Source organism: Pseudomonas sp. LABIM340 (assembly GCF_040017195.2).
Lineage (GTDB): Bacteria > Pseudomonadota > Gammaproteobacteria > Pseudomonadales > Pseudomonadaceae > Pseudomonas.
Window position 1 is genome coordinate 4,851,332 of record NZ_CM200227.1, and the last position, 56,648, is coordinate 4,907,979.

At 66.9% G+C, this 56,648-nt stretch carries 48 protein-coding genes and 3 tRNA genes (2 of these 51 running past the window's edge); 25 read left to right on the forward strand and 26 right to left on the reverse strand.

The genetic code is table 11. From position 1 onward, the window contains the following. From rlmD to ABKS89_RS22205, 4 genes are all read right to left on the reverse strand, one after another. On the reverse strand, positions 1-671 hold the start of the coding sequence (gene rlmD, locus ABKS89_RS22190) for a 23S rRNA (uracil(1939)-C(5))-methyltransferase RlmD (RefSeq protein ID WP_348587086.1). It extends 700 nt beyond the left edge of the window; 671 of the gene's 1,371 nt are visible here — the first part of the coding sequence; it begins with the start codon at positions 669-671; the stop codon falls past the left edge of the window. 1 nt (position 672) lies between these two features. After that, the gene (gene cysM, locus ABKS89_RS22195) at positions 673-1,572 is read right to left on the reverse strand and encodes a cysteine synthase CysM (protein WP_081520291.1); all 900 of its coding nucleotides are present in this window, start codon (positions 1,570-1,572) and stop codon (positions 673-675) included. A 102-nt stretch (positions 1,573-1,674) separates the two neighbouring features. Further along, entirely contained in the window at positions 1,675-3,021 is a 1,347-nt protein-coding gene (locus ABKS89_RS22200; protein ID WP_348587088.1) for a HAMP domain-containing sensor histidine kinase, read from the reverse strand. 1 nt (position 3,022) lies between these two features. Then, complete coding sequence (locus ABKS89_RS22205) at positions 3,023-3,739, reverse strand: response regulator transcription factor (protein WP_138215185.1); 717 nt, start codon at positions 3,737-3,739, stop codon at positions 3,023-3,025. 127 nt (positions 3,740-3,866) lie between these two features. On the opposite strand from ABKS89_RS22205, the gene ABKS89_RS22210 reads away from it, so the two are divergent. The 4 genes from ABKS89_RS22210 (at position 3,867) to ABKS89_RS22225 (ending at position 8,542) form a co-directional block, all read left to right on the forward strand. After that, positions 3,867-6,638, forward strand: coding sequence for an ATP-binding protein (locus ABKS89_RS22210; RefSeq protein ID WP_138215186.1), 2,772 nt, complete (start codon positions 3,867-3,869; stop codon positions 6,636-6,638). A 16-nt stretch (positions 6,639-6,654) separates the two neighbouring features. Next, complete coding sequence (locus tag ABKS89_RS22215; protein ID WP_348587090.1) at positions 6,655-7,644, forward strand: 2-hydroxyacid dehydrogenase; 990 nt, start codon at positions 6,655-6,657, stop codon at positions 7,642-7,644. A 62-nt stretch (positions 7,645-7,706) separates the two neighbouring features. Further along, complete coding sequence (locus tag ABKS89_RS22220; protein ID WP_348587092.1) at positions 7,707-8,147, forward strand: hypothetical protein; 441 nt, start codon at positions 7,707-7,709, stop codon at positions 8,145-8,147. Further along, positions 8,144-8,542 carry an META domain-containing protein gene (locus tag ABKS89_RS22225; RefSeq protein WP_081520285.1) on the forward strand — a complete coding sequence of 133 codons (399 nt, stop codon included), beginning with the start codon at positions 8,144-8,146 and terminating at the stop codon, positions 8,540-8,542. The genes ABKS89_RS22220 and ABKS89_RS22225 overlap by 4 nt, the downstream gene beginning before the upstream one ends. Before the next feature lie 17 nt (positions 8,543-8,559). Here ABKS89_RS22225 and dinB read toward each other — a convergent pair whose 3' ends face one another. After that, positions 8,560-9,558, reverse strand: coding sequence for a DNA polymerase IV (gene dinB / locus ABKS89_RS22230; protein WP_242015391.1), 999 nt, complete (start codon positions 9,556-9,558; stop codon positions 8,560-8,562). A gap of 279 nt (positions 9,559-9,837) precedes the next feature. On the opposite strand from dinB, the gene ABKS89_RS22235 reads away from it, so the two are divergent. From ABKS89_RS22235 to ABKS89_RS22260, 6 genes are all read left to right on the forward strand, one after another. Continuing rightward, positions 9,838-9,914: transfer RNA gene (locus tag ABKS89_RS22235), tRNA-Met, on the forward strand. 116 nt (positions 9,915-10,030) lie between these two features. After that, a tRNA-Met gene (locus ABKS89_RS22240) sits at positions 10,031-10,107 on the forward strand. 116 nt (positions 10,108-10,223) lie between these two features. Beyond that, positions 10,224-10,300: transfer RNA gene (locus ABKS89_RS22245), tRNA-Met, on the forward strand. 163 nt (positions 10,301-10,463) lie between these two features. Beyond that, positions 10,464-13,097, forward strand: coding sequence for a bifunctional lysylphosphatidylglycerol flippase/synthetase MprF (gene mprF, locus ABKS89_RS22250; protein WP_348587094.1), 2,634 nt, complete (start codon positions 10,464-10,466; stop codon positions 13,095-13,097). Between the two features lies 1 nt (position 13,098). Then, on the forward strand, positions 13,099-14,373 hold the full coding sequence (locus ABKS89_RS22255; RefSeq protein ID WP_348587096.1) for a virulence factor family protein: 1,275 nt from the start codon (positions 13,099-13,101) through the stop codon (positions 14,371-14,373). A gap of 140 nt (positions 14,374-14,513) precedes the next feature. Then, positions 14,514-15,077, forward strand: a complete 564-nt coding sequence (locus tag ABKS89_RS22260; protein ID WP_138215192.1) for a cytochrome b — start codon at positions 14,514-14,516, stop codon at positions 15,075-15,077. Positions 15,078-15,167: 90 nt separating this feature from the next. Here the strand turns inward: ABKS89_RS22260 and ABKS89_RS22265 are convergent, their stop codons facing one another. Then, positions 15,168-16,292: a GNAT family N-acetyltransferase gene (locus tag ABKS89_RS22265; protein ID WP_348587098.1), complete on the reverse strand. Its 1,125-nt coding sequence runs from the start codon at positions 16,290-16,292 to the stop codon at positions 15,168-15,170. 214 nt (positions 16,293-16,506) lie between these two features. Between ABKS89_RS22265 and ABKS89_RS22270 the strand changes: the two genes are divergently transcribed. Continuing rightward, the gene (locus ABKS89_RS22270) at positions 16,507-16,755 is read left to right on the forward strand and encodes a hypothetical protein (protein ID WP_081520280.1); all 249 of its coding nucleotides are present in this window, start codon (positions 16,507-16,509) and stop codon (positions 16,753-16,755) included. Here the strand turns inward: ABKS89_RS22270 and ABKS89_RS22275 are convergent, their stop codons facing one another. Further along, on the reverse strand, positions 16,756-17,787 hold the full coding sequence (locus ABKS89_RS22275; protein ID WP_348587100.1) for a glycosyltransferase family 4 protein: 1,032 nt from the start codon (positions 17,785-17,787) through the stop codon (positions 16,756-16,758). Further along, on the reverse strand, positions 17,784-18,593 hold the full coding sequence (locus tag ABKS89_RS22280) for a UDP-2,3-diacylglucosamine diphosphatase (protein ID WP_348587102.1): 810 nt from the start codon (positions 18,591-18,593) through the stop codon (positions 17,784-17,786). Before ABKS89_RS22280 ends, ABKS89_RS22275 begins: the two co-directional genes overlap by 4 nt. Before the next feature lie 138 nt (positions 18,594-18,731). On the opposite strand from ABKS89_RS22280, the gene ABKS89_RS22285 reads away from it, so the two are divergent. From ABKS89_RS22285 to ABKS89_RS22295, 3 genes are all read left to right on the forward strand, one after another. After that, the gene (locus ABKS89_RS22285; protein ID WP_138215196.1) at positions 18,732-19,496 is read left to right on the forward strand and encodes a helix-turn-helix transcriptional regulator; all 765 of its coding nucleotides are present in this window, start codon (positions 18,732-18,734) and stop codon (positions 19,494-19,496) included. 83 nt (positions 19,497-19,579) lie between these two features. Continuing rightward, on the forward strand, positions 19,580-19,921 hold the full coding sequence (locus ABKS89_RS22290) for a tRNA-binding protein (RefSeq protein WP_138215197.1): 342 nt from the start codon (positions 19,580-19,582) through the stop codon (positions 19,919-19,921). 87 nt (positions 19,922-20,008) lie between these two features. After that, a complete protein-coding gene (locus ABKS89_RS22295; RefSeq protein WP_138215198.1) occupies positions 20,009-20,875 on the forward strand; it encodes a DMT family transporter in 867 nt (288 codons plus the stop codon). Between the two features lie 219 nt (positions 20,876-21,094). On the opposite strand, the gene ABKS89_RS22300 is transcribed toward ABKS89_RS22295, so the two are convergent. From ABKS89_RS22300 to ABKS89_RS22310, 3 genes are all read right to left on the reverse strand, one after another. Continuing rightward, a complete protein-coding gene (locus ABKS89_RS22300; RefSeq protein ID WP_081520274.1) occupies positions 21,095-21,598 on the reverse strand; it encodes a hypothetical protein in 504 nt (167 codons plus the stop codon). Between the two features lie 121 nt (positions 21,599-21,719). Beyond that, complete coding sequence (gene rfaD, locus ABKS89_RS22305; protein ID WP_348587104.1) at positions 21,720-22,712, reverse strand: ADP-glyceromanno-heptose 6-epimerase; 993 nt, start codon at positions 22,710-22,712, stop codon at positions 21,720-21,722. Between the two features lie 124 nt (positions 22,713-22,836). Continuing rightward, positions 22,837-23,127 (reverse strand): Rdx family protein, encoded by a 291-nt coding sequence (locus ABKS89_RS22310; RefSeq protein ID WP_348587106.1) that lies wholly within the window; start codon positions 23,125-23,127, stop codon positions 22,837-22,839. Positions 23,128-23,197: 70 nt separating this feature from the next. On the opposite strand from ABKS89_RS22310, the gene ABKS89_RS22315 reads away from it, so the two are divergent. Beyond that, on the forward strand, positions 23,198-25,402 hold the full coding sequence (locus tag ABKS89_RS22315; protein ID WP_348587108.1) for a patatin-like phospholipase family protein: 2,205 nt from the start codon (positions 23,198-23,200) through the stop codon (positions 25,400-25,402). A 198-nt stretch (positions 25,403-25,600) separates the two neighbouring features. Here ABKS89_RS22315 and ABKS89_RS22320 read toward each other — a convergent pair whose 3' ends face one another. The 6 genes from ABKS89_RS22320 to recQ form a co-directional block, all read right to left on the reverse strand. After that, entirely contained in the window at positions 25,601-27,871 is a 2,271-nt protein-coding gene (locus ABKS89_RS22320; protein WP_348587110.1) for a FimV/HubP family polar landmark protein, read from the reverse strand. Positions 27,872-28,165: 294 nt separating this feature from the next. After that, a complete protein-coding gene (gene slyA / locus ABKS89_RS22325; protein ID WP_081520269.1) occupies positions 28,166-28,600 on the reverse strand; it encodes a transcriptional regulator SlyA in 435 nt (144 codons plus the stop codon). 107 nt (positions 28,601-28,707) lie between these two features. Next, complete coding sequence (locus tag ABKS89_RS22330) at positions 28,708-29,724, reverse strand: DUF2804 domain-containing protein (RefSeq protein WP_138215203.1); 1,017 nt, start codon at positions 29,722-29,724, stop codon at positions 28,708-28,710. A 97-nt stretch (positions 29,725-29,821) separates the two neighbouring features. Beyond that, a complete protein-coding gene (locus ABKS89_RS22335) occupies positions 29,822-31,018 on the reverse strand; it encodes a GGDEF domain-containing protein (RefSeq protein WP_348587112.1) in 1,197 nt (398 codons plus the stop codon). Between the two features lie 67 nt (positions 31,019-31,085). Continuing rightward, positions 31,086-31,358 (reverse strand): hypothetical protein, encoded by a 273-nt coding sequence (locus ABKS89_RS22340; protein ID WP_348587114.1) that lies wholly within the window; start codon positions 31,356-31,358, stop codon positions 31,086-31,088. A gap of 103 nt (positions 31,359-31,461) precedes the next feature. Then, positions 31,462-33,606, reverse strand: a complete 2,145-nt coding sequence (gene recQ / locus ABKS89_RS22345) for a DNA helicase RecQ (RefSeq protein WP_348587116.1) — start codon at positions 33,604-33,606, stop codon at positions 31,462-31,464. 209 nt (positions 33,607-33,815) lie between these two features. On the opposite strand from recQ, the gene ABKS89_RS22350 reads away from it, so the two are divergent. Together ABKS89_RS22350 and ABKS89_RS22355 are read left to right on the forward strand one after the other, a co-directional pair. Beyond that, on the forward strand, positions 33,816-34,403 hold the full coding sequence (locus ABKS89_RS22350; protein WP_045212487.1) for a UPF0149 family protein: 588 nt from the start codon (positions 33,816-33,818) through the stop codon (positions 34,401-34,403). Positions 34,404-34,410: 7 nt separating this feature from the next. Next, positions 34,411-34,812: a YbaN family protein gene (locus tag ABKS89_RS22355; protein WP_138215207.1), complete on the forward strand. Its 402-nt coding sequence runs from the start codon at positions 34,411-34,413 to the stop codon at positions 34,810-34,812. Here the strand turns inward: ABKS89_RS22355 and ABKS89_RS22360 are convergent. Genes ABKS89_RS22360 through ABKS89_RS22375 form a run of 4 tightly spaced genes read right to left on the reverse strand, consistent with a single transcriptional unit; the run spans position 34,804 to position 41,216 of the window. After that, the gene (locus ABKS89_RS22360; protein WP_518301056.1) at positions 34,804-36,201 is read right to left on the reverse strand and encodes a heavy metal sensor histidine kinase; all 1,398 of its coding nucleotides are present in this window, start codon (positions 36,199-36,201) and stop codon (positions 34,804-34,806) included. The genes ABKS89_RS22355 and ABKS89_RS22360 overlap by 9 nt on opposite strands. A 32-nt stretch (positions 36,202-36,233) precedes the next feature. After that, a complete protein-coding gene (locus ABKS89_RS22365) occupies positions 36,234-36,926 on the reverse strand; it encodes a heavy metal response regulator transcription factor (RefSeq protein ID WP_138215209.1) in 693 nt (230 codons plus the stop codon). A gap of 52 nt (positions 36,927-36,978) precedes the next feature. Next, on the reverse strand, positions 36,979-40,074 hold the full coding sequence (locus tag ABKS89_RS22370; protein ID WP_348587120.1) for a multidrug efflux RND transporter permease subunit: 3,096 nt from the start codon (positions 40,072-40,074) through the stop codon (positions 36,979-36,981). Continuing rightward, complete coding sequence (locus tag ABKS89_RS22375; protein ID WP_348587122.1) at positions 40,071-41,216, reverse strand: efflux RND transporter periplasmic adaptor subunit; 1,146 nt, start codon at positions 41,214-41,216, stop codon at positions 40,071-40,073. The genes ABKS89_RS22370 and ABKS89_RS22375 overlap by 4 nt, the downstream gene beginning before the upstream one ends. Positions 41,217-41,424: 208 nt before the next feature. Here ABKS89_RS22375 and lapG point away from each other — a divergent pair, with 208 nt between their 5' ends. Both lapG and lapD read left to right on the forward strand, forming a co-directional pair. Next, positions 41,425-42,126, forward strand: a complete 702-nt coding sequence (gene lapG, locus ABKS89_RS22380) for a cysteine protease LapG (protein ID WP_348587123.1) — start codon at positions 41,425-41,427, stop codon at positions 42,124-42,126. 12 nt (positions 42,127-42,138) lie between these two features. Continuing rightward, positions 42,139-44,094, forward strand: coding sequence for a cyclic di-GMP receptor LapD (lapD, locus tag ABKS89_RS22385; protein ID WP_348587125.1), 1,956 nt, complete (start codon positions 42,139-42,141; stop codon positions 44,092-44,094). Positions 44,095-44,572: 478 nt separating this feature from the next. On the opposite strand, the gene pap is transcribed toward lapD, so the two are convergent. Beyond that, positions 44,573-46,078: a polyphosphate:AMP phosphotransferase gene (gene pap, locus ABKS89_RS22390; RefSeq protein WP_138215213.1), complete on the reverse strand. Its 1,506-nt coding sequence runs from the start codon at positions 46,076-46,078 to the stop codon at positions 44,573-44,575. Between the two features lie 107 nt (positions 46,079-46,185). Between pap and mnmC the strand changes: the two genes are divergently transcribed. Both mnmC and ABKS89_RS22400 read left to right on the forward strand, forming a co-directional pair. After that, positions 46,186-48,153 carry a bifunctional tRNA (5-methylaminomethyl-2-thiouridine)(34)-methyltransferase MnmC2/FAD-dependent 5-carboxymethylaminomethyl-2-thiouridine(34) oxidoreductase MnmC1 gene (gene mnmC / locus ABKS89_RS22395; RefSeq protein ID WP_348587127.1) on the forward strand — a complete coding sequence of 656 codons (1,968 nt, stop codon included), beginning with the start codon at positions 46,186-46,188 and terminating at the stop codon, positions 48,151-48,153. A gap of 55 nt (positions 48,154-48,208) precedes the next feature. Continuing rightward, positions 48,209-48,958, forward strand: coding sequence for a sulfite exporter TauE/SafE family protein (locus ABKS89_RS22400; protein WP_138215215.1), 750 nt, complete (start codon positions 48,209-48,211; stop codon positions 48,956-48,958). Positions 48,959-48,974: 16 nt separating this feature from the next. Here the strand turns inward: ABKS89_RS22400 and ABKS89_RS22405 are convergent, their stop codons facing one another. Further along, positions 48,975-49,454: a MarR family winged helix-turn-helix transcriptional regulator gene (locus ABKS89_RS22405; RefSeq protein ID WP_081520255.1), complete on the reverse strand. Its 480-nt coding sequence runs from the start codon at positions 49,452-49,454 to the stop codon at positions 48,975-48,977. 132 nt (positions 49,455-49,586) lie between these two features. On the opposite strand from ABKS89_RS22405, the gene ABKS89_RS22410 reads away from it, so the two are divergent. The 4 genes from ABKS89_RS22410 (at position 49,587) to ABKS89_RS22425 (ending at position 54,742) form a co-directional block, all read left to right on the forward strand. Then, positions 49,587-51,356 carry an N-acetylglutaminylglutamine amidotransferase gene (locus tag ABKS89_RS22410; protein WP_138215217.1) on the forward strand — a complete coding sequence of 590 codons (1,770 nt, stop codon included), beginning with the start codon at positions 49,587-49,589 and terminating at the stop codon, positions 51,354-51,356. Between the two features lie 76 nt (positions 51,357-51,432). Beyond that, positions 51,433-53,232: an N-acetylglutaminylglutamine synthetase gene (gene ngg / locus ABKS89_RS22415; RefSeq protein ID WP_348587129.1), complete on the forward strand. Its 1,800-nt coding sequence runs from the start codon at positions 51,433-51,435 to the stop codon at positions 53,230-53,232. Next, positions 53,229-54,452, forward strand: coding sequence for an osmoprotectant NAGGN system M42 family peptidase (locus ABKS89_RS22420; protein WP_348587130.1), 1,224 nt, complete (start codon positions 53,229-53,231; stop codon positions 54,450-54,452). Before ngg ends, ABKS89_RS22420 begins: the two co-directional genes overlap by 4 nt. Positions 54,453-54,511: 59 nt before the next feature. Beyond that, the gene (locus tag ABKS89_RS22425; RefSeq protein ID WP_081520251.1) at positions 54,512-54,742 is read left to right on the forward strand and encodes a YheU family protein; all 231 of its coding nucleotides are present in this window, start codon (positions 54,512-54,514) and stop codon (positions 54,740-54,742) included. A 175-nt stretch (positions 54,743-54,917) separates the two neighbouring features. Here ABKS89_RS22425 and ABKS89_RS22430 read toward each other — a convergent pair whose 3' ends face one another. The 3 genes from ABKS89_RS22430 to ABKS89_RS22440 form a co-directional block, all read right to left on the reverse strand. Then, a complete protein-coding gene (locus tag ABKS89_RS22430) occupies positions 54,918-55,247 on the reverse strand; it encodes a YnfA family protein (protein ID WP_138215220.1) in 330 nt (109 codons plus the stop codon). A gap of 31 nt (positions 55,248-55,278) precedes the next feature. Beyond that, positions 55,279-55,704: a hypothetical protein gene (locus ABKS89_RS22435; protein ID WP_024766159.1), complete on the reverse strand. Its 426-nt coding sequence runs from the start codon at positions 55,702-55,704 to the stop codon at positions 55,279-55,281. 241 nt (positions 55,705-55,945) lie between these two features. Continuing rightward, positions 55,946-56,648, reverse strand: the 3' portion of a protein-coding gene (locus ABKS89_RS22440) for an SDR family oxidoreductase (RefSeq protein WP_348587132.1). 110 nt of this gene lie beyond the right edge of the window; only the last 703 of its 813 coding nucleotides appear in the window; its start codon lies beyond the right edge, outside the window; the stop codon is at positions 55,946-55,948.

A 56,648-nucleotide genomic window follows, 5' to 3' on the forward strand; every position in this document is an offset into this window, starting at 1 on the left:
ATATGCCGCAGCAGCAGCGCACTGGAAGTGCCGTGGAACAGCTCGACATGGCCGAGGCTCTGTGGCTTGGCGAAGCCACGCAGCAGCTCCGGCAGCTCGCGCGCGAGGACCTGCAGCTCAGGCACCAGCACCAGGCAGTCGTCGAAGGCGACGATGGCCTGGCTGGCAGCGGCGCGGAAGCCGACGTCCAGGCGCTTGGCCTTCACGTCCCAGCGCACGGCGAGGCGGGCGCGGCGGCGGTAGCCGAATTCCGGCCCGACCAGCGGTGCGGCCCACTCTTGCGGGACCAGGCCAGAGAAGCGCTCCAGCTGCTCCGCCAGGGTGCGCTGCTTGAGCGCCAGCTGATCGGCGTGGGACAGGTGCTGCAGGCTGCAGCCGCCACAGGTGCCGGCCACCGGGCAAGGCTCGGTGCGGCGGTTGGCGGCGGCGGTGAAGATACGTTCGCTACGGGCGTCGACGATCTGCGCGCGGGCGGACAGCACGCGGGCTTCCACCGACTCGCCCGGCAGGGCGTTGTCGACGAACCAGGTGCGCCCGTCGATGTGGGCGATGCCGCGGCCGTCGTGGGCCAGGCGCTCGATGCTCAGGCGCTGTTTCTTGCCCACCGGTACCGCAGGGCTGCGCGCTCCGCCGCTGGGCTGGAAGCGCAGGCCGGTTCTCTGCTTGGCCATGTCAGTTGGAGTCGAACACGCCCGAGGACAGGTAACGGTCGCCACGGTCGCAGATGATCGCCACCAGGGTCGCGTTTTCCAGTTCGCGCGACAGGCGCAGCATGGCCGCCACCGCACCACCGGAGGACACGCCGCAGAAGATGCCCTCTTCGCGGGCCAGGCGGCGCATCACGTCCTCGGCTTCGTTCTGCTGCATGTCGACGACGCGGTCGACGCGGGTGGCATCGAAGATCTTCGGCAGGTATTCCTGCGGCCAGCGGCGGATGCCGGGAATGGCCGAGCCTTCCATCGGCTGCAGGCCGACGATCTGCACGTTGGGATTCTGCTCCTTGAGGTAGCGCGACACGCCCATGATGGTGCCGGTGGTGCCCATGGAGCTGACGAAATGGGTGATCTCACCGCCGGTCTGCTGCCAGATTTCCGGGCCGGTGGAGTGGTAGTGGGCGATCGGGTTGTCGCCGTTGGCGAACTGGTCGAGCACCTTGCCCTGGCCTTCGCGCGCCATCTGGTCGGCGAGGTCGCGGGCGCCTTCCATGCCCTGCTCCTTGGTCACCAGGATCAGCTCGGCGCCATAGGCGGTCATGGCAGCCTTGCGCTCGGCGGTGGAGTTGTCGGGCATGATCAGGATCATGCGGTAGCCCTTGATCGCCGCCGCCATCGCCAGGGCGATGCCGGTGTTGCCGGAAGTGGCTTCGATCAGCGTGTCGCCGGGCTTGATGTCGCCGCGCAGTTCGGCACGGGTGATCATCGACAGCGCCGGGCGATCCTTCACCGAACCCGCGGGGTTGTTACCCTCGAGTTTCACCAGCAGGGTGTTGGAGGTTTCCCCGGCCAGGCGCTGCAGGCGCACCAGCGGGGTATGGCCGACGCAATCGGCGATAGTCGGGTACTGCACGGTCATGGAAGCACTCGGATCTGGAACAGGGCGCCCTATGATACCGGCAAAAGCCGCCCCGCCATACGAAACTTCCTAACAAGCCGTGTACAGGGGCCGGCGTCCGCCTCAAGCCGCCGCCGCGTCGGGCAGGCGCAGGTGCACGCGCAGCCCCGCCTCGGCGCAGTCCGCCCAGAGTTCGCCGCCCTGCATGCGCAGCGAGCTGCGGGCGATGCTCAGGCCCAGGCCGAAGCCTTCACCGGTACGCGCATCGGAGAGCCGGGTGAAAGGCAGGAAGATGCGTTCCAGGTCACTTTCCGCCACGCCGGGGCCATCGTCTTCCAGCCACAGGTGCCAGCCACCGGACTCGCGCCGGCCGCTCAGGCGGATGCGGCCGTGTTCCGGCGAATGACGGATGGCGTTGCGCAGCAGGTTTTCCAGCGCCTGGGCCAGGCCGTTGAGATGGCCGCGCACGCGGCAGTCCGCCGGGACCTGATAAAGAAAGCGCTCGGTACTCCAGCCCGCCTCGAAGCGTGCGTCGTCCACCAGCAGATCCCACAGCGAGCGCAGGTCGATCTCTTCCAACTCCAGGCGCGGGCGCTCGGTATCCAGCCAAGCCAGTTCCAGGGTGTCGGCGACCAGGCGTTGCATCACCTCCACTTCCCGCTCGACCCGCTGGCGCAATGCGGCTTCGCTGATCGGGCTGTCGCCGGCCACCCGCAGGCGGCTGAGCGGCGTGCGCAGTTCGTGGGACAGGTCGCGCAGCAACTGGCGCTGCAGGCCGACGTGGCCGCGCAGGCGCTCGGCCATGTGGTCCAGCGCGCGGCCCAGTTCGCCGAGTTCGTCGCGACGGGCGATCAGTTCCGGGCCGGCGACCGAACCGAGGTTATCCGCCTGCAAGGCGTTGGCGTGTTCGCGCAGACGCCCGAGCGGGCGCACCAGTCGGCGATAGATCAGCCCGCAGAGCATCAGGGCAAGGATCGCCGGCACCAGCGCATGGCTGATGGACTGGCGCAGGAAGCTCAGGCCGCCGGGCAGGTAGCGTTGCGGCAACTGGACGACCAGCCGACCAGCGTCCGGGTCGTCCGGGAAGGGAATGCCGATGTACGGCAGGTTCACCGAGCGCGAGCTTACCGGCCAGTCCAGCCCGCGCTGGAACGTCAGGTGCGCCACGTCCTCCATGGGCAGCGGCTGCGTGCCCAACGACTGCAAGCGGGCATCGACCACGACCATCCACACCGGCTCGCGCTGCTGCATCTGCGCCAGCCAGGCATCGACGCCCGCCGTCCCGCCCGTGCGCCAGGCTTGCTGGGCCTCGTCGGCATAGCCGGCGAGCACCTGCCGCGCCGCCTCGGACAGGAAGTAGCTGTCGCGCTCCATCTGCTTGCCCCAGTTCCAGGACAGCCAGATCACCGAAAGGCACAGCACCACGAGGGCAACGGCGAGCTTCCAGAACAGCGAGTGGCGGCCGGGCATGTCAGTCTTCGGCCTCGGCGAACACGTAGCCCTTGCCCCAGACGGTGTGCAACTGGTGGCGGACGTAGCCGATGGCCTGCAGCTTGCGGCGCAGGTGGCTGACGTGCATGTCCAGGCTGCGGTCATGGGCGGTGAAGGCGCGGTGCAGCACGTGCTGATAAAGGAAGGGTTTGCTCAGGGTCTCGCCCTGGCTGCCGAGGAAGGTTTCCAGCAGGCGGTACTCGGTCCCCGTCAGGCCGGCCCACTGGCCGTCGAGGCCGACGTCGTCCTTCTGCGGGTCCATCTGCAGCCCGGTGGGCATGGGAGTGCTGGCCAGGGACTGGCTGCCGCGCTCCAGCGCCACCCGGCGCAGCACCGCGTCAACGCGCACACTCAGTTCGGCGAGGCTGAAGGGCTTGGGCAGGTAGTCGTCTGCGCCCTGGGAGAAGCCAGCAATGCGGTCCTGCTCGGCGCCCAGGGCGGACATCAGGATCACCGGCACCGCGCGCTCGCGGCGCAGGGTGCGGAGGATGTCCAGGCCACCGGTGCCGGGCAACATGATGTCCATCAGCACCAGGTCGTAGTCGCCGCCGCGCGCCTGGGCCAGGCCCTCGTCGCCGTCCTGGCACCAGGTCACCGCGAAGCCGCGTTCGCTCAGATGGGAAGACAGGTGGGCGCCCAGGGTCGGGTCGTCCTCGATGGTCAGCAGGCGCAGGCCTGACGATGCGATGGCATTCATATCAAATAAGAGTGATTAGCAATTGCGTGAAGTATTCACGATTCCGCACGTTCCCGGCAAGGCAAAGGGCTTCCGACCAAGGTCTGAACCGCTACACTGCCAGGGATAAACGCATCGGAGGAAGCGCGTGTTCAAGGATCTCGGCATCAAGGGACGGGTACTGCTGCTCACCCTGCTGCCCACCAGCCTGCTGGCGCTGGTGCTGGGCGGCTATTTCACCTGGGTGCAGCTGTCGGACATGCACGCCCAGTTGATCGAGCGCGGGCAACTGATCGCCGAGCAACTGGCGCCCCTGTCCGCTCCGGCCATGGCCAATCACAACAACGAGCTGCTCGCGCGAATCGCCAACGAAGCGCTGGACCAGCCCGACGTGCGCGCCGTGACCTTCCTTGACCCGGACCGGGAAAAGCTCGTCCACGCAGGCCCCAGCATCCTCACTCCCATGCCCTCGGGGGACGGCTCGCACCTGAGCATGGCGAGCAACCTGGACACCACCCACTTTCTCCTGCCGGTGCTGGGCAAGCACCGCAGCCTGTCCGGCGACCCGGACGAAGACGCCGAGAAGCTGCTGGGCTGGGTCGAACTGGAACTCTCGCACCACGGCACCTTGCTGCGCGGCTACCGCAGCCTGTTCACCAGCCTGCTGCTGATCGGCGCGGGCCTCGCCGTCACCGCCCTCCTCGCCCTGCGCATGAGCCGCGCGATCAACGCGCCGCTGGGGCAGATCGCCCAGGGCGTCGCCCAGCTCAAGGAAGGCCGCCTGGAAACCCGCCTGCCCGCGCTGGGCAGCCACGAACTGGACGAACTGGCCGGCGGCATCAACCGCATGGCGGAGGCGCTGCAGAGCGCCCAGGAAGAGATGCAGCACAACATCGACCAGGCCACCGAGGACGTGCGGCAGAACCTGGAGACCATCGAGATCCAGAACATCGAGCTGGACCTCGCCCGTAAAGAGGCCCTGGAGGCGAGCCGGATCAAGTCCGAGTTCCTCGCCAACATGAGCCACGAGATCCGCACCCCGCTCAACGGCATCCTCGGTTTCACCAACCTGCTGCAGAAGAGCGAGATGACCAGCCGCCAGCAGGATTACCTGGGCACCATCCACAAGTCCGCCGAAAGCCTGCTGGGGATCATCAACGAGATCCTCGACTTCTCGAAGATCGAGGCCGGCAAGCTGGTGCTGGAGAACATTCCGTTCAACCTGCGCGAGCTGATCCAGGACACCCTGACCATCCTCGCCCCCGCCGCCCACGAGAAGCACCTGGAGCTGGTCAGCCTGATCTACCGCGACACCCCGCTGCAGCTGGTGGGCGACCCGCAGCGCCTGAAGCAGGTACTGACCAACCTGGTGAGCAACGCCATCAAGTTCACCCACGACGGCAGCATCGCCGTGCGCGCCATGCTCGAAGACGAGAGCGACGACCGCGCACAGCTGCGCATCAGCGTGCAGGACACCGGCGTGGGCCTGACCGACGCCGACCTGCGCGCACTGTTCCAGGCCTTCAGCCAGGCAGACAACTCCCTCTCGCGTCAGGCCGGCGGCACCGGCCTGGGGCTGGTCATTTCCAAGCGCCTGATCGAGCAGATGGGCGGCGAGATCGGCGTGGAAAGCAGCGCCGGTGACGGCTCGGAGTTCTGGATCAGCCTCAACCTGCCCAAGGCCCGCGACGACGGCGACGACCTGCCGCACGCCCTCGCCGGTGGCCTGCGCGTGGCACTGTACGAGCCCCACGAACTGACGCGCACCGCGCTGCACCACCAACTGGAAGACTGCGGTCTGGAAGTCACCGAGTTCCCTGACCTCGTCACGCTGGAGAAGACTCTGCTCGCCGGGCCGTCGGACAAGGCGCCGATCACCCTGGCGCTGCTCGGCGTGACCGCCGCCGATCATCCGCCCGAGGCGCTGCGCCAATCCATCCGCGAACTGGAACAGCACGGCTGCAAGAGCCTGGTGCTCTGCCCGACCATCGAACAGGCGCACTACAACGATGTGCTGCCCGATGCCCAGGTGCAGAGCAAGCCCGCCTGCACACGCAAGCTGCAGCAGGCACTGAATGAATTGCTGCACCTGCGGCCGGCGCGCAAGGACAAGAACGTCAACGGCAAGCTCGAGCGCACACCGCGCCTGCTCTGCGTCGACGACAACCCGGCCAACCTGCTGCTGGTGAAGACCCTGCTGACCGACATGGGCGCCGAGGTGGTCGCCGTGGACAGCGGGCTTGCCGCCGTCGAGGCGGTGCAGCGCGAGCGTTTCGACCTGGTGTTCATGGACGTGCAGATGCCGATCATGGACGGCCGCCAGGCCACCGAGGCGATCCGCCTTTGGGAAGGCGACCGCGAAGTCAGCCCGGTACCGATCATTGCCCTTACCGCCCATGCCCTGGCCAACGAGAAGCGCGCCCTGCTGCAGGGCGGCATGGACGACTACCTGACCAAGCCGATCGACGAGCGTCAGCTGGTTCAGGTGATCCTCAAGTGGACCGGCCTGGCGCTGGGCGAGCCGCGCGACGAGCGTCCGCGCCAGGCCCAATCCTCTCTGGAAGGCCTCAGCGTGCTGGACCCGGAGGAAGGCCTGCGCCTGGCCGCCGGCAAGCAGGAGCTGGCCGCCGACATGCTCGGCATGCTGCTCGCCTCGCTGTCCGCCGACCGCCAGGTGATCCGCCAGGCCCGCGAGCGCAATGACCGCAACACCCTGCTCGAACGCATCCACCGCCTGCACGGTGCCACCCGCTACTGCGGCGTACCGATGCTGCGCGCGGCCTGCCAGCGCGCCGAGACGCTGCTCAAGCAGAACGATCCGGACGGCCCCGCTGCGCTGGATGAGCTGGACAAGGCCATGGCCGAGCTGGCACAGGCGACCGAGGGCCTCCTGGAAATCGAAGCCGGCCAGACGCACTGAAGACGGAATTCAATCGATGCGCATCATCCTGTTCAGCAACCAGACCTACGATCGCGACAGCTTCCTCGCCGCCAACCATGGCCTCGGCTTCGAGCTGCATTTCCAGCAGGCGCAGCTGCGCGAGGACACCGTCGCCCTGGCCATGGGCTTCGAAGTGGTCTGCCCCTTCGTCAACGATGACCTGTCGCGCCCGGTGCTGGAGCACCTGGCGGCCGGTGGCACGAAACTGATCGCCCTGCGCTCGGCCGGCTACAACCATGTCGACCTGGCCGCCGCCCATGCGCTGGGTCTGGCCGTGGTGCGCGTACCGGCCTATTCGCCCCACGCGGTGGCCGAACATGGCGTAGGACTGGTCCTGGCACTGTGCCGGCACCTGCACCGCGCCTACAACCGCACCCGCGAAGGTGATTTCTCCCTGCACGGCCTGACTGGCTTCGACCTGCACGGGCGCACTGTCGGGATCATCGGCAGCGGGCAGATCGGCGAAGTCTTCGCCCGCATCATGAGTGGCTTCGGCTGCCACATCCTGGCCTACGACCCCTACCCCAACCGCGCCATCGAGACCCTGGGCGGGCGCTTCGTCGAGCTGGACGAGCTGCTCGCGCAGTCCGACATCATCAGCCTGCACTGCCCGCTCAACGAGGCCACCAAGCACTTGATCAACGCCGGCAGCCTGGAGCGCATGAAGCGCGGCGCCATGCTGATCAATACCGGCCGCGGCGCACTGGTCGACACCCCGGCGCTGATCGAGGCACTGAAAAGCGGCCAGCTCGGCTACCTCGGCCTGGACGTCTATGAAGAGGAAGCCGACATCTTCTTCGCCGACCGCTCCGACCAGCCGCTGCAGGACGACGTACTGGCGCGCCTGCTGACCTTCCCCAACGTGATCATCACCGCGCACCAGGCCTTCCTGACCCGCGAGGCGCTGGCTGGGATCGCCCAGACCACGCTGGCCAACATCGCCGCCTGGCAGGCCGGCAATCCGGTCAACCTGGTGAAAAACTGAGCAGAAGGCGCTCGCATCCGCACGCCACGCGCCCTAGAATGCCGCGCTTTCCCGGAGGACCCATGGCCCAGCACGATTTCCGCTACACCCTGCTCAACCCGCAATTCACCCTCAACGAGTGCCGCGCGCTGACTCCGGGCCGCTACCAGGTCACCGGCATCGGTGGCTCGATCAAGGCCGGCGACACCATGCTGGTCAGCCTCAAGGGCAGCAAAAGCCTGAGCATGACGCTGGAAGTGGAAAAGGTCCGCCACCTGATCAACCCGCCAGGGCAGTGGATGGCTGTGGCCAAGGGGCCGGCGTTCCGTGAACTGGGTATCCACGAGTGGAAGGTCAACTGCGACGGCTGCGAGGCTACACTGGACTTCGAATTCGCCGTCGATGCCACCCTCGGCAAGGCTGCCCAGCAGCCCGCCGCCGAGCAGCGCATCGCCGAACTCGGATGGGTCAAGGCCGGCAACCGCCACCTCTGCCCGGATTGCCAGAGCAAGGAGACTGCATGAAAGCCCTGATCGCCAGCGCCTGCACCGCGCTGGCCCTGGCCGGTTGCGCCAGCAAGCCGGTTCCCGAAGCGGAGCAGACTTACCGCGTGGAATGGGTCGGTGAGCACCCGTTGATCGACTACACGCACATCAGCCTGACCCTGGACGGCAACGGCCGCGCCTACGGCAGCGCCGGCTGCAACCACTGGTTTGCCAGCTACAAGCTCGAAGGCGACCAGCTGACCTTCGGCCAGCCCGGCGCCACCCGCAAGCTGTGCGCCGACCTGGTGATGGAGCAGGAACAGCAGTTCCTCAAGATGCTTGGCGAAGTGCAGCGCTGGGATATCACCGAAGAAGGCGAGCTGCGCCTGTGGCCGGTCTCCGGCCGCGCCATGCGCATGTGGCCCGAAGGCTGAGGCGTTTTTCGTCCGGGCTAGAAGAGCGTGAGCTGCTCGTGGGCGCCGCGCAGATCGACCAGGCGCACGCCCACGCCGATCAGCCGCACCGCCTTGTTGCCGCGCTGAAAGGCCTGCCCCAGCAATAGCCGATAGCTTTCCAGGTCCCGCGCGGCGCCTGCCTGCTCCAGGGTAGTCTGGGTGAAGTCGTGGAACTTCAGCTTGATGAACGGCTTGCCCGGCCGGTAGCTGGTGTCCAGGCGCGTCATGCGCCGCTCCAGCTCCCCCAGCAACGACGGCAATTCCTCCTGGCAGGCCGCCAGGTCCGGCAGGTCCTGGTCGAAGGTGTTTTCCACGCTGATCGACTGGCGGCGGCTATCTACCTGCACCGGGCGCTCGTCGATGCCCCGTGACAGCCCCCAGAGCCGCTCGCCGAAACTGCCGAACTCCTTGGCCAGCTGGATGCGCGACCAGTCGCGCAGGTCCGCGCAGGTACGGATACCCAGACGCGCCAGCTTCTCGGCGGTGACCTTGCCCACGCCATGCAGCTTCTTCACCGGCAGTTCGGCAACGAAGCCGTCCACCTCGTCGGGCGTGACCACAAACAAGCCGTTGGGCTTGCGCCAATCGCTGGCGATCTTGGCGATGAACTTGTTCGGCGCCACCCCCGCGGACACCGTGATGTGCAGCGTTTCCCAGACGCGCTGGCGAATCTCCCGGGCGATCCGCGTGGCGCTGCCACCGCAGCGCTCGCTGTCGCTGACGTCAAGGTAGGCCTCGTCCAGGGACAGCGGTTCGATCTGGTCGGTGTAGTCGCGGAAGATCGCGTGGATGTCCCGCGAGGCTTCTCTATAGACATCCATGCGCGGGCGCACGATGGTGAGGTCGGGGCACAGCTTCACCGCGGTGCGCATGGCCATGGCCGAATGCAGCCCGTAGGCGCGCGCCTCGTAGTTGCAGGTCGCGACCACGCCACGCTTGTCCGGCGACCCACCCACCGCCAGCGGCTTGCCCGCCAGGCTGGGGTCGTCGCGCATCTCGATGGCGGCATAGAAGCAGTCGCAATCGATGTGGATGATCTTTCTCTGCCGAGTCACGAAGAAGGCGCCTGCATCACCATCGGAAGCCGCCCGGAAAGACGGCGGAAAACCCATCCATGGTAATGCAAAACGCCGCCCCTTCGGTTATCCACAGCCAGGAAGATTCCGCCCCCGGACCACTGCCCTGCCACTATCCGCCGCGGCTAAATATTTGAAAGAAAATCACTTTTTCCCGATTTACGTTGACACACCAGTCCATCGGCGTAGAATGGCCGTCGCGGGATGGAGCAGTCTGGTAGCTCGTCGGGCTCATAACCCGAAGGTCGTAGGTTCAAATCCTGCTCCCGCAACCAGACACAGAAAAAGGGTCACTCTTCGGAGTGGCCCTTTTTCGTTTGCGCGCGTTTAAATTATTGATCGAAAACGAAATATCGTTTGACACGAAGCTTCATATCCGTAGAATTGCCGCCGCGGGATGGAGCAGTCTGGTAGCTCGTCGGGCTCATAACCCGAAGGTCGTAGGTTCAAATCCTGCTCCCGCAACCAGACACAGAAAAAGGGTCACTCTTCGGAGTGGCCCTTTTTCGTTTGCGCGCGTTTAAATTATTGATCGAAAACGAAATATCGTTTGACACGAAGCTTCATATCCGTAGAATTGCCGCCGCGGGATGGAGCAGTCTGGTAGCTCGTCGGGCTCATAACCCGAAGGTCGTAGGTTCAAATCCTGCTCCCGCAACCAGACATCAAGAAGAAAGCCACTCTTAGGAGTGGCTTTTTTCGTTGTGCGCAAAAAATGATCGCCCACGGGTGGCGTCTCACGGATCAGGAAAATACTCTTCCGGGGACTTGGGAATTCGCGTCAGTGCCCCTACTCTGTCGCGCTAAATCGTTTGAGGTGCCCGATGAGCGCCAACCCCGCCACACCCGATACCCCTGCCGCCGAGGACGCTCCCAGCCGAGCGACCTGGCTCAACTGGGTGAACGCCAACCGCCAGGCACTCGGCCTGGGCGTGACCCTGGTGCTGTTCAGCCTCGCATTGATCGCCTGCTATCACCTGCTGCGCGACATCGACGCCTACTCCCTGCACGACGCCCTGCTCGACGTGCCCACCACCTCGCTGCTCGGCGCCTTCGCCGCCACCGTGGTCGGTTTCATCTTTCTGCTCGGCTATGAATGGTCGGCCAGCCGCTTCGCCGGCGTGAAGCTGCCCGTCCCGGCGCTGCTGACCGGCGGCTTCTCCGCGTTCGCCATCGGCAACGCCGTGGGCCTGTCGATGCTCTCCGGCGGCTCGGTGCGCTATCGCCTCTATGCCCGCCAGGGGCTGGGCGCCGGCGACGTAGCGTTGATGACGCTGTTCGCCAGCCTGTCGCTGGGCTGCGCGCTGCCGGTGCTGGCCGCGCTCGCCGCGCTGAGCGACCTCTCCGACGCATCCCTGGCCCTGCACCTGCCGGAATGGCTGGTGGCAGTGCTGGCGCTGGGCATCATCGCCCTCTGCCTGTTGCTGGTGGTTGCCGTCGAACGCCGTCGCCTGCCGGAACAGCCTTCGCCCGACAGCCATCTGGTTCGCTTCGGCCGCCGCACCCTGCGCCTGCCGGGCCTGCGCCTGTCCCTGCTGCAACTGCTGATCACCGCGCTGGACGTGGCCGCTGCCGCCACCGTGCTCTATCTGCTGCTGCCGGAAGCTCCGCCCTTCGGCGCTTTCCTGCTGGTCTACCTGATTGCCCTGGCCGCTGGCGTGCTCAGCCATGTGCCGGGCGGCGTCGGCGTGTTCGAAGCGGTGCTGCTGGCGGCCTTCGCCAACCAGCTGGGCGCCGCGCCGCTGGCCGCCGCACTGCTGCTATACCGCCTGATCTATGTGGTCCTGCCGCTGATCGTCGCCTGTCTGTTGCTGCTGTTCCTCGAAGCCCGCCGCGTGCTGGTGGCCAAGCAGGCGGTGCGTATCACCTCCGGCTTCGCCGCGCAGATCCTCTCGTTGCTGGTGTTCATCTCCGGCGTCGTACTGCTGTTCTCCGGCGCCACACCGTCCATCGACACCCGTCTGGACGAGGTCGGCTTCCTCGTGCCGCACCGCCTGATCGATGCCTCGCACCTGGCCGCCAGCCTGATCGGCGTGCTCTGCCTGCTGCTCGCCCACGGACTGCGGCGCCGCCTTTCCGCCGCCTGGGCGCTGACCATCGGCCTGCTGATCGCCGGCGCCGTGCTATCGCTGCTCAAGGGCTTCGACTGGGAAGAAGCGCTGATCCTCAGCTTCACCGCCGCCCTGCTGGTGATCTTCCGCAGCGCCTTCTACCGCCGCAGCCGCCTGATGGACCTGCCCTTCTCGCCGCTGTACCTGGGCGCCGCTGCCTGCGTTATCGCCGCGTCGATCTGGCTGCTGCTGTTCGCCTACCAGGATGTGCCCTACAGCCACGAACTCTGGTGGCAGTTCGCCCTGGACGCCGACGCCCCGCGTGGCCTGCGTGCCGCGCTGGGCAGCTGCCTGCTGCTGGCCGCGCTGGCGCTGTACTGGCTGCTGCGCACTGCGCCGCCGGCCATCCATGCACCGACCCGCGAGGACCTGGACACCGCCGCCGGCATCCTGGCCAATTCCGCGCAGCCCGACGGCGGCCTGGCCCTGTCCGGCGACAAGGCACTGCTGTTCCACGAGGGCAACGACGCCTTCCTGATGTACGCCCGCCGTGGCCGCAGTCTGGTGGCACTGTTCGATCCGGTCGGCCCGGCCCAGGCCCGCGCCGAACTGATCTGGCAGTTCCGCGACCTCTGCGACCTGCACCATGCGCGCCCGGTGTTCTACCAGGTGCGCGCGGAGAACCTGCCGCTGTACATGGACATCGGCCTGACCGCGCTCAAGCTCGGCGAGGAAGCGCGGGTCGACCTGCGCCGCTTCGACCTGGAGAGCAAGGGCAAGGAGATGAAGGACCTGCGCTACACCTGGAACCGCGGCCAGCGCGACGGCCTGAGCCTCGAATTCCATGACGCCGGCAACGCGCCGATGGACGAGCTGCGCGCCATCTCCGATGCCTGGCTGGGCGGCAAGAACGTCCGCGAGAAGGGCTTCTCCCTCGGCCGCTTCACCCCTGAATATCTGCGTTATTTCCGCGTCGTCGTGGTCCGCTTCCAGGGCCGCGCCGTGGCCTTCGCCAACCTGCTGGAAACCTCCGGCAAGGAACTGGCGAGCATCGACCTGATGCGTGTCGCCCCCGACGCACCCAAGCTGACCATGGAATTCCTCATGCTCGGCCTGATCCTGCATTACAAGGAGAGCGGGCACACCCGCTTCAGCCTCGGCATGGTGCCACTGGCCGGCTTGCAGCCGCGCCGTGGCGCCCCGCTGACCCAACGTCTCGGCGCGCTGGTTTTCCGCCGGGGTGAGCAGTTCTACAATTTCCAGGGGCTGCGGCGCTTCAAGGACAAGTTCCAGCCCGACTGGGAACCCCGTTACCTGGCCGTGCCCGCCGGACTGGATCCGCTGGTGGCGCTGGCCGATACGGCTGCCCTCATCGCAGGCGGCCTGAGTGGATTGGTAAAACGCTGATATGTTGAAACGACGCTGGCGACACCTGCTCGCCCTCCTCCTGCTGGTCATCATCGCCGTGGGTCTGCTGCTGTGGAGCCGCCCGGCTTCCCAGGCTTCCCTCGAACACCGCCAACTCGCCGACGGCAGTGCCGTCGCCCTGGCTATCCCCAGCAAGCAACCGAACGCCCGTGTACTGCTGGCCGTGCAGGCCGACCAGAAACTCGACGATGGCCAGCTTCTGGCCCTGGCCCACGACAGCGGCGCCCGCGTGGTGCAGTTCGTCTTCCCGGAAAAGGACTGCGCCACCCAGCAAGCCCGCATCAAGGCTGCTGGCGAGCTGCTCGACGGCCAGCCGACCCTGGTCGCCGGCATCGGTCCGGGCAGCGCCTGGGCCTTCCGCTGGCTCGCCGGGCAGACCGACGACAAGGCCAAGGCGCTCTCGGTCGGCTTCTCCCTGGAGAAGCCCGACTGCGCCGCCACCCCGCTGCCGACGACTGCCGCCCACGGCCACTGGCTGGCCGCCTGGAACGACAACCCGGACGACGCCAGCGCGCGCTTCGCCCGCAACCTGCAGAACGCCGAGACGGTGATCACCGACTACGACACGCCGCTGCCCAAGGTCCTCGCCGACCAGCTGCGCCAGCTGCTGCAAGGCGGCGGCGACAACGTGCCGGTGGTTGAAGTCCCGGCCGCCAAGCCGTCGGAAACCGTCACCCTGTTCTATTCGGGCGATGGCGGCTGGCGCGACCTGGACCGTGACGTCGCCGCGCAGATGGCCGAACTGGGCTATCCGGTGGTGGGCGTCGATGCCCTGCGCTACTTCTGGGAGCACAAGACCCCGGAACAGAGCGCCGCCGACCTGGCCCTGCTGATGCAGCACTACCGCGAGAAATGGGGTGCCAAGCACTTCGTGCTGGCCGGCTATTCCTTCGGCGCCGACGTGCTGCCGGCGATCTACAACCGCCTGCCGGCGGACGCCAAGAAGGACGTCAGCTCGGTGATCCTGCTGGCCTTCGCCCGCAGCGGCAGCTTCGAGATCGAGGTGCAGGGCTGGCTCGGCAAGGCTGGCCAGGAAGCCTCCACCGGCCCGGAAATGGCCCGTCTGCCGGGGCCGAAAGTGCTCTGCGTGTACGGCGTCGAAGAGAAGGACGAAAGCGGCTGCACCCAACCGCAGTCGGTGGGCGAGAACCTGCAGCTGCCCGGCGGCCACCACTTCGACGAGGACTACCCGGCGCTGGCCAAGCGACTGGTGAATGCCATCCGCTCCCGCCAGTCAGCCGACGACGAAGGCTGACCGACATCAAAAGGGCCGCACATCGCGGCCCTTTCACTTTGGTTTCACGGTTTTTCAGGCACGCTTAAGGCTCTATGATCAGACTGACAGCCCCGTCGTCAGAACGCGGCGTACGAAAAAGAGCCACACAAGGAACCGTCATGAGCCTCTCCAAGTCCCCGTCCCGTTACGGCAGCCTGTCCATTGCCCTGCACTGGATCATGCTGGTGCTGATCGCCGCCACGTACTTCTGCATGGAGTACCGCACCAACTTCCCCAAAGGCAGCGACACCCGTGCGCTGTTTTCCCAGTTCCATTTCATGTTCGGCCTGAGCGTATTCGTGCTGGTCTGGCTGCGCATCATCGGTCGCTTCATCTACCCCACCCCGCCGATCGTCCCGGCGCCGCCGGCCTGGCAAATGGCGCTGGCGAAGCTCGCGCACCTGGCTCTGTACGGCCTGATGATCGGCCTGCCGCTGGCCGGCTGGATCATCCTCAGCGCCGCCGACAAGCCGGTGCCGTTCTGGGGCATGGAGCTACCGCACCTGGTGGACAAGAACCCGGACCTGGCCAAGCAGGTGAAGTACTGGCACGAGACTATCGCCGTGCTCGGCTACTGGCTGATCGGTATTCACGCCCTGGCCGCGCTGTTCCACCACTACATCAGTCGCGACAACACGCTGGTGCGCATGCTGCCGGGCAAGGGCGAGGCGAAGCCGGAGTAAGCCGTCAGCACTCGTGGGACGCCGGCCCTGCCGGCGGTTCGCGGGCGTGGCCCGCTCCTACAGGGAAATCCCAGAGTCCACCACCAGGCGTCATTCCTGCCGATACGGCAGCGCCGCGCGGGCCTCTTCGGCGTAAGCCAGGATGCCCGCCCTCTCCCCCACCAGGAAATCCTCCACCGCGTCACGCAGCCCTGGATGCCCCAGGCGGTGCCAGGAGCGCGTGATCACCGGCTCGAAGCCACGGATGAGCTTGTGCTCACCCTGCGCCCCGGCGTCGAAGCGCTTCAGGCCATGGCCGATGGCGAAGTCCAGCCCCTGGTAGAAACAGGTTTCGAAGTGCAGCCGGTCGAACTCCGCCAGGCAGCCCCAGTAGCGACCGTACAGCGTGTCACCACCCAGCAGACTGAAGGCCATGGCCACGGGCCGGCCATTCTGGTGGGCGAAGACCACGCGGATCGCCTCGGGCATGCGTTCGCCGATCAGGCTGAAGAACGCTCGGCTCAAGTAGGGCGCCTGCCCGCGCACCTCATAGGTGCTGCTGTAGCAGGCGTAGACGAAGTCCCAGTGCGCCTCGGACAGTTCGCGCCCTTCCATCCAGATGAAGTCCAGCCCAAGCCCGGCGACCTGCTCGCGCTCCTTGCGCAACTGCTTGCGCTTGCGCGAGCTGAGCGCGTCGAGGAAGTCCTGGAAGTCGCGGTAGCCGCGGTTACTCCAGTGGTACTGGCAGCCCAGGCGCTCCAGCCAGCCATCGGCGTCGCGCAGCAGCGCATCGGCGGCGGGGTCGGTGAAGTTCACGTGCACGCCGGAGCAATGCCCTTCGTCCACTTCACCGGCCAGCGCGCCCACCAGGCTCAGCGCCGCCTCGGGCGCGCCCAGCAGGCGGGCGCCGCCGACCGGCGTGAAGGGGATGCCCACCAGCAGCTTGGGGTAGTACGGGATGCCGGCGCGCAGGCAGGCATCCGCCCAGCTCCAGTCGAACACGTACTCGCCGTAGGAATGGCTTTTCAGATAGGCCGGCGCAGCGGCCAGCAAGCGGCCATCGTCGTCCAGCAGCACGCGATGGGACGGCTTCCAGCCGGTACGGCCGCCGACGCTGCCGCTTTCCTCCAGCGCACAGAGAAAGGCGTGACGCAGGAACGGCTGGTCGTCCGGCAACAGGGCGTCCCACTGCTGGGCGTCGACTTCGGCGAGGCGGGAAAGGGTCTGGATTGGCATGGCCGACAGTCTGGCGCGGTGCGCCGGCATTGGGAAGATTCGGCCGGGAAATCTCCGGCAAAGGTGACATTCGCGTTCGTCGGTATCCGGCCAATGGCCTGCCCCAGTGGTCTATGTTGGGGGTTAACGAGGCTTGCCCGCGCATGACGCCGGCACCGTTCCGCTCGCCATCCGCCCTGCATGGGCCATTGGTGAACAGCCAGGAGGACGCCCCATGAGCCTGATGCAATGCGAGTACCGCAAGTACACCATCACCGCCGATGTCGTCGAACACCCCGGCCTGCCAACCCCCTGGGCCGCCGGCTGCCACATCACTGCCCCGGACGGGCAGACCACCAGGCGCAAGACGTTGCCGGTTGAATACGCCTTCATGTCGGACCTGGAAAAGGCCCAGCACGCATCCATCGCCCACGGTAAATGGCTGGTGGACCAGAGCCTGGACCACGACCGCCAGCTGTTCTGATCAGCCGCTTACGTAGCCCGGCTCGTCACTGACCGGCATCTCCGACAGGCGTACCTGAAGCGCCAGGAATTCCTGCGCCGATACCCGCCAGGTCTGCCCCCGTGCCCATTGCGCGCAAACCTGGCGATCCAGTTCCAGTGCCCGCAGGCAGGCGCTGCGCAGGTCGGCGTCCATCACTCCGGTGACGCCCTGTTCCAGCACATCCAGCGGCCCCGCCACCGGGAACGCCGCCACTGGCGTGCCGCACGCCAGCGCCTCATACATCACCAGGCCGAGGGTGTCGGTCAGCGACGGGAAGGCCAGCACGCTGGCACTGCGGTAGGCCTCGGCGAGCTCGTCGCCGTGGCGATAGCCAAGGAATTCCACCTGTGGATAAGTCGCTTCCAGCGCGGCCCGCTGCGGGCCATCGCCCACCACGCGCTTGCGTCCCGGCAAATCGAGAGCGAGGAAGGCTTCGAGGTTCTTTTCCTGCGCCAGCCGGCCGACATAGAGGAATACCGGCTCGTCCGGCGGTGCGCCCGCCCCCGGCTGGAAACGCTGGACATCCACACCCTTTCGCCAGAGCGCGAGGTTGTCGAAGGCGTGATCGGCGAAAGTGCTACGCATGCGCTCGCTGCTGACCAGCACGGCTGCGCTGGGTGCATGGAAGCGGCGCAGGAAGGCATAGCCCCAGCCCAGCGGCAGCCAGGGCCAACGGGTGTTCACGTATTCGGGAAAGCGCGTGTGGATGGCGCTGCTGAACTTCAGCCCCCGGCGCACCAGCCAGCGCCGCGCCGCCCAGCCCAGCGGGCCCTCGGTGGCGAGGTGGACGCAATCGGGAGCGAAGCCGCTGATCTTCTCGCCCACCGTCCACAGGTCCCACGCCAGCGGAATCTCCGGGTAGCTCGGGCACGGGCGGTGACGAAAGTCCTGCGGGGTCAGCAGGCCGACCACGTGGCCCTGCCCTTCCAGTTCGGCCACCAGCGCCTTCAGGCTGGTGACCACGCCGTTGACCTGCGGCAGCCAGGCATCGGTGACGATCAGCAGCCTCATGCCGCCGACTCGACCACCATGGGCTCCTCGGCGCGCGCCTGCTCCTCGGCCAGTCGATAGAGCTGGATGCTGCCGTCCCAGTGCTCGATCAGCGCCGAACAGGACTCCACCCAGTCGCCGCAGTTGAGGTACTCCACCTCGCCGATCTGGCGGATTTCCGCATGGTGGATGTGCCCGCAGACCACGCCATTGAGGCCGCGCTTTTGCACCTCATGGGCAATGGCCTCCTCGAAGTCACTGATGAAGTTCACCGCCGTCTTCACCTTGTGCTTGAGGTACGCCGACAGCGACCAGTAGCCGCAGCCATAGCGGCTGCGCCAGTGGTTGAGCCAGCGGTTGAGGGTCAGGGTGAACTCGTAGGCGGAGTCGCCGAGGAAGGCCAGCCACTTGTGGTAGCGGGTGATCACGTCGAACTGGTCGCCGTGGATCACCAGCAGCTGGCGGCCGTCGGCGGTGGTGTGGACGATTTCGTCGACCAGGCGGATGTTGCCCAGCAGCAGTGAGGAATAGCGGCGCAGGAACTCGTCGTGGTTGCCGGTGACGTAGATCACCTCGGTGCCGCGCTTGCTCATGGTCAGCAGGCGGCGGATCACGTTGGTGTGCGCCTGCGGCCAGTAGATGCCGCCACGCAGCTTCCAGCCGTCGATGATGTCGCCCACCAGGTAGATACGGTCGGCGTGGTAGCGCTTGAGGAAGCCGGCCAGGTGCTCCGCCTGGCAATCGCGGGTGCCCAGGTGGACATCGGATATCCACAGGGTGCGTACCCGTTGTTTCTTCGTCGGCGTCATGCGTTGCGCGCTGCTCATCGTCGGCGACCTCCAGTGGGGTTTCTCCGAGTGTCGACCGGCGCGGTGAAGCGAAGGTGACCGACTCGCGACAGTCCCGTTACAGCCCGCGGCGCGCTAGACTGTCAGCCTGCCCGCCAGCACGAAAAGCAGCCTTGCATGAGCCAGATTCTCTCCCTGCGCCACTACAGCCATGACCACCTCGCCCACAGCCACAGCCATGCGCAGCTGGTGCTCGGGCTGTCCGGCAGCCTGGATTTCGAAGTGGGCGGTCGCGGCAGCCTGGTGACCCGGCAGACCTTCGCCGTGGTCCCGCGTGACGAGCACCACGCCTGCGCCAGCCCCGATGGCAGCCGCTGCCTGGTGGTGGACCTGGAAGACGAGGAAGACCTGCTAGGCGGCCTCGGCCTGCACAGCGATGCCGGCCGCCGCCTGCTGGAAACCCCCGGCCAGCGCCTGCTCAGCAATGACCAGGCACAGCTGGTGCACTGGCTCGCTGGCAGCTCGCTGCATGACCCGGTGCTGGCGCGCCAGGGCGCGATCCTGCTGCTCGCCAGTCTCGCCGCCGGCCAGCAGCGCATCGACGAACCGGCGCAACTGCCGCTGGCCAGCCTCGACAGCTATATTGACCGCCACGCCGCGCACCCGCTGCAGGTGGCCGACCTGGCGCGGCTCGCCGGGTTGTCCGCGGCACGCTTCCACGCGCGCTTCCTCGCCGAAACCGGGCAGACGCCCATGGACTACGTGCGCCAGCGCCGCCTGCAACTGGGCCGCGACCTGCTGCGCGGCTCGCACCAGTCGGTCGGCGAGATTGCCGCGCAGGTCGGCTACGCCTCGCAGAGCGCCTTCACCGCCGCCCTGGTCCGCCAGTTCGGCACCACCCCGCGGCAACTGCGCCAGGAGGCACGCGACAATTCCCGCTAGCCGCGCGACAGACAGCTGCGCGCCCACGGCCTAGACTGCCGGCCATCGAACCAGACAAACCGGGCAAACCAGCGGGAGCAGCGATGTCGGCAGACACCATCGAGTGGCAGGATTTCGAGCGCGTCGAACTGCGCGTGGGCACCATCGTCCAGGCCGAACCCAACGTCAAGGCGCGCAAGCCTGCCTACATCCTCCAGGTCGACCTCGGCCCGCTGGGGATCAAGACCTCCAGCGCGCAGATCACCGCACACTACGACGCCAACGAGCTGATCGGCCGCCAGGTGCTGTGCGTGTGCAACTTCGAGCCCAAGTCCATCGCGGGAGTTCGCTCCGAAGTGCTGGTCACCGGCGCCTACGACAGCGACGAGAAAGTGGTGCTGGCCGGTTTCGACAAAACGCTGCCCAATGGCGCGCGGCTGGCCTGACCTTCGTTTCACCGCGCGCTGGCTGGCCTGGCGCGCTTTTCTCTTACCAGACAAGGCCCCGCCACCGCAGTCGGCGAGCGCACAGGCATGAAGCACGTTACCCAACTCACTCCCCGCGGCGCCCTGATCGGCCTGCACATCGGCGCCCTGATGTTCGGGCTGTCCGGCATCTTCGGCAAACTCATCCTCGCCGGCCCGCTGGTCATCGTCTTCGGCCGCGCACTGTTCGGCTCGCTGTCGCTGGCGGCAGTGTTCGCCGGACACTTGCGGCAGCAGAAACGACCCACGCTGAAACAGGCCGCCATGCTGCTGGGCGGCGGTGTGCTGCTGTGTACGCACTGGCTGACCTTCTTCCTCGCGGTGAAGGTCGGCAACGTCGCCGTGGCCACCCTCGGCTTCGCCAGCTTCCCGGCCTTCACCGTGATACTGGAGGGGTTGCTGTTCCGCGAACGCATCCGCAAGGGCGAGTACCTGGTGGTGGCGCTGGTGTGCATCGGCCTGGTGATGGTCACGCCAACCCTGGACCTGCGCGACGGCGCCACCGCCGGCCTGCTCTGGGGCACCCTCTCCGGCCTGCTGTTCGCCCTGCTGTCGCTGGCCAACCGGGTCAGCGTGCGCGGCATCGACCCGATCCAGGCGGCGCTGTGCCAGAACCTGACGATCATCGCCTGCCTGCTGCCGCTGGTGCTGCTCGACCTGCCCTCGGTGCGGGGCATGGACTGGCTCTGGCTGGTCGCCCTGGGCGTGCTCTGCACCGGCGTCGCCCACAGCCTGTTCGTGGCCAGCCTGCGGCTGATCAAGGCGCGTACGGCGGCGGTGATCTTCGCCCTGGAGCCGGTCTACGGCATCGCCTTCGCCACCGTGCTGTTCGGCGAAGAGCCGAGCCTGCGCATGCTGGCGGGCGGCGTGCTGATCATCTTCGCGACCTTCCTCAGCGCACGTGGGTCGCACTAGGTTTCACTTGCAGGAGCGGGCCATGCCCGCGACTCACGGGCACGGCCCGCTCCTACAGGTTGATGCATGCTTCCCAGGAAGCCCTGGGCAAAAAGAAGGCCGCCGCGCAGCGCGCGAAACTCGAACCTTGCCCCGGGGAGGGAATGCCAAGGATTCATCGCACGACAGCCTGCGTGGCGGCCTGTTCGGTGTGGCGCCTGTGGATAAAGCGCCGGGGAATCAGTTGATGCTGTAGCCGCGCCCACTCAGGCAGGCGCCCAGCGCACGACGGTAAGTGTCGGATTGACCTGCCGGCGGCGCCTGGGTGGCGGCGGCCGGGTCGAAGCCGCTCTGGCCGACGGCCCAGGTATGGCACTCGTAGCGGTCACGGCTCTGCTGCTCAGGCGACTGGCCGCTGGCGGGATAGGCGATCACCTCGTAGCTGGTGGTCGGCGCAGCCTGCACAGCCGGCGGCGTCTCCACCGCGACGTACTGGCGGCGGTCGGCGTTCCACAGGTAGTAGGTCCCGGCGGCGACGAAGTAGAGCATGCTGCCGATCCAGACTTCCCGCGCGTAATCCGGCAGGCCATAGCCATGTCCTGGGCCCCAGCCATGGTACGGACCAGGTCCCGGCCCACCCGGACCACCGGGGCCGCCATGGGGCCCGGCCACCGCCGCAGCCGACAGGCTCAGGGCCAGCAAGGTGGCGACGGATTTGAGCGCGATGCGCGAGGACAACTTCATTTCACCTCCAGTCACGGGCGATCCACCGCCCGCCGTTCGTGGTGAGAATTGTCTCCCGCCCGCCCCCCGCGCAGTGTCAGCAGTCGGTAAAGACTGGGTAAAAAGCCCGATACAAGCGGTATCAGTCCTGTTGCAGCAACCACCGGCAATAGCGCTGCACGCCCTCTTCCACGCCCATCATCGGCGCGCGGTAGCCCGCCTCGCGGAGGAAGGCGATATCGGCGCAGGTGTAGCACTGGTACTTGCCACGCAGCTCATCCGGGAACTCGGTGTATTCCAGCAATCCGGCGCGGATCGCCGCGTCCAGGGTCAGCGGCTGCAGGTCCTGCTGTTCGCGCAGGGTGTTGATCACCGCCAGGGCCACGTCGTTGAACGGCTGGGCGCGGCCGCTGCCGAGGTTGAAGATGCCGCTGCGCTCGGGGTTATCGAGGAAGTGCAGGTTGACCTTCGCCACGTCCTCCACCGAGACGAAATCGCGCAGGTGGCCGCCGGCCGGGTAGTCGCCATATTCGCCGAACAGCTTGACCTTGCCGGTCTCGCGGAACTGGTTGAAGCAATGGAAGGCCACCGAGGCCATGCGGCCCTTGTGCTGCTCGCGCGGGCCATAGACGTTGAAGTAGCGGAAGCCGGCAACCTGGGTGCGAGCGGTGGGCAGCACCTTGCGCACGCGCTGGTCGAAGAGGAACTTCGAATAGCCGTAGACGTTCAGCGGCTTCTCGCAGGAGCGCATCTCGCGGAACTCGTGGCCGCCGCCGTATACCGCTGCCGACGAGGCGTAGAGGAACGGCACGCCCAGCGACAGGCTGGCGTCCAGCAACTCGCAGCTGTAGCGGTAGTTGTTGTCCATCATGTAGCGCCCGTCGCGCTCCATGGTGCTGGAGCAGGCACCCTGGTGCAGCAGCGCGCGCACCACGCCGAAGTCACCGCGGGCGTAGCGCTCGATGAAATCGCGCTTGTCGAGGTAATCGCTGATGTCGCAATCGGCGAGGTTGGCGAACTTGTCGCCTTCGGTCAGGTCGTCGACCGCGATGATGTCGGTCTCGCCGCGCTGGTTCAGCGCCTTGACGAGGTTGCTGCCGATGAACCCGGCAGCGCCTGTGACGATGATGCTCATGGCGGGCATCCTTTGCGGAGAATGGATGCCACCAGCCTAAAAGCGAGACGCAAGTCTCCTTTTGATGTGAAGCAAAGAAGTTAGCCAGCTATCGAATTAATCTGCCGTGCGGTACAGCTGGGATTCAGGAGCGGTCGTTGTGGCCCAGGTCGCGCTGCGGATCGATGCGGTCGCGCACCCGCTGCTTGAGCACCTTGGCCTCGGGGAAACCGCCGTCGGCCTTGCGCTCCCAGATCTGCTCGCCGTCGCAGGTAATCTGGAAAACCCCACCGGTGCCCGGTACCAGGCTGACCTTGCCGAGGTCGTCGCCGAAGGTGCTCAGCAGCTCCTGGGCCAACCAGGCGGCGCGCAACAGCCACTGGCATTGGGTGCAATAGGTGATGACGATTTCGGCTTTGGCTTCGGCTTCGGACATGAATCAGACTCTGCTGTAGGACGCGAACCTATAATACCGGTCTGAAACGCCCTACCGGACTCTTCTCTTCATGCGCCGACTGCTGTTCGCCCTCCTCCTGCTCCTTCCCCTCGGCGCCCTGGCGGCGAATACCCCACCGAAGATCGGCCTGGTCCTCTCCGGCGGCGCGGCGCGCGGCCTGGCGCACATCGGCGTGCTCAAGGCGCTGGACGAACAGGGCATCCACGTCGACGCCATCGCCGGCACCAGCATGGGCGCGGTAATCGGCGGCCTGTACGCGGCGGGCTATACGCCCAAAGAGCTGGAACAGCTGGCTTTGGGGCTGGACTGGAAGCAGGCGCTGTCCGACTCGCCGCCCCGGGTCGACGTGCCCTTCCGCCGCAAGCAGGACGACCGCGACTTCCTGGTGAAGCAGAAGCTCAGCTTCCGCGACGACGGCACCCTCGGCCTGCCGCTGGGCGCGATCCAGGGGCAGAACCTGTCGATGCTGCTGGAGAGCCTGCTGGTGCATACCAGCGATACGCGCAACTTCGACCAGCTGGCGATCCCCTTCCGCGCGGTCGCCACCGATATCTCCACCGGCGAGAAGGTGGTCTTCAGCAAGGGCCACCTGCCCCAGGCGATCCGCGCCAGCATGTCGATCCCGGCGGTGTTCGCCCCGGTGGACGTCAACGGCAAGCTGCTGGTGGACGGCGGCATGGTCGACAACATCCCGGTGGACGTGGCGCGGCAGATGGGCGTCGACGTGGTCATCGTGGTCGACATCGGCAACCCGCTGGCGGACCGCAAACAGCTGACCACGGTGCTGGACATGCTCAACCAGTCCGTCACCCTGATGACCCGCAAGAACTCCGAGGCGCAGCTGGCCACCCTGAAGTCCAGCGACATCCTGGTGCAACCACCCCTGAGCGGCTACAGCTCCACCGACTTCGGCCGCGTGCCGCAACTGATCGATGCCGGATACCGTGCCACCAGCATCCTCGCCCCGCGCCTGGCGACACTGCGCAAGCCCGCCGACGCCGAGGCGGTAGCGCTCACCGAAGCGCGCGCACCAGGCGAGCGCCAGCCGGTGATCGACCGAATCCAGGTGGAGAACAACTCCAAGGTCAGCGACGACGTCATCCTCCATTACATTCGTCAGCCGCTGGGCGAGCACCTTGATCTGGAGCGCCTGCAGAGCGACATGAGCACCCTCTACGGCCTGGATTACTTCGACCAGGTGCAGTACCGCGTGGTGCACAACAAGCCGGGCGCGGACGGCAAGTCCGACAACGTGCTGGTGATCCACGCGTACGGAAAGCGCGGCGGCACCGACTACCTGCGCCTGGGCCTGAACCTCTCCGACGACCTGCGCGGCGACAGCACCTTCAACGTCGGCGGTAGCTACCGCATGAACGGCATCAACCGCCTCGGCGCGGAATGGCTGACGCGCCTGCAGATCGGCGACCGCCAGGAACTCTACAGCGAGTTCTACCAGCCGCTGGACGTCGGCTCGCGCTACTTCGTCGCGCCCTACCTGTTCAACCAGGCGCAGAACGTCGAGGCCACCGACAACGACGATCCCATCGCCGAATACCGTCTGGAGCGCTACGGCTACGGTCTCAACCTCGGCCGGCAGATCGCCAACAACGGCGAGATTCGCCTCGGCGTGGCCCAGGCCTTCGGCAAGGCCGACGTGCGAGTCGGCGAGCAGGACCTGCCCGACTACCACTTCAACGAAGGCTACGCCCAGTTGCAGTACTCCTTCGACACCATGGACAACGTCGACTTCCCCCGCGAGGGCGAGAACATCCAGACGTCCTTCCGCGAGCACACACCGTCCCTGGGCGACGACGACCGCTATCGGCAGTGGGAATTCCAGCTCGACAAGGCACTGAGCAGCGGCCCGAACACCTGGGTGCTGGGTGGCGGCTACGGGCGCACCCTCGACGACGCGGATGTGGTGGTGTCGAGCTTCCTGCTCGGCGGCGCGCGACAGCTCTCCGGCTACCGCCAGGACGCGCTGGCCGGGCAGAACTACAGCCTCGGGCGGGTCATCTACTACCGGCGCATGACGGAGCGCTCCTTCCTGCCGCTGGACTTCCCCTTCTATCTGGGCGGCAGCCTGGAGCGCGGGCGGGTATGGAACAACGACAACAGCTACGACACCGGCTACGTCAACGCCGGCAGCATCCTGATGGGCTTCGAGACGCCGCTGGGGCCGCTGTCCTTCAGCTACGGCCTGAACGATGCGAGCGAGCATGCGGTGTACATCAACCTGGGGCGTAATTTCTGAGGCATGCGCTCAGTGGCCCCGTGTAGGAGCGGGCCATGCCCGCGAACGCGGACACCTGATGCTCAGCGCGTGCTGACGGAAGCGCCTTACAGACGCTGTTCGCGGGCACGGCCCGCTCCTCCAGGGTGTGCCGGGAGCGATTCCCTGCAGGTATGAAAAAGCCCGGCATCGGCCGGGCTTTTTCATTAGTGCCGTGGATCAGGCAATCAGCGCCAGCAGCTCGCGCGCTTCGGCCTTGGCCTTGGAATCGCCACTGGCGATCACCTGCTTGAGGATACCGTAGGCCTCTTCCAGGTTGCCCTGGTCGATGCACTGGCGGGCGCGGTCGAGGCTGGCCAGCAGCTCGTCGTGCTCGTGGCCGATATCGTCCGGCAGGTCGAAGGTCAGCTCCTCCTCCACGCCCATGGTCTTGCTGCCATGGCCGAACATCTCGCCGTGCTCACCCAGGTCCAGCTCGGTGATTTCGGGCAGCTCGTGCAGATTGCTGCGGAAGTCCGACGGCACTTCCTGTGCGGCCTTGGGTGCAGCAGCCTTGCCTTGTTTGGTGGAGTCGAAGGGGTTGTCGAGCTTGTCCCAGTCCAGGTCCAGCGACAGGTCGCTGAGGTTCATCGCGAAGTCCGGTTGGTCCTGCGCAGCCCTGGGTTGCTCAATGGGAGTAGCCACGGGCTCGCCCAGTTCCAGGTCGTCCCAGTCGGTGAGCGTCTCGCCGGTGGGCGGTTGCAGGGTGTCTTCCGGGCGAATCAGCATCGCCGGGTAGCGCGACTTGAGCTGGTCGATCTGCTTCTGGTCGCCGCCGGCGGCCACCAGGGCGTGCTCTTCCTCATGGAAGCCGGCCACGTCGCCCAGCTCGGCCAGAACCAGCAGCAGCTTCATGCGCAGTTCGCGGCGATTCGGCTCGGCGTTGACAGCCTTGCGCAGCATGTCGCGGGCCTGGGTGAAGCGGCCATAGGCGATGTAGATATCCGCGCCTTCCAGGCTGTCCGCGCTGGCGGCGGGCAGACGGGCAACGCCCGGTTCCGGTGTGGCGACCACCACCGGATGCGGCGTCGGCACAGGAGCCACCGCCACCGCGGCAGCCGCCAACGGCTTGGCCTGCGGAAGCGGTTTCACCGGCTCGGGCGCAGCCGAGCGCAGGGGCGGCATCTCGACCGGCTTTTCCTCGCGCTTGCGGCGGGCGAACAGCAGGCCGACGAGCAGAGCGCCAAGGGCGCCCGCACCCAGCCAGGGCCAGTAGTTGAAACCGGAGCCCTGGGCATCCTGCGCCGGGGTTGCCGACTGTACGACGCTCGGGGCGGGGGTGTCCTGCTGCGTCGGTGCCACGGAACTGGGAGCGGCGGGCACGGCATTGGTCGGGGCGTTGCTGGTCGGTGCTTCAGTTGCCGGGGCATTGGCTGCCGGGGCATTGCCCGAGGCTTCCGCGCCCTGGCGGCGATCCAGTTCGGCCTGCAGCGACTGCACCTGCTGGTCGCGGCTCTGCAGGGCCTGCTGGAGAGATACCAGCTGCTTCTGCAGATCGTCCATACGCTGGTTCATCTGGTCACGTTGGGCGTTGGCCAGGAGCAGGTCGGCTTCCACTTTGTTGGCGACGCTGGCATCCGCAGCCGGCGCCGTCGGCGCGGCAGCGTTGCCCTGGGCCTGCGCCGCAGCGGTGGCAGGCGCCTGCGTCGCACCGGCGGGCTGCTCGGCCGCCGCCGATGGCGCGGCGGAAGCTGGCTGCGGTGCCGAGGCAGTGTTAGCGCTGCCGGCGTGCTGCTGGCCCTGCGGTAGGATCAGCGTCTGGCCCACCTTCAGGCGGTGCGGGTCGCCATTGACGAAGGCCTGCGGGTTCAGCGCGACGATGCTGTCCATCAGCTGCGCACGGGAGGCGCCGCTGCCCGTCAGACGCGAACTGATCTTCCACAGGGTGTCATTGCGCACCGTGGTGTAGCGGCCATCACCCGCCGGCAGCGGCGGTTGTGCCGGCGCACGGTGCACGGGCTCCGGGCGGTAGGCGTCAGGACGGTAACCGGAAGAGCGCGAAGGCGCGACGTCGCGCGCCGCGACATTGGCGGCCACGCTGCGGTTGGCGCTGTACTCCGGCGGATCGATAAGCACGGTGTACTCGCGCAGCATGCGACCGTTGGGGCGCTCCACGGCGATCAGGAAATTCAGGTAAGGCTCATGCACCGGCTGCGTGGACACCACCTTGATGTAGCCACGACCATTGCGGATCACCGGGGTGAAGCGCAGGTTCTGCAGGAACACGAAGCGGTCGACGCCAGCGTTCTCGTAGTCGGCGGGACTGGCGAGCTTCGCTATGAGTTCGTCGGAGGTCATGTCGCCGGTTTCGAGCAGGGCGATCTCGGCATCCAGCGGCTGGTTCAGCCCGGAGTGCAGCGTGATATCGCCGAGCCCGAGGGCATTCGCGTGAGCGGAGACAAAAACCGAAAGTGCGGCAAGCGTCAGCGGAATTCTATTTATTCGAGCCATAACCCCATCCCATTGTCCGGGTCTGCACGCCATTCCCTGACCGCTCTAAAGCGGCAGGTTGAACCTGTCCACACACTGGAACCATGCCGGACTGCAGACCGCAACGCACCACTCCTCTGTACCTTGCAGGGTACAGGCCGTCTGATATCACGGATTAGGTGGTGCTCAGGGTTTGGTCAAGATAAATCGTCGAAAAACCGGCGAATGGTTAAGGGGTGGATAGCGAATGGCCAGCGGCCCCGCAAAGGACCGCCAGAAAAATGGCTACTTTACCCGAATAACGTGATGAATTGCTCAGTTTCGCTCGAGGTTGCCGAGAATCCGACTGAGCGTTTTCTGACACAGCGCGATTTCTTCTTCCGAAATCCCCGCCAGCACTTCGTTGCGAACGGCGGCGGCGATGTTCTCGATATCGGTGATCAGGACGTCTGCCTTGGGGGTGAGAGCGATGCGCTTGGCGCGGCGATCTTCGGCCACTGCCTGGCGACGGACCAGCCCCTGGGCTTCGAGACCATCGAGGAGGCGGGCCAGGGTCGGGCCTTCGACACCAACCGACTGGGCCAGCTCGCGCTGGGTCGGGGCGGCGGCGTGGCGGGCCAGGTGCAGCAGCACCAGCCAGCGAGCCTGGGACAGGCCGAGGTGGCTGAGACGGCGGTCGAGTTCGGCCCGCCATGCACGCGAAGCCTGGGCCAGTTGGGTACCGAAATAGTGCTTATCGTTGTCTGACATTGTGCTGCATACGGTAGGAGGTTGGACGGCTAATTGATTTGACTAATTATTAGCCAGCTAATCAAGCCCGTACAATGACAGATTGTCGCAGGGTGTAAATCGCTATCTCACCATTTCGCGTACTGGTCTTCGACAAACCCCCACAGGTTGTCGATGCGCACCTCGGCCTGCCCCGCCGGTCGCAGCACGCCGCTGAAGCGCCCGAATATCTGCTTGAAGTTGCTGGCCAGCACGCCGAGATTGAGGCGTTCCTGGTGCAGCCCGTGGGCTTCGAAGCGCAGCTCGACCTGGCCATCGTAGGAACGGATGGTCCAGGGTTGCAGCGGATGGGCGCGGTCGAACTCGAAGCGCACCGTGTCGACCTTCACCAGTTGGCCGTCGAGCCAGTAGCAGTTCTCGGTGAAGCTGGTTTCGTTGACGCCGCACGACAAGTTCAGCCCGAGGCGCCGCCCCTGAGTCTCGCCGGACAGACAGGCCCAGTTCCAGAACGTCTCGCGACGCATGTAGCCGGCGGACCAGTCGTGGTGCGCATAAGCATCCAGCTCGCGCAGGTCGTAGTTGCCCAATGCGCTGCGCACCTCGCCGTGGCAGTGCACGCCGGCCACCTTGCGCGCATAGACCCAGCCGTTCACCGCCGTTGGCGTGCAGATGCTCATGGGCTGGAACGTCGGCTGCTCCTCGCTGAAGCGCGCGTCGATACGAGTGCCATCGTCCAGCTCGACCAGCAGACGCTTCTCGAAGGGCGAAGAGCTGTTCTCCAGGCGTAGCAGGTTGCGCCCCTGGCGCAGCTCACAGACGCCGTCGTTGGGCGCCTGCGAGAAGTTCGTCCCCATGCCCAGCGGGCACTTGAACTGGCGCTCGATCATCCGCCCGCTCTCAGGGTGGTAGAGGTAGACGAAACCGATAGTGAGCAGGCTGACATCCGCCAGCGCGCAACCGCCGATCAGCGTCGGGCTGATCAGGCCGAAGTACTGGAACTGGTGGAAGCTGCGCCACTTGCTCAATGCGCCGAGGCGGCGGCCCATCGGCGAACGGAAGTCGAAATCGCGGTAATTGACGGTCGCCGGGGTGCCGGGAAAGATGCCGTAGTGCGGTTGGCCGTTGGGCTGGATCAGCTGCTGCATGGGCGCGGGCTCGGTGACGGGGTGCAGCGCATGCTAGCACCGCGCCCGCGCGCGCCGCAGTCACGCACGGCGCCAGCTCGGGGGACGGAATGGGCCATCAGGCCACGACCTGGTTACGCCCGAACGCCTTGGCTTCGTAGAGCGCCCGGTCGGCATGTTCGTAGATGCTGCGCAGCGGGTGGCCGGTTTCCGGCCACAGGCAGGAGACGCCGATGGACAGCGTCACCTCGTCCGCCGTCAGCGAGCCTTCGTGGGCGATGCCCAGCGCCTGCACCGACTCGCGCACGACTTCGGCGCGCTCCCTCGCCTCACGCTCACTGGCGCCGTAGAGCAGCACGGCGAACTCCTCGCCACCCAGCCGCACAGCCATGTCCAGCGGGCGCCGTGCGCTGGCCGTAAGGACCTCACCGATACGCTGCAACACCCCGTCGCCGGCCTGGTGGCCATAGCGGTCGTTGTAGGCCTTGAAGTGGTCAACATCGCAGAGCAGCAGCGCCAGTCCCACGCTCTCGCGCTGGGCCTGGCGCCACAGGCGCTCCAGCTGGCGATTGAAGCTGCGGCGGTTGTGCAGGCCGGTCAGGGCGTCGTGCTCGGCCATCACCTTCAGCAGGCGGCTGATGAGGAAGTGCTGGCGGGACTTGTAGTCCAGCAGGTAGCAGCCCACCGCGCCGACCAGGTTGGCCAGCAGCAGGAACACCACGTTGCTGATCAGCTTGGGCAGCGGCAACCCCGCGTACAACTCGAAGCCCACGTAGGCCAGCAGGATCACCGAAGCACTGCCCACTGCCTCGGCGAAGCGCAGGCCGATCAGGAAGTAGGCCGCCATGCTGACCAGCAACAGGCCTTCGTAGGGATAGCTCTGGTCCACGGTGTGGGCGATGCCTGCCACGGCCGCCGCACCGATGCCGACGCTGAGGATGCAGGCCAGGCTCAGCGGCACCAGCAATTGGATATGCCGGCGCTGCAGGATCAGCCCGCCGCAGACGCTCAGCAGCACCAGCACGCCGATGCGCACGGCGAGCATGTCCCAGTGTTCTGCAGTCCGGATCAGGAGAAAATCGATGGCCGCCAGCGCCAGCCAGATCAGCACGCCGATGGTCAACGCGGTGCGCTTGAGATCGAAGCTGTCTTCCAGCAGGTAATGGCGGTACTGGGTCTCGAGGTCGGGTTCGAAACGCAGGCAGCGAAAGCCCCGGGAGAGCTGTTCGGCATAGGCATTGGAACGGACGTCGTCCAGCCAGCTTTGTTGTTGTGGCACGCTCACCTCTTCTCGTGGAGGTCTAAGTGCCACCATAGCCGTTCGGGACGTGCGTCACAAGTTTGTCGTTTTGCCCCGTCACGAAAATGACAGGACGGCGCGTTCACCAGCGATCGTCCCGTGAGTTCCGGTAACGGTCTTGGCCGTAGTAGGAGTCATTGCAGTAGCGGCGATCCGAATGCCCATGCCGCTTGCGGCAATCACGATCGTCGTCATCATCGTCCTTGGACATGATGACCAGCCCCGCCACCAGCGCGACTGCCGCAACGCCGATCAAGGCGTTCTTGCCGCCCTCGGTCAGCCCGCCGCCACTGGCGCATCCACTGAGTTGCCCAACGACCAGCAGCCCCGCCACTACCCGCACCCAGCTCGCCATCTGTCACTCCGACAGTGATCCGTACTGACAGGTTGGACTGGTGGAGAAAGGCGCCGTTGCTGGCACATTGATATTTCATCTGTAACGCCGTATTTCGACGCGATCAGACTTCCAGCTCGGCCTGCAGGGCGGCGCGCACGCAATGCAGGACGCCCAGCGGCACGCGGCCTTCGAACAGCTCGGCAATGGCGCTCACCGGCGGCAGTTCGCCGTCCTCGTCGAGGAAGGCATCCTGGACTTCGCCGAGCAGTTCCTCGGGCAGGTCCAGCGCCTGCTCCAGGCTCAGCTGCTGGCGGCCAATGGCCTCGGCCAGCAGGCTGTAGACGTTCTTCTCGCTGCAATCGAGCTGGCGGGCGATCTGCGCGGGGGTCATGCCGGCGCGGGCCAGGGTCACCAGTTCGTGGCGCAGGTCGGTGACCGGAGCCGGGGTGTCCGGCGCCTTCTCCGACTCGGTGAGTACATCGAGGAAGGCCTGGCCGTAGCGCTCCAGCTTGCGCGCGCCGACGCCGCTGACCTGGGCCATGGCGGACAGCGTGGTGGGCTGGCTGCGGAGCATTTCCAGCAGGGTGGCATCGGGGAAGATGACGTAAGGCGGCACCGAGTGCTCCTCCGCCAGCTTGCGCCGCAGGGTGCGCAGGGCTTCCCACATCTCGCGCTCTTCCTGGCGCACCAACTGACTGGCCGGGCTGGCGCCGCCGGAAGAGGAAGACTTGCTGCGCTGCGGCTTGGGATCACGGCGCAGGGCCAGCGTCTCCTCGCCGCGCAGCAGCGGACGGCAGGCCTCGGTCAGGCGCAGGCCGTTGAAGCCGTCGACGTCCACATCGGCGAAGCCACGGGCGACCAGTTGGCGGAACAGCGTGCGCCACTCGTCCTCGCCACGGGATTTACCGATACCGAACACCGCCAGGTGCTGGTGCCCGACGCTGCGCACCTTCTCGGTGTCCTTGCCCAGCAGCACGTCCACCAGATGGCCGACGCCGTAGCGCTGGCCACTGCGGTAGATGGCCGACAAGGCCTGGCGCGCGGGCTCGGTGGCGTCCCAGGTTTCCACGCCGTCGACGCAGATGTCGCAGTGGCCGCAGGGGTTGGGCATCACCTCGTCGAAGTAGGCCAGCAGCGCCTGGCGGCGGCAGCGGGTTTCCTCGCACAGCGCCAGCATGGCTTCGAGCTTGTGCCGCTCGACGCGCTTGTGGCGCTCATCACCCTCGGAGTTCTGCATCATCTGCCGCAGCAGCAACACGTCCTGCAGGCCGTAGGCCATCCAGGCGTCGGCGGGCAGGCTGTCGCGGCCGGCGCGGCCGGTTTCCTGGTAGTACGCCTCCAGGCTCTTGGGCAGGTCCAGGTGCGCGACGAAGCGCACGTTGGGCTTGTCGATACCCATGCCGAAGGCGACGGTGGCGACCATGATCAGCCCTTCCTCGTTGAGGAAGCGCTTCTGGTGATAGGCGCGCAGGTCGTTGGACAGCCCGGCGTGGTAAGGCAGCGCCGGGAAGCCCTGGTTGGAGAGGAACTCGGCGACCTCCTCGACCTTCTTGCGCGACATGCAGTAGACGATGCCCGCATCGCCGCGCCGCTCGCTCAGGAAGCCCAGCAGCTGCTTGCGCGGCTGCTCCTTGGGCACGATGCGATAGAAGATGTTCGGCCGGTCGAAGCTGGAGAGGAACTGCTCGGCGTCCTGCAGGTGCAGGCGCTGGATCATCTCCTCGCGGGTACGCATGTCCGCGGTGGCGGTCAGGGCGATGCGCGGCACATGCGGGAACAGCTCGGCGAGCTGGCCCAGCTGCAGGTATTCGGGACGGAAGTCGTGGCCCCATTGCGACACGCAGTGCGCTTCGTCGATGGCGAACAGGCCGATCTCCAGGCGCTGCAGGAAGGCCAGCATGCGCGGCTGCACCAGGCGTTCCGGGGCGAGGTAGAGCAGCTTGATCTCGCCGCGCTGCAGGCGGTCGGCGATATCGCGCTGGGCATCGGGGCTCAGCGACGAGTTCAGCGCCGCGACCGGCACGCCCAGCTCGTCCAGCGTGGCGACCTGGTCTTCCATCAGCGCAATCAGCGGCGAGACCACCACCGTCAGTCCCTCTCGCAGCAGCGCCGGGACCTGGAAGCACAGCGACTTGCCGCCGCCGGTGGGCATCAGCACCAGGGCATCGCCGCCGCCGGCCACGCGCTCGATGATCCGCGCCTGATTGCCGCGGAAGGCGTCGTAACCGAAAACGTCTTTGAGGATGCGCAGGGCCTGATCGAGCATGGGGGACTCCGAATGAAGCCGCGCATTATACGCAAGCGATCCCGCTGCGGCCGGCACCTTGTCCGGGAAACTGCGGAAAAATCCGTCACATGCGTCCGAGCTCTGCGTCGGAGCCCTGCGTCGGCGCGGGCTGCAAGGGCATTTGGCTTTTGCCGCCGGCCTGCGGAAAGACTACAATTCGGGACCGATCACCTCCGAGGTAGTACCCGATGTCCTTCGCCGACCAATTGTCCCGCCTGCAAGCCTTTCTCGATGCCGATGACCTGCACGAGGAAGCCTTGGACTACGTGGCGGCACACGGCTACCTGACCGCCCTGGCGATCTGCCCGGAGGAAGTGCCGGAGCGCGAGTGGATCGACGCCCTGTTCGCCGAGCCGCCGCACTACCGCAGCGAGGAAGAGCGCAGCGAGATCGAATCCACCCTGGTCCAGCTCAAGGCGCACATCATCCGCCAGATGGCCGGTGACGAGGAGCTGGAGCTGCCGTGCGAGCCCTACCTGGGCGATGAGCCGGACGACTCCGACATCCGCGGCTGGTGCATCGGCTTCATGGAAGGCGTGTTCCTGCGCGAGGCCATCTGGTTCGAACAGGCCGAGGAAGAAGTCAGCGAGCTGCTGCTGCCGATCATGGTCGGTTCCGGCCTGTTCGACGAACAGCCCGAGTTCGACGAGATCGCCAGCGACCGCGGGCTGGTGGATGACATGGTCGCGCAGATCCCCGAACTGCTGACCAACCTGTTCCTGCTGTGCCAGGCGCCGGAAGAGAAGCCGGCTCTGCTGAAGCCGCGCACTCACTAAACCTTCGATGTCTTCGCGGGAAATCCGCCAGAGCCGCCACGCCTGGGTTCGCTACTGCCTGCTCGGCGTCGGCTGGCTCAGCGTGGCACTGGGCGTGATCGGCATCTTCCTGCCGGTCCTGCCCACCACGCCCTTCCTCCTGCTCGCCGCCGCCTGCTTCATGCGCAGCTCCCAGCGCTTCTATGACTGGCTGGTGAACCACCCCAAGCTCGGCCCGTGGATTCGCGACTACCTCGACGGCGAAGGCATCCCGCTCAAGGGCAAGGTCTACGCCATCGGCCTGATGTGGTGCAGCATCCTGATCTCCGGCTTCGTGGTGCAGCGCCCCTGGGCCTGGGCGTTCATGCTGACCAGTGCGACGCTGGTGAGCATCTACCTGATCCGCACCAAGACCCGGCGCTTAGACTGATCGCGGAGTCAGCTGCGGCACCTGGCCGCCCTCTTCCTGCACTGGTGCCACCACCGGCCCCACCGCATCCACGGTAAAGCCAAAGGTGTTGATGCCACCCTCGCTGCGCACGAACACCGAACCCCCATGCATGCTCGCCACCGCCTTGACGATGGACAGCCCCAGCCCGTGGCTGCTCTGGCTGTTGGCGCGGGCCAGGTCGGCGCGGTAGAAACGCTCGAACAGCCGCGCACGCTGCTCGGCGGTGATCGGCTCGCCGGGGTTGCTGACTTCCACCAGCGCGGCGCCGCGCTCGCCGCCCAAGCGCACCTCGATACGACCGCCCGGCGCGGTGTGCTGGGCGGCGTTGTACAGCAGGTTGGTCACCGCGCGCTGGAACAGCGCCCGCTCGACGCAGGCACGGGCATCGCCACGAAGATTCACCTGCACGCCCTGCTCGTCGAAGATCACCTCGAGGAAGTCCACAGTCGTCGCCACTTCGGCCGCCAGCGAGGTTTCCACCCGCTCGGCCGCCAGCCCGCCCTGGTCGACGCGGGCGAGGAACAGCATGTCGTTGACGATGGCGCGCAGGCGTTCCAGCTCTTCCAGGTTGGACTGCAGCACCTCTTCGTAATCCTGCGCGCTGCGCTCGCGGGACAACGCCACCTGGCTCTGGCCGATCAGGTTGGCCAGCGGCGTGCGCAGTTCGTGGGCAACATCGGCGTTGAACGACTCCAGGCGCAGGTAGGCCTGCTCCAGCCGATCCAGTGCTTCGTTGAAGGCGCCGGCCAGCGCCGACAGTTCCGTCGGCAAGCCCTCCAGGCGCAGACGCTGGGACAATTGCTTCGGGCTGATCTGTCGCGCCTCGGCGGAGAGTTCGCGTACCGGCCGCAGGCCGACCCGGGCAATCCAGTGCCCGCACAGCGTCGCCAGGGCGATGCCCAGCGCGGACAGCACGAACAGGGTGATCAGCGTGGCGTGGCGGGCATGCTGGAAGGCCACGCTGTCGATCGCAGCGAGCAGCACCAGCGCCGGGCGCGAGCCGCTGGCCGGCAGCACGCCGACTCGGGCGCTGAGCGGAGAATCGTGGCCGGGCAGTTCCAGTTCGGCGTAGCCGTTGCCGCTGCCGAGCATCCGCCGTACCGCGTCGTTGGGCTGGCCGTAGCGGAAGCGCGAGTCGTCGCTGTCGATCCAGAAGCGGATCAGCTGGTACTCCTGGCTCAGGGTGTTGAGCTTGAGCTGCATGTGCGGCCAGCGCTCGGCCAGGTCGGGCTTGTCGAGCATGCGTGCGACCATGTTGAAGCGGGTGTCCAGCTCCGAGCGCTGCAGGCGCTCGATCTGCCCGTCCAGCACGCAATAGAGGGCCGAGCCGATCAGCAGGAAGATACCCAGCGCGGCGCCGGCGAACATGCCGGCCAGGCGCGTGGACAGCGACAGCCCCCTCACGCCTCACACTCCTGGGCGGTGCGGCTTTCCAGCACGTAGCCCATGCCGCGGATGGTGTGCAGCAGCTTGGTGTCGAAGGGCCCGTCGAGCTTGGCGCGCAGGCGCTTGATGGCGACCTCGACGACGTTGGTGTCGGTGTCGAAATTGATGTCCCAGACCAGCTCGGCGATGGCCGTCTTGGAAAGGATTTCGCCGCTGCGCTGGGCCAGCACGCAGAGCAGCGAATACTCCTTGGCGGTCAGTTCCAGGCGCGTGCCGCCGCGCTGCACGCGACGGCTGACCAGGTCGATGGCGAGGTCGGCGATGCGCATCTGCGTGGCGCTTTCCAGATGCGCGCCACGGCGGGTCAGGGCTTGCAGGCGCGCCACCAGTTCGAGGAAGGAGAACGGCTTGATCAGGTAATCGTCGGCGCCCTCGCGCAGGCCGCGCACGCGGTCTTCCACCCGCTCGCGGGCGGTGAGCATGATCACCGGCGTCTGCCGCTGCTCGCGCAGGGCGCGCAGCACGCCGTAGCCGTCGATGCCGGGGAGCATCACGTCGAGGACGATGACGTCGTATTCGCCATTGAGCGCCAGGTGCCGGCCGTCGATGCCGTTGCTGGCGACGTCCACGGTGAAGCCCTGCTCGCTCAGCCCGCGTTGCAGGTAGTCGGCGGTCTTGCTCTCGTCTTCGACAATCAGTACGCGCATGCCAGCCCTCCGTTCGTGACGCCCGCAGTCCGGCATGCTACCCAGCCGCTCCTCATACCGCACCTCCCAGCGCGGCCGGTGCCGGTTGCTGGCGATGGAACAGCCGGTCCAGCGCCAGGTACACCACCGGTGTGCTGAACAGGGTCAGCGCCTGGCTGAAGACCAGCCCGCCGACCACCGCCACGCCCAGCGGCTGGCGCAGTTCCGAGCCGGTGCCGAAGCCGATCATCAAAGGGATCGCCCCCAGCAGCGCGGCCAGGGTGGTCATCATGATCGGCCGGAAGCGCGCCAGGCACGCCTCGCGGATCGCGTCATAGGGCGACAGCCCGCGCTGGCGTTGCGCGGCCAGGGCGAAGTCGACCATCAGGATGCCGTTCTTCTTGACGATGCCGATCAGCAGCACCAGGCCGATCAGCGCCATCACCGAGAACTCCAGGCCCCAGCCCCAGAGCAGGAACACCGCGCCGATGCCGGCCGAAGGCAAGGTGGAGAGGATGGTCAGCGGGTGCACGAAGCTCTCGTAGAGCACGCCGAGGATCACGTAGACCGCGAACAGCGCCGCAAGGATCAGCAGCGGCTGGCTCGCCAGTGAACTCTGGAAGGCTGCTGCGGCGCCCTGGAATTCGCCGCTGATGCTCGACGGCATGCCGATCTCCGCCTGCGCCCGCTGCACCAGGCTGACCGCATCGCCCAGGGCCACGCCCGGCGACAGGTTGAAGGACAGCGTGACGGCCGGGAACATGCCGTTGTGGTTGATCTGCAGCGGCCCGGACTTGGCCGGTGTGACCCGCGCCAGGGCTGCCAGCGGCACCATCTCGCCGGTCAGCGGCGAACGCAGGTGGAACCAGGCCAGGCTTTCCGCGCGGCCGCGCTGGCGCGAATCCAGTTCGAGGATGACCTTGTACTGGTTCACCTCGGTCTGGAATTCGCCGACCTGGCGCTGGCCGAAGGCGTCATAGAGGGTCTGGCTGACGTCCTCAGCGGACAGCCCGAAGCGCGCCGCCGCCACCCGGTCGATCTGAAGCGAGGTGACGCTGGCGCCCATCTGCAGGTCGTTGGACACATCCTGCAGGCCACCCTCCTCTTTCAGCCGCTGGGTCAGGCGATCCGCCCACTGCGCCAACGCCGCGCTGTCGTTGCTGCGCAGGGCGTACTGGTACTGGGTGCGCACCGGCCCGGTGGCGAGGTTGATGTCCTGCGCCGAACGCAGGTAGAGGACGATGCCCGGCACCTTGGCCAGCTTGGGCCGGATGCGGTTGATGAACTCGTCCACCGAGACGTCGCGGTCGCCACGGTCCTTGAGCACGATCCAGAAACGCCCGTTGGCCAGGCTCTGGCTGCCGCCAGTGATGCCGATGGCGTGGTTGTAGCTCTGCACCGCCGGGTCGGCGGCGATTATGTCGGCGAGCTGCTTGTGCTTCTCGGCCATGTCCGCATAGGAAATGTCCTCGGCGGCCTGGGTGGTGCCGAAGACGAAGGCGGTGTCCTGGGACGGGAAGAAGCCCTTGGGAATGCCTACGTAGCCGCCCACCGCGATGGCCACGCAGACCACGAAGCCGACAAGCACCGTGCGCTGGTGATGCAGCGACCAGTCCAGCCCCCTGGCGTAACGCGCCAGCAGCCATCCGGCGATGCCTGCGTCATCATGTCCATGCTTCGGCGCGCCCATGAAACGCGAGGCGAGCATCGGCGCAATGGTCAGCGAAGCAACCACCGAAATCAGGATGGCCGCCGTGACGCTGACGGCAAACTCGCGGAACAGCCGCCCGACGATGCCGCCCATGAACAGCAGCGGGATGAACGCGGCGATCAGCGAGAAACTGATCGACACCACCGTGAAGCTGATCTCCGAAGCTCCGGCCAGCGCCGCCTGCACCCGGTCCTTGCCCTGCTCCAGGTGGCGGTGGATGTTCTCCACCACCACGATGGCGTCGTCGACGATGAAGCCCACGGCGATGATCAGCGCCACCAATGTCAGGTTGTTCAGGGTGAAGCCCAGCAGGTACATGGCGGCGAAGCTGGCGCTGAGCGACACCGCCAGCACCGTGGCGACGATCAGGGTGGCCGACAGCTGGCGCAGGAACAGCCCCATCACCAGCACCACCAGCCCCATGGTCAGCAGCAGGGTCAGCTCCACTTCATGCAGCGAGGCGCGGATGGTGCGGGTGCGGTCGTTGAGCACTTCCACTTCGACGCCCGCCGGCAGCATTTCACGCAGGCGCGGCAGTTCAGCCTGGATGGCATCGGAGGTCTCGACGATGTTCGCGCCGGGCTGGCGCAGGATCACCAGTGCTACGCCCGGGCGACCATCCGGCCAGGCCTGCACGTAGTCGTCTTCCGGCGCCTTCACCACCTTCGCCAGATCGCGCAAGAACACCGGCGCTCCCGCGCGGTAGGCAACCACCAGATCGCCGTATTCGCCGGGACTGAACAGCTGGTCATTGGCCGCCAGGGTGGACACGCGGCCGTCGCCGAACAGCGCGCCCTTGGCCTGGTTGATGCTCGCCGACTGCAACGACTGGCGCAGGTCGGCCAGGGTCAGGCGGTAGGCCGCGAGCTTCTCCGGCAGCGCCTGGATGCGGATCGCCGGGCGCTGCTGGCCGACCACGAAGATCTGCCCGACCCCGCTGATCTGGCTGAGCTGGCGTGACAGCAGCACTTCGGCGAGGTCGCTCAGCTCGATCAGCGGCATCAGCTCGGAGTTCACCCGGACGATCATGATCGGGCTGTCCGCCGGGTTGATCTTGCGCCAGGTCGGCAGGTTCGGCATGTCCGCCGGCAGGCGCCCGGCGGCGGCGTTGATCGCGGCGGTGACCTCCTGGGCGGCGACGTCGATGTTCTTTTCCAGGTCGAACTGCAGCGTCAAAGTGGTCGAGCCCAATGCGCTGGTGGAGAGCATCTGGGTGATGCCGGGGATGGCGCTGAACTGCACTTCCAGCGGGGTCGCCACCGAGGACGCCATGGTCTCCGGGCTGCCGCCGGGCAGCAGCGCCTGCACCTGGATGGTGGGGAAATCCACCTGCGGCAGCGGCGCCACGCCAAGACGGAAAAACGCCAGCAGGCCGAGAAACAGCGAGGCGATGGTCAGCAGGCAGGTGGCGATGGGGTGGCGCACGCACCAGCCGGACATGCCGGCGCGCACGCTCATGGCTCGCTCCGGCGGGCCAGGGTCTGCACGTCGCCCTGCACGTCCACGCGGGCGCCGGGGGTCAGCCGCGAGTGGCCGTCGAGCACCACTTCATCGTCCGCTGCGAGGCCTTCGACCAGGGTGCGGCCATCCACTTCCTGGACGATGCGCACCGGCACCTTCTGCGCCTTGCCGTCCTCGATGCGGAACACGAAGGCGCCGTCCAGGCCACGGCGCACGGCGCGGCTGTCGAGCACCAGGCCGTTGCGCAGCACGCCGGACTGCAGGTCGATGGCGACGAATTGCCCCGGCCAGAGCTGGCCGTCCTGGTTGTCGAAGACCGCGCGCACGCGGATGGTCCCGGTGCTGCTGGCGACCTGGTTGTCGATGCTGCGCAGGTGGCCCTCGCCGAGCAGCTGGCCGCCGTCGCGGCTGCGCGCGACCACCGGGGAATCGCCCTTCATCAGCGGTTGCAGCTGCGGCAGGCTTTCCTGCGGCAGGGCGAAGACCACCGAGATCGGCGACATCTGGGTGACGGTGAACAGGCCGCTGCTGTCATTGGTACGCAGCAGGTTGCCGACGTCGACGTTGCGGATGCCGACGCGGCCGGCGACCGGCGAGGTGATGCGGGTGTAGGACAGGCGCACGCGCTCGGCGTCGATGGTGGCCTGGTTGCCGCGCAGGGTGGCGCGCAGGCGCGCTGCCTCGGCTTCGGTCTGTTCCAGGGTCTGGCGGGAAATCGAGCCGCGCTGGCTCAGTGTCTGGTAGCGCGCCAGGTCCTGCTCGACGATGCGCAGCTGCGCCTGGTTACTCTGTTTGGTCGCCTCGGCCTGCTCCAGCGCGGCATTGATGGCGCGGTCGTCGATGGTCGCCAGCAGTTCGCCTTCCCTGACCATCTGCCCCTCTTCCACCAGCAACGCGGTGAGCTGGCCTTCGACCTGCGGGCGCACCAGCACGCTGTGCAGCGAGGTGACGGTACCGACGCCATCGAGGTTCTGCGTCAGGTCCTCGCGGGCCACGCGCGCCAGGGTCACCGGCACGCCGGCTGGCTGGGCCGCCGCCTGCGGAGCCTCGTGTCGGCCGGCAAAGCCCCAGATGCCCGCTCCGAGCGCCGTCACCCCCAGCAACCCTGCTGCCAGCCAAACCCGCCGTTGCCCCTGCATCCCGCTCTCCTGCGTCTGGTTCGGCCACAGCGGCCGCATCCTGGGGTTATAAACCAGAGCCCGGGACCGCACGCTGACCCTTAAATGACAATCCTGTCAGATTCGCCGGCAAGGCCCGTACGACGGGGCTTTTCGCCCCATGGCGATACGCCAGCGCAAGTTTTCGAAGAGCGCCTAGACTCCACACATCCCACATGGAGCGCTGGCGATGCAGCCACCCCGAGGAGCCCTTTGGCTGTTCGCCAACCCGCTGCGTCTGCGGGCCGGCGTGCTGCTGCTCGCGCTCCTCGCGCTGACCGCCGGCGCCGCCTGGAACTTCGACACCATCCTGAAGAACGCCGAGCAGCAATACGGCGACCTGGGCACCGGCAAGGGCCGGATCCAGTCCTGGGGCCGGCTGATCCAGGACAGCGAGAACCTCGACGAGCCCGCCAAGCTCAAGGCGGTCAACGCCTTCTTCAACGGCGCCCTGGTGTTCACCGACGACCGCACCGTCTGGCACCAGGAGGACTACTGGGCGACGCCGGTGGAATCCCTCTACAAGGGCGCCGGCGACTGCGAGGACTACTCCATCGCCAAGTTCGTCACCCTGCGCCGCCTCGGGGTCGCCAGCGACAAGCTGCGCATCACCTACGTCAAGGCGCTGCAGCAGAACCAGGCGCACATGGTGCTCACCTACTACGCCTCCCCCACTGCCGAACCGCTGGTGCTGGACAACCTGATCCCGCAGATCAAGCCCGCCTCCCAGCGCAAGGACCTCCTGCCCGTCTACGCCTTCAACGCCGAGGGGCTGTGGTTGCCCGGCCCCGGCGGCGGCAAGCGCACCGGCGACAGCAAGAAGCTCTCGCGCTGGCAGGACCTGTTGACCAAGATGCGCGCCGAGGGCCTGGACCTCGACGAGACGCGATAGGAGAACCCCGGCATGTCATTGCTCAAGCAACTGTTCCTGGCGATCTGCCTGTTCCTCGTGGTGGCCTTCGCCGGCAGCTTCGCCGCCAGCCTGGAAAGCTCTCGCGAGCAGATGATCAGCCAGTTGCGCTCCCACGCCCAGGACGCTGCCACCGCGCTGGGGCTGTCGCTCACCCCACATGTGGACGACCCGGCGATGATCGAGCTGATGGTCAGCTCGATCTTCGACTCCGGCTACTTCGCCACCATCCGCGTGGTGAGCATTCCCGAGGGCAAGGTGATAGTCGAGCGCGACAGCGACACGCAGAACCAGCAGGTGCCGGGCTGGTTCGCCAAGCTGGTCAACCTCAAGGCCCAGGGCGGCGATGCGCTGATCATGCGCGGCTGGGAACAGGCCGCGCGGGTCGAGGTGGTCAGCCATCCGCAGTTCGCCCTGGCCAAGCTGTGGGACGGCGCGCTGGGCAGCCTCGCCTGGCTGCTGGCCTGCGGGCTGGTCAGCGCCATCCTCGGCGGCTGGCTGCTGCGCACCCAGCTCAAGCCGCTGGACCAGATGGTGCAGCAGGCCCACGCCATCACCCGCCGCGAATTCCTCACCCTGCCCAAGGAGCCACGCACTCCCGAACTCAAGCGCGTAGTGCAGGCGATGAACCAGATGGTCGACAAGCTCAAGGCGCTGTTCGCCGAGGAAGCCACCCGCAGCGAGAAACTGCGCGAAGAGGCCTACCAGGACAGCCTCTCTGGCCTGGCCAACCGCCGCCTGTTCGACGCGCGGCTGGATGCGCAATTGTCCCCCAGCGAACAGAACGCCGCCGGCTATCTGCTGCTGCTGCGCCTGAACGACCTGGCCGGGCTCAACCAGCGCCTGGGCGGGCAGCGCACCGACGCACTGATCCGCGACGTCGCCGAGTTGCTGGAGCGTGAGCGCGAGACCCACGGCACCCCGGACTGGCTCGCCGCGCGCAGCCGTGGCGGCGAATTCACCCTGCTCGCCCCCGGCGTCGACAGCGCCAGCGCCGAACTGCTGGCCGACCAGCTCAGCGCCGCCCTGGAGAACCTGCGCGGCACCGGCGCCAGCGACTGCAAGCCGGTGGCGCACCTTGGCCTGGCTGCCTTCCGCCCCGGCGAATCCGCGGCCAGCGTGCTGTCCCGCGCAGACCAGGCGCTGGCGCAATCGCAGTCCTCGCCGGACCGCCCCTGGCAGCGCCTGGACAGCTCCGGCGGCCAGCCCGCGCAGGACTCCCGTGCCTGGCGCGAGTGGCTCGACGACGCCCTGCAAAAAGGCAAGCTGCAACTGTGGTTCCAGCCCGTGCGCGCCTGCGCCGAGAAGGGCGAACTGCTGCACCAGAAAGTCCTCGCGCGGCTGCTCGATCCCAAGGGCGAGGCCGTCGCCGCCGGGCAGTTCCTGCCATGGATCGAACGCTTCGGCTGGTCCGCGCGCTTCGACCTGGCCATGCTCGAACACGCCCTCGCCCACCTCGCCCAGCAACCGGCGCCGCTGGCCCTGTCGCTGTCAGCGGAAACCGTGCGCAGTGCCGAGCCCCTGCGCCAGCTGTTCGAAATCCTCCGCGCCCACCCGCAGGAAGCGCAGCTGATGATCCTGGAAGTGGACGAACGCTACCTGCCGCCGCCGGCCGAGTTGGAGAAACTCGCCCAGTCGGTGCAGGACGTCGGCGCCAAGCTGGGCCTGCAGCACTTCGGCGGGCGCTTCAGCCTGATCGGCAACCTCACCCGCCTGGGCCTTGCGTACCTGAAGATCGACGGCAGCTACATCCGCGCCATCGACCAGGACAACGACAAGCGCCTGTTCATCGAAGCCATGTACCGCGCCTCCAACAGCATCGACCTGCCGCTGATCGCGGAGATGGTCGAGACCGAGGGCGAGCTGCAGGTGCTACGGGAGATGGGCATCGCCGGGGCGATGGGGCGGCTGGTCGGGGCGCCTAAGCCTTCGCAGAAGAGCGGCGGATAGACCGCCGGCCCTGCCGACGGATCGCGGGCATGGCCCGCTCCTACAAAGGGCGGCCCCTCGCTATTGCAGGCTTCCAGTGAAACAACCGCGCGCTCCGAATGGCCCCGTTCAGGAGGCCTCGTTGAAGCGGAGTTTCTGGGGTTGAGCGACATGGATGTCGCGAGAGCCGCGATGGGCCAGGGATGACCCTTCGCGGCGTGCCCCTGAAACTTCGCTTCAACGAGAGAATTTTTCGCCTAAGCGAAAAACCGGATGTCCGGGGCAAGACTTTTTGGTTCCTTTTGTGAGGGCGGCTATCCGACGTTTGACAAAAGGAACTCGCCCGAGGGGGCGAAACCCAATCTCTCAGCGCACCTATCCGCGGCGCAGTACCACCCAAGCCGAAGCAGCACACCCAAGACACTGGAGCCAAGGCAGGCGCCGGCCTTGCCGGCGGATCGCGAGCATGGCTCGCTCCTACAAAAAACGGCCCGAAACATCAGTCCTTCTTGCCCTTCTTCGCACTGGCGTAAGCCGCCTCCAGCGCGTCGTTGATGGTCTTCAGAACCTTCACCCGCGCATAGCGCTTGTCATTGGCCTCCACCAGCGTCCAGGGTGCAATCTCAGTGCTGGTGCGGTCGACCATGTCGCCCACCGCGTCCACGTAGAGGTCCCATTTGTCGCGGTTGCGCCAGTCTTCCTCGGTGATCTTGAAGCGCTTGAAGGGGATCGACTCGCGCTCCTTGAAGCGCTCCAGCTGGGTCTCCTGGTCGATGGACAGCCAGAACTTCACCAGCACGATGTTGTAGTTCGCCAGCTGCTCCTCGAAGTCGTTGATCTCCGCATAGGCACGCAGCCAGTCGGCGTCGCTGGCGAAGCCCTCGACCCGCTCCACCAGCACGCGGCCGTACCAGGAACGGTCGAAGATGGTGAACTGCCGGCGTGCCGGAATATGCCGCCAGAAGCGCCACAGGTAAGGCTGCGCACGCTCCTCCTCGGTGGGCGCGGCGATCGGCACGATGCGGTACTGGCGCGGGTCCAGCGCATCGGTCACGCGACGGATCGCGCCGCCCTTGCCGGCGGCGTCGTTGCCTTCGAACACCGCGATCAGCGAGTGGCTGCGGAAACGCTTGTCGCGCATCAACGTGGCCAGGCGCGCCTGTTCCTTGGCCAATTGCTCCTTGTACTGGTCCTTGTCCAGCGAAAGGCTCAGATCAAGTGCATCCAGCAGCCCCTTGTTGTCCAGGCTGGAAACCAGCGGCGCGGCATGGGGCTGCGGGGTCGGGCGGTCCTTGCGCTTGAGCGCGGCCTGCAGGCTTTCGAGGATGGTGCGGCCGACCGTCAGGCTGCGGTAGCGCTCATCGGACCCCTCCACCACGTACCAGGGCGCATAGTCGCGGCTGGTACGGCGCAGTACGCGCTCGCCGTAGCGCACGAACTTGTCGTAGACCTCGCTCTGCTTCCAGTCGATCTCGCTCAGTTGCCAGCTGCGGGTCGGGTCGTTCTCCAGCGCCTTGAGGCGTTCCTTGAGCTGTTTCTTGGAGAGGTGGAACCAGAACTTGAAGATCAGCGCGCCTTCGTCGGAATACATCCGCTCGAAGCGCTCGGCATCGCTGATCAGGCCATCGAGCTGGCTGTCCTTGATCTCGCCGGTGACCCGCGCATAAAGCATCTGGCTGTACCAGTTGCCGAAGAAGATGCCGGTCGTGCCCTTGGGCGGCAGGCGGCGCCAGAAGCGCCACTGCGGCGGCCGCGAGAGCTCCTCGTCGGTGGGCAGGAGGAAGCTTTCCACCCGGATCAGGCGCGGGTCCATCCATTCATTGAGCAGCTTCACCGTCTCGCCCTTGCCGGCGCCCTCGATGCCGTTGATCAGGATGATCACCGGGAAGCGCGCCTGCTGCTTGAGCTCGTACTGCGCCTCGAGCAGGGCCTCGCGCAGCACCGCGACTTCCTTCTCGTAGGTTTCCTTGTCGATGGAATGACCGATCTCGGCGGATTCGAACATGCAGCTCTCCTTGTCTCGAAGTGAGTAGAAGGTAGCGGAAGTGACGCAGGCTGTCTGCGCAGCGGATCGGCTAAACTGCCGGCTTCGTTTCACAACCCTGCCCCCACATGCCAGACATCAGCAGCGCCCAGATCGACTGGGACGAGAACGGCCAGCCGACCTCCCGCGTCTATGGCGACGTGTATTTCTCCCCCGTCTCGGGGATCGCCGAGACGCACCACGTGTTCATCGACGGCAACCGCCTGCCCGAGCGCTTTACTGCGCTCCCTGCTGGCGGGCGCCTGTGCATCGGCGAAACCGGCTTCGGCACCGGGCTGAACTTCCTCTGCGCCTGGCAGCTGTTCGAAGAGCAGGCGCAGAGCGATGCGCGGCTGCACTTCGTCAGTACCGAGAAGTACCCGGTGGCGCTGGACGACCTGCGCCGCGCCTTCGCCCTCTGGCCCGAGCTGGCGGATCTGTCGGGGCAGTTGCTGGAGCAGTACGTGGCGATCAACCCCGGCTTCCAGCGCCTGGTCTTCGCCGGGGGCCGCGTGGTGCTGACCCTGCTGGTGGGCGATGTGCTGGACACCCTGCCCGAGCTGGACGCGCGCATCGACGCCTGGTTCCTCGACGGCTTCTCCCCGGCGAAGAACCCGGAGATGTGGAACGACGCGCTCTACGCCCAGCTCGCGCGCCTCTCGGGGCCGGGCACGAGCATCGCCACCTTCACCAGCGCTGGCTTCGTTCGCCGCGGGCTGGGCGCGGCCGGCTTCAAGATCCGCCGCACCCTGGGCTTCGGCAAGAAATGGGAGATGTCCCAGGGCGAATTTCTCGGTGTCGAACAGCCGGCCGGCAAGCCGTGGTACAGCCGACCCGTTCACTCCACAGGCCCTCGGGAAGCGCTGGTAGTCGGCGGCGGCATGGCCGGTTGCGCCAGCGCCGCCAGCCTGGCCGCGCGGGGTTGGAAAGTGACGCTGATCGAGCGTCACACAGGCCTCGCCGAAGAAGCCTCGGGCAACCCGCAAGGCGTGCTCTACCTCAAGCTGTCCGCCCACGGCACCGCGCTGTCGCGGTTGATCGTCAGCGGCTTCGGGCACACGCGGCGGCTGATCCAGCGCCTGCAGAAAGGCGAGGAATGGTCCGATTGCGGCGTGCTGCAGCTGGGCTTCGACGACGCCGAGACCCAGCGCCAGGCCAAACTGGCCGATGCCTTTCCGGCGACCCTGCTGCGTCAGCTGGACAAGGCCGAGGCGGAGTCCATCGCCGGCATCGGCCTGCCGGCCGGCGGGCTGTTCTATCCCGAAGGCGGCTGGGTGCATCCGCCCGCGCTGTGCCGGCATCTCGCAGCGCATCCGAATATCCGCGTGCTGACCGGCGAGGAAGTCCGCCTGCAACGCGAAGCCGATGGCTGGAGCGCCTGGAGCGGCGAGCAGAAGCTCGCCGGCGCGCCCGTCGCCATCCTCGCCACCGCCGCCGAAGTGCGGCGCTTCGCAGGCGCCGCGTCGCTGCCGATGAAGCGTATCCGCGGGCAGATCACCCGCGTGCCGGCCACTGCCGAGAGCGCCGCGCTGAGTACCGTGGTCTGCGCCGAAGGCTACGTCGCCCCGCCGCGTCACGGCGAGCACACCCTGGGCGCCAGTTTCGAATTCAAACGAGACGATACCGAGCCATCATTGGAAGAACACCTGGGCAACCTCGACCTGCTGGCGGAGATATCCACAGACCTGAGCGAGCGGATGCACATAGCCCAGCTCGACCCAGCCACACTGCAGGGCCGCGCCGCCTTCCGCTGCACCACCCCGGACTACCTGCCGCTGGTGGGCCCGCTGGCGGATCGCGAAGCCTTCGCTCAGTCTTACGCGGTGCTCGGCAAGGATGCGCGCCAGGTACCGGAGACGCCCTGCCCCTGGCTGGACGGCCTGTACCTGAACAGCGCCCATGGCTCACGCGGGCTGGTCACCGCGCCACTGGCCGGCGAACTGCTGGCGGCCTGGATCGACGATGAACCGTTGCCCCTGCCGCGCGCCGTGGCCGAGGCCTGCCACCCGAACCGCTTCATGCTGCGCGACGTCGTGCGCGGCCAGAAGAACTCCTGAACACCTCGCGGTCCATCGACAGGGCCGCGACCAGCTTCCAGAGCGGACCACCGACATGGATGCACTGCTGCTTGAATCTTCCGCCATCGGCCTGATCCTCGGGCTGCTGCTGGGCCTGACCGGCGCCGGCGGCTCGCTGGTGGCCCTGCCGCTGCTGCTCAGCCTGCACCTGCCGCTGCACGATGCCATCGGCGTCAGCCTCGGCGCCGTGGCGCTGTCGGCAGCCATCGGCGCGGTGCCGCGGGCACGGCAGGGCCAGGTGGCGTGGAAGCCGCTGTTCTGGCTGGTGATCACCGGCTGGCCGGGCAACGCCGTCGGCCAGTGGCTGGGCAAGTACGTGCCGGACGCCTGGTTGATCATCGGCTTCTGCCTGCTGGTGCTGTGGTCGGCCTGGCGCATGTGGCAAGGCTCCAGCCAGCCACGCAACTGCGACAAACCCATGCGCAACGGCCCGCTGCTGGGCGTCGGCCTGGCGGTGGGCTTGTTGTCCGGCCTGATGGGCGTGGGCGGCGGCTTCCTGATCGTGCCGGGGCTGCTGTGGTTCACACCGCTGTCGATGCTGGCGGCGACAGCCACTTCCATGGCGGTGATTGCGCTGGTGTCCGGTGGTGGCTTCCTGCTCTACCTCACCCACGCCCAGCCGCCGCTGCCCTTGCTGGCGTGCCTGGCGGCAGGCGGTGCGCTCGGCGTGCTGTTCGGCAACCGCCTGGCGGTGCGCCTGGGCGGCGCGACGCTGCAGCGCCTGTTCGCGCTGATGCTGGTGGCGGTCAGCCTGTCGCTGGCCGCGCAGAAATTGATGAGCTGACAGCCTTCAAGAGCGACTAGAACTCTTCTTCCTCGGCGCCGGCTCCCGGCGTCTCGAACAGCTCGGCAGCGCGCAGCAGCCCGGCGAGGATGGCGTGCTGCTCCCACTCCGGCAGCCCGGCGAAACGCTCCAGGGCATGCTCGGGCAACAGCGTCGGCCCGTTCCTGAGCGCCCGCCGACCGACCGCTTCGAGGCTCAGCCACTGCTTGCGGCGGTCGTCGTCGTCGCGCCGGCGGGTCAGCAGGCCCTTGCTTTCCAGACGGGTCAGCGCGCTGGAAATGGACGACTGTGACAGCGCCACCTGTCGCGCCAACTGACCAGCGGTTATCTCCCCCTCCAGCTCCACCACCTGCAGGATCAGCAGCTGCAGCGGCGTCAGTTCGCCGTCGCGGCCCAGGCTCTTGGAGTGCACTTCCGCCGCCTGCTGCAGCCGTCTCAGGGCCTGCAACATGGAGAGTGCGTGGGCGTTGCGCATCGCAGTCTTGCTCTCGGCCATCTCAGTCCACCTGCTGCTCCGTCATTTTTTCTCAATGAAATCAGATAGAACTCTCGCCAGATCGACGGGTCATCCCCTAAGGCGTCCGTGAGGCGCCACCCACTTGATCCCCAACGGAGAACCGGTAAGGAAATGTGCGGACTAGCAGGAGAGTTACGTTTCGACAAACAGGCTGCGGACCTTGCCGCAGTCGAACGCATCACCCATCACCTCGCCCCGCGAGGCCCCGATGCCTGGGGCTTTCACAGCGAAGGGCCGGTGGCCCTGGGGCACCGGCGGCTGAAGATCATGGACCTGGCCGAAGCTTCCGGTCAGCCGATGATCGACACCTCGCTGGGCCTGTCGCTGGTGTTCAACGGGGCAATCTACAACTACCCCGAACTGCGCGGCGAGCTGGAAGCCCTTGGGTACCGCTTCTTTTCCGGAGGCGACACCGAAGTACTCCTGAAGGGATACCACGCCTGGGGTGAACAACTATTGCCACGCCTCAATGGCATGTTTGCTTTCGCCATCTGGGAACGCGACAAACGGCGCCTGTTCATCGCCCGCGACCGCCTCGGCATCAAGCCGCTGTACCTATCGCAAACCGGCAAGCGCCTGCGCTTCGCCTCCAGCCTGCCGGCGCTGCTCAAGGGCGGCGACATCGACCCGGCACTGGACCCGGTGGCGCTCAACCACTACCTCAACTTCCACGCCGTGGTCCCTGCGCCGCGCACCCTGCTGGCCGAAGTGCAGAAACTGCCGCCGGCCACCTGGATGACCATAGACGCCGACGGCCACACCGAGCGCCAGCGCTGGTGGACCCTGGACTACGGCCCACTGCCGGACGAGCGCGAGCTGACCCTGGACGACTGGGAAGACCGCCTGCTCACCTGCCTGCGCGATGCCGTGAGCGTGCGTCAGCGTGCCGCCCGCGAAGTCGGCGTGCTGCTCTCCGGCGGGGTGGATTCCAGCCTGCTGGTCGGCCTGCTGCACGAGGCCGGAGTCGAGGACCTGCTGACCTTCTCCATCGGCTTCGAGGATGCCGGCGGCGAGCGCGGTGACGAGTTCCAGTACTCCGACCTCATCGCCCAGCGCTACGGCACGCGTCATCACCAATTGCGCATCGACGAGAACGAAGTCATCTCGCAGTTGCCGGCAGCCTTCCGCGCCATGAGCGAGCCGATGGTCAGCCACGACTGCATCGCCTTCTACCTGCTCTCGCGGGAAGTCTCGAAGCATTGCAAGGTGGTACAGAGCGGCCAGGGCGCCGACGAGCTGTTCGCCGGCTACCACTGGTACCCGAAGGTGGCCGGCGCCAAGGACCCGCTGCAGGCCTACCGCGCGGCCTTCTTCGACCGCACCCACGGCGAGTACCTGGACACCGTGCGCGAAGCCCTGCGGGTGGAGGACGTGGCCAGCGAGTTCGTCCGCGAGCACTTCGCCCAGGCCGGCGCGGATGACCCGGTGGACAAGGCCCTGCGCCTGGACAGCACCATCATGCTGGTCGACGACCCGGTCAAGCGCGTGGACAACATGACCATGGCCTGGGGCCTGGAGGCGCGCGTGCCGTTCCTCGACTACCGCGTGGCGGAGCTGTCGGCGCGCATTCCGTCGCGCTTCAAGCTCGGTGACGGCGGCAAGCAGGTGCTCAAGGCCGCCGCGCGCAAGGTCATCCCCAGCGAGGTGATCGACCGGCCCAAGGGCTACTTCCCGGTACCCGGTCTCAAGCACCTGCAAGGCAATACCCGCGCCTGGGTCAGCGAGTTGCTGCTGGACCCGAGCCAGGACCGCGGGCTGTTCGAGACGGCGATGTTCGACCGCCTGCTCAGCGACCCGGCAAGCGACCTCACCCCGCTGCGTGGTTCCAAGTTGTGGCAGTTGGCGGCCCTCAACCTCTGGCTGACGGAACAAGGCCTGTAGAGCCGGACGACGCCGCGCCCACGCGGCGTCGTCCTTTCCACCCGCCCAGGACAGAAGCCTTATCAGGGAGCGCAAGATGAAACCCCATTCCAACCTGCCCCATCCTCACAACCAGAGGTTGCTGCGCGGCCAGACGCCGACCTACGAGCGCCTGCAGGCGCGCTTCGCCGGTGACCACGCAGAAAGCCACGGCCCGCTGATCCTGCAGTGCGGCTGGGGTCGCCTGCTGATCGGCCACACCTTTTCCAGTCCGGACAAACTCGCCGCCGAGCTGCTCAACGAACAGCCCGGCGAACGCGACATCGCACTCTACGTGGCAGCGCCGCAGCAGGTGCTGGCCCACGCCCCGCAACAGCTCTTCCTCGACCCTTCCGATGCGCTGCGCCTGTGGTTCACCGACTACCGCCCGGCGCGCCGGCCCTTCCGCGGCTTCCGCATCCGCCGCGTGCACAGCGATGACGACTGGACGGCGATCAACCGTCTGTACCTGTCGCGCGGCATGCTGCCGGTCGATCCGTCCAACGTCACCCCGCGCCACCAGGGCGGCCCGGCCTACTGGCTGGCCGAAGACGCCGAGACCGGAACGGTGATCGGCACGGTCATGGGCATCAACCACGCCAAGGCCTTCCGCGACCCGGAAGGCGGCTCCAGCCTCTGGTGCCTGGCAGTGGACCCGCAGTCCAGCCGGCCGGGCGTCGGCGAAGCGCTGGTGCGCCACCTGATCGAGCACTTCATGAGCCGGGGTCTGGCGTACCTGGACCTGTCGGTGCTGCACGGCAACCAGCAGGCCAAGTCGCTGTATCGCAAGCTGCGCTTCCGCGAGCTGCCGACCTTCGCGGTGAAGTGCAAGAATGGCATCAACCAGTCGCTGTTCCTCGGCCCCGGCCCGGAGGAAGGCCTCAACCCCTATGCCAGGATCATCGTCGACGAATCCCATCGGCGCGGCATCGAGGTGCAGGTGCAGGACGCCGACGCCGGCCTCTTCACTCTCACCCAAGGCGGCCGGCGCATCCGCTGCCGCGAGTCGCTGTGCGACCTCACCAGTGCCGTGAGCATGAGCCTGTGCCAGGACAAGACCCTCACCCACCGCGCCCTCGACCGCGCCGGCCTGCGCCAGCCGCAGCAACGCCTGGCGGGCAGCGCGCAGGAGAATGCCGCCTTCCTCGAGGACCACGGCGCGCTGGTGGTCAAGCCGGTGGACGGCGAACAGGGTCAGGGCGTCGCCGTGGACCTGCGCACAGCCGAAGAAGTCGAGGAAGCCATTGCCCACGCCAAGCAGTTCGACACCCGGGTGATCCTCGAGAGCTACCACCCCGGCCAGGACCTGCGCATCGTGGTCATCGGCTACGAGATAGTGGCCGCCGCCATCCGCCGTCCCGCCGAGGTGATCGGTGATGGCCGGCACAGCATCCGCAAGCTGATCGAGGCGCAGAGCCGCCGTCGCCAGGCCGCCACCGGTGGCGAAAGCCGCATCCCGCTGGATGGCGAAACCGAGCGCACGCTGGGCGCTGCCGGCTTCAGCTACGACGACGTGCTGCCCAGCGGCCAGCGCCTGGCCGTGCGGCGCACCGCCAACCTGCACACCGGCGGCACCCTGGAAGATGTCACCGAGCGCCTGCACCCGGCGCTGGCCGACGCTGCCATCCGCGCGGCGCGGGCGCTGGAGATTCCGGTCACCGGCCTCGACCTGCTGGTCACCGAGGCCGATCAGGCGGACTACGTGATCATCGAAGCCAACGAGCGCCCCGGACTGGCCAACCATGAGCCACAGCCCGTCGCCGAGCGTTTCGTCGACCTGCTGTTCCCGCTGAGCCGCGAACTGCTGCATCGCGACAACCGTGACCAGCCACACCCCAACGTGGAGGCCCCGGCATGACCCAACTGCCCCAACCGGACCTGAACTACCTGCAGCGCGTGCTGCTGGAAATGCTCGCCATCCCCAGCCCCACCGGCTTCACCGACACCATCGTGCGCTACGTCGCCGAGCGGCTGGAGGAGATCGGCGTACCCTTCGAGATGACCCGCCGCGGGACCATCCGCGCGACCCTGCTGGGCCGGCGCAAGAGCCCGGATCGCGCAGTCTCGGCGCATCTGGACACCATTGGCGCCATCGTCCGCGAGATCAAGCCCAACGGCCGCCTGGCACTGGCGCCGGTGGGCTGCTGGTCGAGCCGCTTCGCCGAGGGCAGCCGCGTCACGGTGTTCTGCGAGAACGGCGTATTCCGCGGCAGCGTGCTGCCACTGCTGGCCTCCGGGCACGCCTTCAATACCGCCGTGGACACCCTGCCGATCAGCTGGGACCACGTCGAGCTGCGCCTGGACACCTACACCGCCAGCCGCGCCGACAGCGAATCGCTGGGCGTGGCCATCGGTGATTTCGTCGCCTTCGACCCGTTGCCGGAATTCACCGAAAGCGGCCATATCAGCGCCCGCCACCTCGACGACAAGGCCGGCGTAGCCGCGCTGCTGGCCTCGCTGAAGGCCATCGTGGAAAGCGGCCAGGTGCCGCCCATCGACTGCCACCCGCTGTTCACCATTACCGAGGAGATCGGTTCCGGTGCGGCCGGCGCGCTACCCTGGGACGTGAGCGAGTTCGTCGGCATCGACATCGCCCCGGTGGCCGAGGGGCAGAACTCCAGCGAGCACGCGGTGAGCGTGGCGCTGCAGGACTCCGGCGGGCCCTACGACTTCCATCTCTCGCGGCACCTGCTGCGCCTCGGCGAACGCCATGAGGTCGCCGTACGGCGGGACCTGTTCCGCTACTACCACAGCGATGCGCAGTCGGCGATCACCGCCGGCCACGACATCCGCACCGCCCTGCTGGCCTTCGGTTGCGACGCCACCCACGGCTACGAGCGCACCCACATCGACAGCCTCGCCGCGCTGGCGAAACTGCTCACGGCCTACATGCTCAGCCCGCCGGTATTCGACAGCGATGCGGAACCCAGCGAAGGCACGCTGGAGCGCTTCAGCAGGCAGCTGGAACATCCGGTGCACATGGAGAGCACCACGCATGTGCCGCCGGTGGACGACCTGATCGACAGCGGCGATGGCTCATCCGACAAGGGCAAGGAATCGGACAAGCGCAAGAAGTGAAGCTGCACTGAGCGCAGCGCGGGACTACAATCCCGCGCTGCGATTTCGAGTACCCCGCCATGCTGATCCCCTTTGAGCTCATCGAAGCCGACACCCTCAACAACCTGCTGGAAGACTTCGTTACCCGCGAAGGTACCGACAACGGCGACGACACGCCGCTGGACGTGCGCGTGGAGCGCGCGCGCCATGCGCTCAAGCGCGGCGAGGCGGTGATCGTCTTCGATCCGGAAAGCCAGCAGTGCCAGCTGATGCTGAAAAGCGAAGTGCCGAAGGAGTGGCTGGAGGACTGAAGCACCGGCCCAGGAGCACCTCAATGAACACCCATCCTAAGATGAAGCTCAGCGGTGGGACCGGAGCGCCCGGTTGGGGCTGCGTAGGGCGCATAACGCCAACGGCGTTATCCGCCGAATGCTGGAGGGCGAATAAAGCGTTCCGCTTTATTCGCCCTACGGGGAATCGTTTAGCTCAAGGGGCCAGACGCGGCCCGAGCAGCACCACGCTGGCGCCGATCACGCACAGCGCCACACCTACCCAATCGCTCCACAGCGGACGGCTCTTCTCGACGAAGGCCAGCCAGAACAGCGACGCAGCGACGTAGATGCCGCCGTACGCGGCATAGGCCCGCCCGGCGTAGTTCGCCTCGACGCGGGTGAGCAGCAGGGCGAAGACCGTCAGGCTGAGCAGGCCGGGAATTATCCACAGGGCGCTCTTGTCCAGGCGCAGCCAGAGGTAGAAGGCGTAGCAGCCGGCGATCTCGCAGAACGCGGCGAGGACGAACCAGAGGTAGTTGATCATGGGGTTCTTTCCGTGACGGGAAGTGCGCCGGTCAGCCGCGCAGGCCGCCTTCGCGCTCCCAGGCGCAGCGCACTTTCAGTTCGCCTTCGCGGGGGCTGTGGAAGCCGTTCTCGGATTCCCAGCGGAAGGTGTGGCTGCCGTTGACTTCGGTTTCCAGGTGCACCACCGCGCTGGCCCAGTAGAGGCGGCGCAGCAGGGCTTCGAACTGTTCGACCCAGAGTTTCCACTCGTACTCGATGGTCTGGTAGCTGGCGCCGAAATGGATCACCTGGGACTGGTACAGGCCCGCGCCTTCGGTCTCGCAGCGGCTGAACATCTCGCGGCCAAGGAACGGCCAGGCCTCGCCCATGGGCAGGCTGTCGAGCACCTTGCGGTTGGCGGCGCGGCGCAGGCGGCGCTCCATCGAGTCGCCGGGCCAGTCGCGAATGCAGCCATAGACGATGGATTCACAGTGCAAGCGGGTTCTTCCTTCAATGACACGCAAGCCTTCTAACACAGGCCTGGCATCGCGCAAAGCGCGAATCCCCGCAGCTGCGCAGTAGCCCGAAAAAGCAAAAGCCCCGCGAAATGAGCGGGGCTTTCACCGGGGTCCAACGTACATCAGCCAGGCAGGCCGGTGACTAAAACTAACCCTTTGCACCGGCCTGGGCAAGCCCTCTCTTTCATTGCACCGAAAGGGGGCAATTCGGGCGTGAAAATCAGCTGAGGCTGCGGCGCTTGGCTTGCATCTTCTCGGCCATTTTCGCCATCTCGTCGTAGATCGCCTGGGGGTTCTGCTGCTTGATCTGCCAGGCCATGCGGCCCTGCTCGTGGGGCAGGATCATGAAGACGTCGCGGGCAACTTCCCGGTGAATATAGTCGGCGATGTCGGCAGCGCTGATGGGCGAGCTTTCCAGCAGCTTGCCGACCTGGGTCTTCATCTCCGGGCTCGGGCCACGGAAGGAGTCCAGCAGGTTGGTCTGGAAGAACGACGGGCAGACCACGTGGACCTTCACGTCCACCAGGCTGAGATCGGCCAGCAGGCTTTCCGAGAGCGCCACCACGCCGGCCTTGGCCACGTTGTAGTTGCTCATCGCCGGGCCCTGCATCAGGGCGGCCATGGAGGCAATGTTGACGATGCGCCCCTTGCTCTTCTCCAGCAGGGGCAGGAAGGCCTTGCAGCCCTTGACCACGCCCATCAGGTTGATCGAGATCTGCCAGTCCCAGTCCTCCAGCGATAGTTCGCTGAAGAAGCCGCCGGAGGCAACGCCGGCGTTGTTGACGATGATGTCGATGCCGCCGAATTTCTCTTCGCAGGACTGCGCCAGCTGGGTCAGCTGGCTGTAGTCGCGCACGTCGCAGCGCTGGGTGAAGCCGTCACCGCCGGCCTCGCGCACCAGCTTGAGGGTTTCCTGCAGGCCT

Coding starts and splice junctions, on each gene's coding strand:
- lapD (WP_348587125.1), top strand. CDS start 42,139: ATGTCATTGCTCAAGCAACTGTTCCTGGCGATCTGCCTGTTCCTCGTG.
- mprF (WP_348587094.1), top strand. CDS start 10,464: ATGAGCGCCAACCCCGCCACACCCGATACCCCTGCCGCCGAGGACGCT.
- ABKS89_RS22225 (WP_081520285.1), top strand. CDS start 8,144: ATGAAAGCCCTGATCGCCAGCGCCTGCACCGCGCTGGCCCTGGCCGGT.
- ABKS89_RS22430 (WP_138215220.1), bottom strand. CDS start 55,247: ATGATCAACTACCTCTGGTTCGTCCTCGCCGCGTTCTGCGAGATCGCC.
- ABKS89_RS22315 (WP_348587108.1), top strand. CDS start 23,198: ATGCGCCGACTGCTGTTCGCCCTCCTCCTGCTCCTTCCCCTCGGCGCC.
- ABKS89_RS22275 (WP_348587100.1), bottom strand. CDS start 17,787: ATGAGGCTGCTGATCGTCACCGATGCCTGGCTGCCGCAGGTCAACGGC.
- lapG (WP_348587123.1), top strand. CDS start 41,425: ATGCAGCCACCCCGAGGAGCCCTTTGGCTGTTCGCCAACCCGCTGCGT.
- dinB (WP_242015391.1), bottom strand. CDS start 9,558: ATGCGCGACGACCCCAGCCTGGCGGGCAAGCCGCTGGCGGTGGGTGGG.
- ABKS89_RS22375 (WP_348587122.1), bottom strand. CDS start 41,216: ATGCAGGGGCAACGGCGGGTTTGGCTGGCAGCAGGGTTGCTGGGGGTG.
- ABKS89_RS22365 (WP_138215209.1), bottom strand. CDS start 36,926: ATGCGCGTACTGATTGTCGAAGACGAGAGCAAGACCGCCGACTACCTG.
- ngg (WP_348587129.1), top strand. CDS start 51,433: ATGAAACCCCATTCCAACCTGCCCCATCCTCACAACCAGAGGTTGCTG.
- ABKS89_RS22405 (WP_081520255.1), bottom strand. CDS start 49,454: ATGGCCGAGAGCAAGACTGCGATGCGCAACGCCCACGCACTCTCCATG.
- ABKS89_RS22265 (WP_348587098.1), bottom strand. CDS start 16,292: ATGCCAATCCAGACCCTTTCCCGCCTCGCCGAAGTCGACGCCCAGCAG.
- ABKS89_RS22295 (WP_138215198.1), top strand. CDS start 20,009: ATGAAGCACGTTACCCAACTCACTCCCCGCGGCGCCCTGATCGGCCTG.
- slyA (WP_081520269.1), bottom strand. CDS start 28,600: ATGTCAGACAACGATAAGCACTATTTCGGTACCCAACTGGCCCAGGCT.
- ABKS89_RS22215 (WP_348587090.1), top strand. CDS start 6,655: ATGCGCATCATCCTGTTCAGCAACCAGACCTACGATCGCGACAGCTTC.
- ABKS89_RS22200 (WP_348587088.1), bottom strand. CDS start 3,021: ATGCCCGGCCGCCACTCGCTGTTCTGGAAGCTCGCCGTTGCCCTCGTG.
- ABKS89_RS22285 (WP_138215196.1), top strand. CDS start 18,732: ATGAGCCAGATTCTCTCCCTGCGCCACTACAGCCATGACCACCTCGCC.
- ABKS89_RS22220 (WP_348587092.1), top strand. CDS start 7,707: ATGGCCCAGCACGATTTCCGCTACACCCTGCTCAACCCGCAATTCACC.
- rfaD (WP_348587104.1), bottom strand. CDS start 22,712: ATGAGCATCATCGTCACAGGCGCTGCCGGGTTCATCGGCAGCAACCTC.
- mnmC (WP_348587127.1), top strand. CDS start 46,186: ATGCCAGACATCAGCAGCGCCCAGATCGACTGGGACGAGAACGGCCAG.
- ABKS89_RS22425 (WP_081520251.1), top strand. CDS start 54,512: ATGCTGATCCCCTTTGAGCTCATCGAAGCCGACACCCTCAACAACCTG.
- ABKS89_RS22340 (WP_348587114.1), bottom strand. CDS start 31,358: ATGGCGAGCTGGGTGCGGGTAGTGGCGGGGCTGCTGGTCGTTGGGCAA.
- ABKS89_RS22310 (WP_348587106.1), bottom strand. CDS start 23,127: ATGTCCGAAGCCGAAGCCAAAGCCGAAATCGTCATCACCTATTGCACC.
- ABKS89_RS22335 (WP_348587112.1), bottom strand. CDS start 31,018: ATGGTGGCACTTAGACCTCCACGAGAAGAGGTGAGCGTGCCACAACAA.
- ABKS89_RS22300 (WP_081520274.1), bottom strand. CDS start 21,598: ATGAAGTTGTCCTCGCGCATCGCGCTCAAATCCGTCGCCACCTTGCTG.
- ABKS89_RS22355 (WP_138215207.1), top strand. CDS start 34,411: ATGTCTTCGCGGGAAATCCGCCAGAGCCGCCACGCCTGGGTTCGCTAC.
- ABKS89_RS22280 (WP_348587102.1), bottom strand. CDS start 18,593: ATGAGCAGCGCGCAACGCATGACGCCGACGAAGAAACAACGGGTACGC.
- ABKS89_RS22330 (WP_138215203.1), bottom strand. CDS start 29,724: ATGCAGCAGCTGATCCAGCCCAACGGCCAACCGCACTACGGCATCTTT.
- ABKS89_RS22350 (WP_045212487.1), top strand. CDS start 33,816: ATGTCCTTCGCCGACCAATTGTCCCGCCTGCAAGCCTTTCTCGATGCC.
- ABKS89_RS22370 (WP_348587120.1), bottom strand. CDS start 40,074: ATGAGCGTGCGCGCCGGCATGTCCGGCTGGTGCGTGCGCCACCCCATC.
- ABKS89_RS22420 (WP_348587130.1), top strand. CDS start 53,229: ATGACCCAACTGCCCCAACCGGACCTGAACTACCTGCAGCGCGTGCTG.
- recQ (WP_348587116.1), bottom strand. CDS start 33,606: ATGCTCGATCAGGCCCTGCGCATCCTCAAAGACGTTTTCGGTTACGAC.
- ABKS89_RS22400 (WP_138215215.1), top strand. CDS start 48,209: ATGGATGCACTGCTGCTTGAATCTTCCGCCATCGGCCTGATCCTCGGG.
- ABKS89_RS22255 (WP_348587096.1), top strand. CDS start 13,099: ATGTTGAAACGACGCTGGCGACACCTGCTCGCCCTCCTCCTGCTGGTC.
- pap (WP_138215213.1), bottom strand. CDS start 46,078: ATGTTCGAATCCGCCGAGATCGGTCATTCCATCGACAAGGAAACCTAC.
- ABKS89_RS22260 (WP_138215192.1), top strand. CDS start 14,514: ATGAGCCTCTCCAAGTCCCCGTCCCGTTACGGCAGCCTGTCCATTGCC.
- ABKS89_RS22410 (WP_138215217.1), top strand. CDS start 49,587: ATGTGCGGACTAGCAGGAGAGTTACGTTTCGACAAACAGGCTGCGGAC.
- ABKS89_RS22320 (WP_348587110.1), bottom strand. CDS start 27,871: ATGGCTCGAATAAATAGAATTCCGCTGACGCTTGCCGCACTTTCGGTT.
- ABKS89_RS22290 (WP_138215197.1), top strand. CDS start 19,580: ATGTCGGCAGACACCATCGAGTGGCAGGATTTCGAGCGCGTCGAACTG.
- ABKS89_RS22205 (WP_138215185.1), bottom strand. CDS start 3,739: ATGAATGCCATCGCATCGTCAGGCCTGCGCCTGCTGACCATCGAGGAC.
- ABKS89_RS22360 (WP_518301056.1), bottom strand. CDS start 36,201: ATGTTCGCCGGCGCCGCGCTGGGTATCTTCCTGCTGATCGGCTCGGCC.
- ABKS89_RS22270 (WP_081520280.1), top strand. CDS start 16,507: ATGAGCCTGATGCAATGCGAGTACCGCAAGTACACCATCACCGCCGAT.
- cysM (WP_081520291.1), bottom strand. CDS start 1,572: ATGACCGTGCAGTACCCGACTATCGCCGATTGCGTCGGCCATACCCCG.